Raw genomic sequence first — 55,541 nt, 5'->3', positions numbered from 1 at the left:
GCGCGGGCGTCGGTCCGGTGCGGGTCCTGGTCCGGTGCGCCGGCGCTCTCGCGCAGCTCCCGGCCGCGTTGGCGGTCCTTGGCCTCCTGCTTCTGCTTCTTGTCGATGTTGCGGGTGTCGCGGGGCGGCAGCTGGATCGTCTCCTCGGCCGCGACGCCGGACTGCAGCTCGCGGCCGCGCTCCAGCTCCGCGTCGAGCTCGGCGCCGAACAGCAGGGCGATGTTGGTGATCCACAGCCACAGCAGGAAGACGATGACGCCCGCGAGGGCGCCGTAGGTCTTGCTGTAGGAGGAGAAGTTCGCGACGTAGAAGCCGAACGCGAGCGAGAGCAGGATCCAGGTGAGGATCGCGAGCACGGCGCCGACGCTGATCCAGCGGAACTTCGGCTGCTTGACGTTCGGAGTCGCGTAGTAGAGGAGCGCGACGATGATCACGACCACGGCGAGCAGGACCGGCCACTTGGCGATGTTCCAGACGGTCACGACGCTCGAGCCGAGGCCGACCGCCTCGCCGACCGACTCGGCGACCGGGCCGGTCAGCACCAGGGCGAGCAGGACCAGCGCGGCCAGGATCACCACGATCACCGTGACCAGCAGCATCATCGGGCGCAGCTTCCAGATGGGCCGGCCCTCGTCGATCTCGTAGATGCGGTTCATGGCCCGGCCGAACGCGCCGACGTAGCCGCTGGCCGACCACAGCGCGCCGAGGAGACCGAGGATCAGGGCGAGACCGGCACCCTGGGAGCCGCTGAGCTCGCGCAGGGTGGGGCCGACGGTGTCGGCGACGCCGCCGGCGCCGACGTCGGAGAGGATCTTGAGTACCTCGTCGACGGCCTTGCCGTCCTGCCCGACCAGCCCGAGCACCGAGGTCAGCGCGATGGCGGCCGGGAACAGCGCCAGGACGGCGTAGTAGGTCAGGGCGGCGGCCAGGTCGGTGCACTGGTCGTCGGAGAACTCCCGGACGGTCTTGCGGGCGACGTAGAACAGCGAGGGCTTGCGCAGGTCGGTGGGGGAGTCGACCTTCTCGTCCTCCGGGTCCGACCCGGGGGCGGGGCGACCGGTGTCAGCGCTGCTCGAATTGGGTGAGCTCATGCGCTGCGGTGCCCCGCTCCCGGGGGTTTGATGCGCCCGGAGGCGTCGGTCAGACCGTGGTGGCGAACCGGTCCCAGACGCGGTGGAACGCCATCTGCTCCTGGACCTCGGTGAAGACCGCCGCGGCGGAGTCGCCCGTCACGACGCCGGCGTCACCGACCGGGATGCCGGCCGCCGTGATGGCCGCCGTGCCCGCGCCCCAGGCGCCGATCACCTTGGCGTGGCGGTGGCACTCCTGCACCAGCAGGCTGACCCGCGGGTCCACGGCCGGGTCGCCCACGGCGCCGGACTTGTCGTCGCGGTTGGTCAGCGCGTCCGGCGCCGGCTTCGGGCTGCCGGCCAGGAGCAGCACGTCGACCTCGACCGAGCGTCCGGTCGCGAACGTGCGCTGCACGGGCATGCCGCCCACGGTCCCGCCGTTCGGGCCGAACAGCAGCGGCACCATGCCGGCCTCGTGGATGGTGCGGCGCAGCGCCTCGACCCCGTCCAGGTCGCCGTCCGGGTCGACGACGATGCCGATCATCCGCCCGTCGGGCGGGAACGGCCCCTTGATCTGGGAGAGCGCCGGGCTCGGCTCGACGTCCGCGAGCGGCACAGTCGGCTCCGGCGCGGGCAGACCCAGTCCGGTCGCGACCTCCTGGCACAGCACCGGGTCGATGTTGGCCAGGCTCTGGAGCTGGCGCTCCTTGACCGCCTGCTCGTAGCACTTGCCGAGCTCGAAGGTGTAGGCCCGGATGATGTGCTCCTTCTCGACCGGGGTCATGCTCAGCCAGAACTGGCGCACCTGGCTGTAGTGGTCGTCGAAGGAGGCCGGGTTCTCCCGGACCTTGGTCGCCTCCGCGACCTTGACCGCCGCCTCGATGAAGGCCCGGGTCTCCTCGTCGGAGAGGTCCGCGCCCGCGGCGAACGGGCAACCGCCGTCCAGCGAGTTCGGCTTGTACGGCGCGACGCCGCTGTGCACGGCGTGCTGGTGGAAGCCGTCGCGGAACATGTCGTTGGTCGGCACGTGCGGACGGTTGACCGGGATCTGGTTGTAGTTCGGCCCGCCCAGCCGGGACAGCTGGGTGTCGACGTAGGAGAACAGCCGGGTCTGCAGCAGCGGGTCGTCGGTGACGTCGATGCCGGGCACCAGGTGTCCGACGTGGAAGGCGATCTGCTCGACCTCGGCGAAGAAGTTCGTCGGGTTGGCGTTCAGGGTGAGCTTGCCGATGGGCTGCACCGGCGCGATCTCCTCGGGCACGATCTTCGTGGGGTCGAGCAGGTCGATCCCGGCGAACATCTGGTCGGGCTCGTCGGGGAACACCTGGACCCCGAGCTCCCACTCCGGGTGGGCGCCGGCCTCGATGGCGTCGTACAGGTCGCGGCGGTGGAAGTCGGGGTCGATGCCGCCGATCAGCTGCGCCTCCTCCCAGGTCAGGGAGTGCACGCCGAGCTTGGGCTTCCAGTGGAACTTCACCAGCGAGGTGCCGCCGTCGGCGTTGATGCACCGGAACGTGTGGACCCCGAAGCCCTCCATCATCCGGTAGGAGCGCGGGATGCCCCGGTCGGACATGTTCCACATCGTGTGGTGCTGGGCCTCGGTGTGCAGCGAGACGAAGTCCCAGAAGGTGTCGTGGGCGCTCTGGGCCTGGGGGATCTCACGGTCCGGGTGCGGCTTGCCGGCGTGGATGACGTCGGGGAACTTGATGCCGTCCTGGATGAAGAAGACCGGGATGTTGTTGGCGACCAGGTCCCAGTTGCCCTCGTCGGTGTAGAACTTCGTCGCGAAGCCACGGGTGTCGCGCACGGTGTCGGCCGAGCCACGCGAGCCCAGCACCGTCGAGAAGCGCACGAAGACCGGGGTCTCCTTGCCCTTGGCGAACAGCCCGGCCATCGAGACCGAGGCTGCGGTGCCGTAGCCCTCGAAGACGCCGTGAGCGCCCGCACCGCGGGCGTGGACGACGCGCTCGGGGATGCGCTCGTGGTCGAAGTGGGTGATCTTCTCGCGCAGGTGGTGGTCCTGCAGCAGGGTCGGGCCACGCCGCCCGGCCTTCAGCGAGTGGTCGGTGTCGCGCAGCCGGGTGCCGGTCGAGTTCGTGAGGTACGCCGCCTGCTGGGCGCGGGCGGTCGGCGGGGCCCCGGTCTGGGCGCCGGTCGCGGTGCCCGTGGCGGGAGCGCCCTGGTCCGGCTTCGGCGGCAGCGGCGGGACCGGGGCCGTCGGCTCCTCGAGCGGCGCCGGCGCCGGTCCGGGGCCACCCGGCACCGGAACGTCGCCGAGCGACTCGAGCTTGCGGATCGCGGCCTTTGCGGTCTCCTTGGGGTCCATCACTGGCCTTTCGTAGAACGTGTTGAGCGAACAGACCGCGGTACCCGTCGACACCGCCGCCGACACGGCGGGCTCCGGGCCCGCGCCGGAGTGGTCTGCGCCTCGCCCCCACGGCGATTGGTGGGGTCCGGCGCCGGGTACTTTCTCGCCATGATCGAGACCTTGACCCGCGCGGGGCGCACGTGCTGACGCCGAAGGCCCGGGGCGCGTTCAGCGCCGCCGTCTTCGAGGCGATGAGGTCGGGGGAGGGGCGCGTCGCCGACGTGGCCCCGGAGTCGCCGGATGACGCCGCGATCGCGCTGTGGGGGCTCTTCGAGCTGCACTACCGCGGGTTCGAGGACGTCGACGACGACCTGGAGTGGCACCCCGGCCTGCTGGCCGTGCGGCACGAGCTCGCCACGGACCTCGAGCGCCGGCTGCGCGAGCGCTGGACGCCGTACGCCGTCAGCGGGAGCACGGCGGCCGAGGTCGGCGCCGAGCTGTTCGCCTACATCGAGGACCACGACGGCCCGTCGCTGGCGCGCTACGTCCACACCACCGCGGAGACCGATCAGGTGCTCGACCTGCTGCGCTGGCGCTCGGTCTACCACCTCAAGGAGGCCGACCCCACCTCGTGGGTCGTCCCGCGGCTGACGGCTCGCCCCAAGGCGGCGCTGATGGAGCTGCAGTTCGACGAGTACGGCAACGGCGACCCCGCCCAGCTGCACCACCGGCTGTGGGAGCGGGGGATGGAGGGCGTCGGCCTGCGCTCGGAGTACGGCGCCTACGTCGACGAGGCGCCGCTGGAGGCCCTGGAGCAGAACAACGCGATGAGCCTGTTCGGGCTCAGCCGCAAGCTGCGCGGCGCCGCGCTCGGCCATCTCGCTGCCTTCGAGGCGACCAGCTCGCTGCCGTCGCGGAAGATGGCGCAGGGCCTGGACCGGCTCGGCATGGACGCCGCGCTCATCGGCTACTACACCGAGCACGTCGAGGCGGACGCGGTGCACGAGCAGCTGGCGGCCCGCGACATCTGCGGGGTGCTGGTCGAGGAGGAGCCGGCCCTGGGCGAGGACGTGTTCTTCGGCGCCTTCACCTGCCTGGACCTCGAGGACCGCTTCGCCCACCACGTGCTCGGCCTGTGGGGGGCGGACGCGTGAGCGACCGCGAGCGGCCCGGGCGCCCGGACATCGTCCTGTGCCCGGGCGGGCCGATGCTGCTGCGCGGGGACCACGTCATCGAGGACGCCGACGGCAACGAGCACCGCACCCACCGCCCGGTCTCGGCCGTGTGCCGCTGCGGCAAGTCCGCCTCGCAGCCGTGGTGCGACGGCACCCACAAGGTGTTGCCCGCCAAGTTGCGTCCCTGACGCGGGGTCTCGACACGCTCGCTGCGCTCGCGGCTCGACCACCGGGCCGACGCGCTCGCGGCTCGACCACCCGGGCCGACGCGCTCGCGGCTCGACCACCGGGCCGACGCGCTCGCGGCTCGACCACCGCGCCGACGCGCTCGCGGCTCGACCGCCGGGCCAGGGTCAGGCGTCGCGGCGCACGCGGGCGAGGACGCCGCGCTCGTACTCGCGGACCTCGACCAGGGCGAGGTCGGCGTACGTCGTGAGGCCGGAGCCGACCGCCTCGGCCTGCTCGGTGGTGCCCAGCTGGAGCAGCAGCGAGCCGCCGGGCAGCAGGTGGGCGGCGGCGGTCTCCACGCAGGTCCACGCCAGCGCGAGCCCGTCGTCGCCGCCGTCGATGGCCAGCAGCGGGTCGCCCGGGAACCGGCCGGTCTCGGCCCGGCGCACCCACGGCGGGTCCGCCTGGACCAGCGCGTAGCGCTCCTCGGCGGCCAGCACGGCGTCCAGCGCGCCCTCCCGGACCTCGACCAGGTCGGCGAGCCCGGCGTCGGCGGCGTTGCGGCGTGCGTAGTCGCAGGCGACCGGGTTGAGGTCGACAGCGACCAGCGGACGGCGCTCCCGGGCGACCGTGAGCAGGCCGATCTGCCCGGCCCCGGTGCACAGCTCCAGCACCGGGCCGTCGGGACCGCCGCGCAGCAGCTCGGCGCCCCACTCCGCCTGCGCGACGGTCCAGGACCGCGGCCGGAGCACCCGCTCGTCGTGCCGGATCCGCAGCTCGGCGAAGTCCGCGACCTCCTCGGGGGGCACCACCGTGTCGCTCAGCTCAGCCGTCATCGCAGTCCTCCGGGGACGAGTCGTCGGACCCGGGCGTGTGCCAGGGCCGCGCGGGCGGCGTTCATGCCGCACGCGCCGTGCACGCCGCCGCCGGGATGGGCGGAGGCAGAGCCAAGATAGAGCCCCCCGATGCCGGTCTCGGCACGGCCCAGCCCGGGGACCGGGCGGAAGATCAGTTCCTGGTGCAGCTGGGCGGTGCCGCCGCCGACGGCGCCGCCGATCAGGTTGGCGTTGCGGGCCTCGAGCTCGCGCGGCCCGAGCACCCGGCGGGCCCGGACCCGGCTGCCGAAGCCGGGCGCGAGCCGCTCGAACCGCTCCTGCATCCGGTCGGCGAAGCGCTCGCAGTCCGCGGAGTCCCACACGCCGCGCACCGAGCCGTCCCCGGCGTCGCGGGTGCTGTGCTGCGGCACGTGGGTGTAGGCCCACAGCGACTCGGTGCCCGCGGGGGACCTGCTGGGGTCGGTGGTGGTCATCTGGCCGGCGAGCATGAACGGCTGAGCCGGGATCGCGTGCGCGGAGACCTGGCTGAGGGCCTCCGACATCTGGTCGACGGAGTCGGCCACGTGCACGGTGCCCGGGGCGTACGGCGGAGGCGTCGCCCAGGGGACCGGGCCGTCCAGGGCCCAGTCCACCTTGACCGTGCCGGGGTCCATCCGGAACTCGCGCATGCCGCGCACGACCCGGTCGGGCAGGTGCTCCTCGGCGACCAGGCCGCCGAACAGGCGCGGAGCCGAGACGTCGGCGACGACCGCGTGCCGGGCGGTGTAGCGCTCGTCGGCGGTGCGCACGGCCCGGGCCCGGCCGCCCTCGACATCGATGGCCACGACCTCGGCCGAGCACCGGATCTCGCCGCCCCCGCTGGTGAACCGGCGCGCGAGGGCCTCGGCGAGGCCGCCCGAGCCGCCGCGGGGGACCGGGAACCCCACGGTCTGACCGAGCATGGTCATCATCAGGCCCATCAGTCCGGAGCCCGGAGAGTCCAGGGGGATGTCGGCGTGCCCGGAGTTGCCGGCGATCAGCAGCGGCGCGCCCGAGCCGCCGAACCGGTTGCGGCCGAGCTCGACCGCGGGCAGCAGCAGGGTCCGCACGAACGAGAGCCCGCCCACCGAGCGCAGCCGCGCCAGCATCCCGAGGCCGTTGCGGACCGGCGGGAACGGGCTGAGCAGCGCACCGATGAGCTGGCCGCCGATCCGGTCCCACTGCGCGCACAGGTCGAGCCAGGCCTCGCCGTCGCCCGCGTGGGCGTCCTCGAGCAGGCCGGCCGTCACGGCGCGGTCGCGGTGCAGCACGGCCCAGGAGCCGTCCGGCCGGGGGTGGCCGAGCACGGCCGGGGCGTGCACCCACTCCAGGCCGTGCTCCTCCAGGCGCATGGCCTGCACGTGCGGCGAGGCGTGCGCGAGCGGGTAGAACGCGCTGAACATGTCGTGCACGAAGTCCGGGTCGACCGAGCGGTCGCTGTGGACGGCGCCGCCCACGTGGGGCTGCGCCTCGAGGACCAGCACCGACCAGCCGCGGTCCAGGAGGTGGTTCGCCGCGACCAGACCGTTGGGTCCGGACCCGACGACGACGGCGTCGTACGCCGTCACGGCCGCCGCTCGGCGACGTAGGCCAGCCGGCGCAGGCTCTCCACGTTGCGCCAGTGCAGCTGGGGGTCGCGCAGTGGCTTCGGCATCAGCCGGGCCGGGCCGGCGGTGGCGTCCTCCTCCATCACGACCTCGGTGCGGCCCTCCAGCGGTCGCAGCCGGACCACGACCTCGGCTTCGCCCGCGGGCCACGCGCGGGCCCGCAGCCGCAGCATGGAGCCCGGGGTCGCGTCCAGGACCTCGGTGAAGTCGTCGATCAGCGCGGGCCAGGTCCCGACCGAGTGGTGCAGCCGGGAGCCGGGCTCGGGCCAGCTCTCGTCCACCTCGCGCATCCGGGAGGCGCCGACCACCCACAGCGGGTAGAGCCAGCCGTCGGCGAGGACCGACCACACCTTCTCGGGGGTGGCGTCGACGACCCGCGTCGTCGTGCTCATCCGGTCGTCCCGGGGACGGCGGTGGCACCGACGAGCGCGACGCTCTGGGGCTGCTGCTCCATGTCGGTCTCGTCACCACCGCGGCTGAGGGCGACGAAGATGAGAACCACCCCGACGACGAGGAAGACCGTGACCGCCCACGCGGCGCCGACCTTGCTGCTGACCTTCATTCGATTCCTTCCGCTCAGTGGCTGTGCCGGCGCCCCGGTACCCAGCGGCACCCCGGCGACACGACGGCCGGGGGCGGTGGCGGTGCGCTACAGTGCGGGGGTCATGATGCGTCAGCGCCTGCTCCTTCGCTGCCGCAGCGAGGTCTGAGACCAGCCGGACCCCTCGCTGCGGTGTGCCTGCTGCCCCGGCGCCCGACGAATCCAGCGAGGATCTCCATGACCCAGCAGCACCAGCCCCCGGCCACTACCGCGCTGAGCAACACCGCGAACAGCCAGCGACCCAGCGGCATGCCCATCGAGCGCTACCGCCCGTTCGTCCCGGTGGACCTGCCGGACCGCACCTGGCCGACCCGGAAGATCGCCGCTGCGCCGCGATGGCTCTCCACCGACCTGCGCGACGGCAACCAGGCCCTCATCGACCCGATGACGCCGGCGCGCAAGCTGACGATGTTCGACCTCCTCGTGAAGATGGGCTACAAGGAGATCGAGGTCGGCTTCCCGAGCGCCAGCCAGACCGACTTCGACTTCGTGCGCCAGCTCGTCGAGGAGGACCGGATCCCCGACGACGTCCGGATCTCGGTGCTGACCCAGGCCCGCGAGGACCTCATCGAGCGCACCGTGCAGTCGCTGGTCGGCGCCGACCGGGCGACCGTGCACCTCTACAACGCGACTGCGCCGTTGTTCCAGCGCGTGGTCTTCGGCGTCACGCCCGCGGAGTGCAAGCAGATCGCCACCCACGGCACCGAGCTCGTCATGAAGTACGCCGAGCAGAGCCTCGGCTCGGCGTTCTCGGAGTTCGGCTACCAGTACTCCCCGGAGATCTTCACCCAGTCCGACACCGACTTCGCCCTCGAGGTCTGCGAGGCCGTCTCGGACGTCTGGCAGCCGGAGCCGGGCCGGGAGATCATCCTGAACCTGCCGGCGACCGTCGAGATGTCCACGCCCAACACCTACGCCGACCAGATCGAGTACTTCTCCCGCGGCCTGACCCGCCGCGACGTCAGCGCGATCAGCCTGCACCCGCACAACGACCGCGGCACAGCGGTGGCGGCCACCGAGCTGGGGCTGATGGCCGGCGCCGACCGGGTCGAGGGCTGCCTGTTCGGGCACGGCGAGCGGACCGGCAACGTCGACCTGGTCACGCTGGGCATGAACCTGTTCAGCCAGGGCATCGACCCCCAGGTCGACTTCGCGATCGACGGCGGCATCGACGAGATCCGCCGCACCGTGGAGTACTGCACCCAGCTGCCGGTGCACCCGCGGCACCCGTACGCCGGTGACCTCGTCTACACGGCCTTCTCCGGCTCCCACCAGGACGCGATCAAGAAGGGCCTCGAGGACCTCGAGCGTCGGGCCGCGGAGCGTGGCATCTCGGTGCGCGACATCGAGTGGGAGGCGCCGTACCTGCCGATCGACCCCAAGGACGTGGGGCGCAGCTACGAGGCAGTGATCCGGGTCAACAGCCAGTCCGGCAAGGGTGGCGTGGCCTACGTGCTGAAGGCCGAGCACAAGCTCGACCTGCCGCGGCGCGCGCAGATCGAGTTCAGCCGGGTCGTCCAGCAGCGCACCGACGCCGACGGCGGCGAGATGACGCCCGAGGCGATCTGGGAGACCTTCCGCAGCGAGTACCTCGACCGCGAGCAGCCGCTGAGGCTGAACTCCGTGCACACCTCCTCGGCGGCCGGCGAGCTCGACGCGCTCACCGTCAACGTGTACGTCGACGGCGAGCCGCGCACGCTCGAGGGCACCGGCAACGGGCCGATCGCGGCGTTCGTCGCGGCGCTCAACCAGCTCGTCGCCGACGAGCAGGCGGCCGGCAACGCGGTCTACGCCGACCGCGGCGACGTCCGGGTCCTGGACTACGCCGAGCACGCGCTGTCCTCCGGCGGCGACGCGCTCGCTGCGGCGTACGTCGAGTGCGCGGTCGGCGACAAGGTGCTGTGGGGGATCGGCGTGGACGCGAACATCGTCACCGCCTCGCTCAAGGCAGTCGTCAGCGCGATCAACCGCGCCTGACCGCCGCCCCGCGGGGGGCCGCCATCGGTCGCGGTAGAGGGAGCACAATGGTCGCGTGCCCCTCTACCGCGACGAGGCGATCGTGCTGCGCACCCACAAGCTGGGCGAGGCCGACCGCATCATCACCCTGCTGACCCGCCACCACGGGCGGATCCGTGCGGTCGCCAAGGGCGTGCGCCGGACCAGCTCCCGGTTCGGGTCCCGGCTGGAGCCGTTCACGCACGTGGACCTGCAGCTCGCGGAGGGGCGCAGCCTGGACACGATCACCCAGGCCGAGACGCTGACGCTGTTCCATGCCCGGCTCGGGCTGGACTACGACCGCTACACCGCGGGCACCGCGATGCTGGAGACCGCCGAGCGGCTGGCCTCGGAGGAGCGGCAGCCCTCGGTGCAGCAGTTCCTGCTGCTCGTGGGCGGGCTGCGGGCGATGGCGGGCGGCGAGCGCGGCCCCGGGCAGGTGCTGGACTCCTACCTGCTGCGCTCGCTCGCAGTGGCGGGCTACGCGCCGTCCTTCGAGCACTGCTCGCGCTGCGGGCTGGAGGGTCCGCACCGCTGGTTCAACCCGTCGATGGGCGGGATGCTCTGCGCCACCTGCCGGGTGCCCGGCTCCGCCTCTCCCGCCGCGGAGACGATCGAGGTCCTCGGTGCGCTGCTCGCCGGCGACTGGCCGACGGTCGAGGCCGCCGAGCCCCGGCACCTGCGCGAGGCCAGCGGCCTGGTCGCGGCGTACCTGCACTGGCACCTGGAGCGCGGCCTGCGCTCGATGGCGTACGTCGAGCGCTGAGCCCGGCTCGCCGGCGGCCCCCGGGCCACGGCCGGCTCCGGGCCAACTAGGCTCCCGGGCGTGAAGCGCGCCGTCCGGATGCCGACCCCGCACCCCTCGGGCGCGACCCCGCCGCCGATCCCGAAGGAGCTGGTCCCGCGGCACGTGGCGGTCGTGATGGACGGCAACGGGCGCTGGGCCAAGGAGCGCGGCCTGCCCCGCACCAAGGGCCACGAGCAGGGCGAGTGCTCGCTGTTCGACGTGGTGGAGGGCGCGATCGAGATCGGTGTGAAGGCGATCTCGGCCTACGCGTTCTCGACCGAGAACTGGTCGCGCTCGCCCGACGAGGTGCGCTTCCTGATGGGCTTCAACCGCGACGTGATCCGCCGCCGCCGCGACGAGATGCACGAGCTCGGGGTCCGGGTCCGCTGGGCCGGCCGGACGCCGCGGCTGTGGAAGTCGGTCATCCGCGAGCTCCAGGCCGCCGAGGAGCTCACCCGCGACAACGACGTGTGCACGCTGACGATGTGCGTCAACTACGGCGGGCGCGCGGAGGTCGCCGACGCGGCGCGCAGCATCGCCCGGGAGGTAGCGGCCGGCCGGCTGGACCCGGAGAAGGTCGACGAGCGCACCTTCGCCCGGCACCTCTACGTCCCCGAGCTGGCCGACGCGGACCTGGTCTGGCGCACCTCGGGGGAGCAGCGGCTCTCGAACTTCATGCTCTGGCAGGCCGCCTACAGCGAGCTGGTCTTCACCGACGTGCTCTGGCCCGACGTGGACCGGCGGCACCTGTGGCAGGCGATCGACACCTACGCCCGCCGGGACCGGCGCTACGGCGGCGCCGACCCCGCCTGACCGGGCCTCAGCCCCGGTCGGACCGTCGGCGGCGCAGGCGGGGCCTCGGCAGGGCGGCGGTCACGCGGCGACGGGCGCGTCGTACGGCGTCCGCCGCGCGCCTGATCGGCGTGAGGACGACTGCGCGGAGCCATCTCGCCGGCGCCGCCAGCACGCGGCCGATGAACCGGCCGACGGCACCTGCGGCCGCCCGCGCCCACCGGAACGGCGCCAGCACCAGCTCGCCGAGAGCCCGCAGGACGGGCCGCACCACCGCGGCCAGCCGGCTCCGGACCGCCGCCCACCCCGCAGCGATCCAGTGGAAGGGGCGGGCGACCAGCCGCCCGAGCGTGCGGAGCGCCGCGGTCGTCCAGCGCAGGGGCGCCCGCAGCACGCTCCCGAGCGCGCCGGCCACGGCGGCGGCCCACCGGCCGAGGAGCTCGGCCACCGGGCGCAGCGCCGCGCCGATCGCCCTCCACAGCCGCGCGAGCGGCCGGAGCAGCCAGGAGACCGGCCGGAGCAGCCAGGAGACCGCCCGCTTCACCGCGGTGAGGACGCCCTCCACGGCCCCGGCGATCGCCGCCACGACGCGGCGCACGCCGCGGCCCACCCAGCGGAGCAGGTCCCATGCCCAGACGAAGGGGAGCAGGGGCAGGCCCAGGACGACCTCGAGGCGCGAGGACGGCTGGTGGTCGCGGTTCTCAGGCATGCGGGGGAGTCTGCCGGATCGAGCCCACCGGTGTGGGCAGGTCGTCGCAGGCTCGAGCCCGCGCGCCCACCGCTCGACGCTAGGAGCGGGCCGCAGAGCAGCCCGGGCAGGTCCCGAAGATCTCCAGGGTGTGGCTGACCGCGGCGAAGCCGTGCTGCTCGGCGATCGCGGTGGTCCACCGCTCCACGGCCGGGCCCTCGACCTCGACGGTGCGCCCGCAGTCGCGGCAGACCAGGTGGTGGTGGTGGGTGCCGGAGCAGCGCCGGTAGATCGCCTCGCCGTCCTCGGAGCGCAGCATGTCGATCTCGCCGGCCTCGGCCAGCCGCTGCAGGGTCCGGTAGACAGTCGCCAGGCCGACCGCCTCGCCGCGCTCCCCGAGCAGCTCGTGGATCTCCCGGGCGGAGCGGAAGTCCTCCACCGAGGCCATCGCCTCCGCGACCGCGATCCGCTGCCGGGTCGGCCGCAGGGGCGGGGTCTCCTCAGTGCTCGTCATAGTGCCTCCCGTGGACCGCGTGCCGGTGGCCGTCGTGGACGTAGTCGACGTGGTCGCCGTGCGGGACGGCGACGTGCCCGCAGTCGGGCCCGTGCTCGTGGGCGTGCTGCTCGTCGCAGACCTCGTGCTCCTCCGGCGCGACGGCGGGGAACGGAGTCCGCAGCCGCGCGCGGCGCCGGTAGAGCGCGCCGATCGGCCAGGTCGCGACGAAGCAGGCAAGCGCCAGCAGCACGATCGCCGGACCGGGCGCGACGGTCAGGTCCTGGCTGGTGGAGAGGTACGCCGAGACCAGCAGCCCGCCGACGCCCGAGCCCGCCCCGACGGCGACGGCCCCGATCATCGTCGCGCGGAACGAGCGGGCCAGCTGCTGGGACGCGGCGACCGGCACGATCATCAGGGCCGAGACCAGCAGCAGGCCCACCGTCCGCATCGCGATGGTGACGGTGACCGCGGCCAGCACGGCGATCAGCAGGTTGTAGGCGCGGACGTTGAGCCCGGCGACCCGAGCGAAGTCCTGGTCCTGGGCGACCGCGAACAGCTGGGGAAGCAGCCCGAGGCCGAGCACCAGCAGCACCACCGCCAGCGCGAGGGTGAACCAGATGTCGCCCAGCGAGATCGAGGTGATCGAGCCGAACAGGTAGCGCTGGAGGGTCGCCCCGCTCTGGCCGGCGAGGCCGGTGATCATCACGCCGGCTGCCAGGCCGCCGTAGAACAGCAGCGCCAGCGCCAGGTCGGCGCTGGTGTGGCCGCGCTCGCGGATCACCTCGATCGCGATCGCGCCGAGGATCGCGACCACGACGGCGGTCCAGGTCGGGGCGATCCCGGTGAGCAGCCCGAGGGCCACGCCGGTGACCGCCACGTGGCCCAGGCCGTCGCCGAGCAGGGCCAGTCGGCGCTGGACGAGGTAGGTGCCGATGACGGGGGCCGCGAGCCCGGTGACGAAGGCGGCGAGCAGCGCCCGCTGCATGAAGGGGTAGCCGAGCAGGTCGATCACCAGGGCACGTCCTCGTGGTGGGGGTCGGGCGCCCGGTCCAGCGGGGCGATGACGCCCGGGTGGTGGTCGTGGCGGCCCTGGTGGGGGTGGTGGTGCCCGTGGGCGTCGTCGACGGCCAGCGGCGGTCCGTCGTACACGAGGCGTCCGTCGCGCAGGACCACCGTGCGGTCCACCAGGTCCGCGAGCGGCCCGAGCTCGTGGGTGACCAGGACGATCGTGCTGCCGGCCCGGGACAGCGCGGCCAGCGCGGCGGCGAGCGCCTCCTGGTTGGGCAGGTCGACGCCGGCGGTCGGCTCGTCGAGGAAGAACAGGTCGGGATCGCCCGCGAGGGCGCGGGCGATCAGCACCCGCTGCTGCTGTCCGCCGGAGAGGGTCGCGACGTTGTCGCGCGCCCGGTCGGCGAGGCCGACCAGGTCCAGCGCGGCGGCGACGGCGGCCCGGTCCGCGCGGCTCTGCGGGCGCAGCAGGCGACGCCGGGTCAGCCGCCCGGAGGCGACCACCTCCGCCACCGAGGCGGGTACGCCGCTGGCGGCGCTGGCGCGCTGGGGCACGAAGCCGAGGCGGTGCCAGTCGTGGAAGGACTCCAGCGGGGTGCCGAACAGTGCCAGCGACCCCCGGGACAGCGGGCGCAGCCCGGTCAGGGCGCGCACCAGCGTCGACTTCCCGGAGCCGTTCGGGCCGAGCAGCGTGACGAACTCGCCCGCCCGGACGGTCAGGTCGATCTGGCGCAGCACCGGGCGCCCGGCGATGGCGACGGCGCCGTCGCGCAGCTCGATCACGGGCTCGGTCACGGGCTCGGGCTCGGTCACGGGCCCGATGGGCTCGGTTGCGGGGTCACCGGAGCCGCTCAACAGCTGTTCGCCTCCTGCAGCTTGGCGAGGTTGCGGCGCATGAGGGAAAGGTAGTCCTCATCGGCGGTCTCGTCGCTGAGCCCCTCGACGGTGTCGAGCACCTCGGTGCGGACCCCCGCGTCGTCGGCGAGCGTCTCGGCGCTCTTGGCGCTGACCAGGGACTCGGAGAAGACGGTAGTGATCTGCTCGGTCTCGATGAGGTGCTGCAGCTCGGCGAGGGCGGCCGGGCTGGGCTCGGCGTCGGGGGAGAGTCCGGTGATCGACTCCAGGTGCAGGCCGTACTTCTCGAGGTAGCCGAACGCGTCGTGGTTGGTGACCACTGTCGTCACCGCGCAGTCGGCCAGGCCCTCGGCGTACTCCGCGTCGAGCTGCTCGAGGTCGGCGCGCAGGTCGGCGGCGTTGCGCTCGAAGTCCTCGGCTCCGTCCGGGTCGATCTCGGCGAGCCGCTCGGCGATCGCGTCGCCGAGGTCGGCCATCCGCAGCGGGTCGAGCCAGAAGTGCGGGTCGTCCTCGCCGTGGTCGTGCCCGTCGTCGCCGTGGTCGTCCTCACCGTGCTCGTGGCCGTCCTGGTCGAAGGGGAGCAGGTCGACCACCGTCGCGGCGTCGAGCACCTCGCCCCCGGCGATCTCCTCGGCGGCCTCGTCGACGCTCGGTTGCAAGCCGCCGACGTGCACGAGCAGGGCCGAGTCGGCGACGGTCGCGGTCTCCCCGACGTCGAGGGTCAGGTCGTGCGGCTCACCGCCGGGGGTGGTCAGGTTCTCGACCTCGAAGGCGTCACCCGCAACCCGCTCGGCGACGTACTGGAGCGGGTAGAGGCCCGCCGCGATGACCGGCTTGCCGTCGGAGCCGCCGCCGTCCTCCGAGAACGCGCCGCACCCGGCGAGCGCCGGGACGGCCAGGACGGCGAGGGCCGTGGCGGCGACGCGGTACGGGAAGCTCATGAGAACGATTCTCAGCCAGTTGAGAATGGTTGTCAAAATCGGCCGCGCGGAGCCGGCGCTAGGGTGCGGCCATGCTCGTCGTGACCAGGTTCCGCGTGGAGGAGTCCGACGCTGCGGCGTTCCGGCTGGCCCTGGAGGACGCCCGGGCGGCACTGGCCGACCGGCCCGGCCACCTGTCGGGAACGGCGGGGCGCAACCTGGACGACCCGACCCTGTGGACGCTGGTGACGGTCTGGGAGCACGTGGGCGCCTACCGCCGCGCGCTCTCGGCGTACGACGTGAAGATGCGCGCCGTCCCGCTGCTGTCGCGGGCCATCGACGAGCCCAGCGCCTACGAGCCGGTGGAGCCGGGGACCGACCTGAACCGGGCCGGGGCCCGGTCGATAGGCTGAGTCGTTCACGACCGGCAGCCAGCCGGCCGACCCCAGCACAGGAGCTGTTCCCCGTGGCCAAGGCCCCCGCAACCGTCGTCGACAACGTCGTCTCGCTCGCCAAGCGCCGGGGGTTCGTCTACCCCTGCGGCGAGATCTACGGCGGCACCCGCTCGGCCTGGGACTACGGCCCGCTCGGCGTCGAGCTCAAGGACAACATCAAGCGCCAGTGGTGGCGCTCGATGGTGCAGATGCGCGACGACATGGTCGGCCTGGACTCCAGCGTGATCCTGCCCCGCCAGACCTGGGAGGCCAGCGGTCACGTCGACACGTTCAACGACCCGCTGACCGAGTGCCAGTCCTGCCACAAGCGCTTCCGCGCCGACCACCTCCAGGAGGCGTACGCGGAGAAGAAGGGCATCGAGGACCCCGACACGGTGGACCTCAAGGACGTGGCGTGCGCCAACTGCGGCACCCGCGGCGCCTGGACCGAGCCGCGCGAGTTCTCCGGCATGCTCAAGACCTACCTCGGCGTCACCGAGGACGAGTCGGGCCTGCACTACCTGCGCCCGGAGACCGCGCAGGGCATCTTCCTCAACTTCGCGAACGTGGTCACCTCGAGCCGGATGAAGCCGCCGTTCGGCATCGCCCAGATCGGCAAGTCGTTCCGCAACGAGATCACGCCCGGCAACTTCATCTTCCGCACCCGCGAGTTCGAGCAGATGGAGATGGAGTTCTTCGTCAAGCCCGGCGAGGACGAGGAGTGGCACCAGTACTGGATCGACGAGCGCACCCGCTGGTACACCGACCTCGGCATCGACCCGCAGAACCTGCGGCACTACGAGCACGCCCAGGAGAAGCTCTCCCACTACTCCAAGCGGACCGTGGACATCGAGTACCGCTTCCGGTTCGCCGGCTCGGAGTGGGGCGAGCTCGAGGGCGTCGCGAACCGCACCGACTTCGACCTGTCCACGCACTCCAAGCACTCCGGCCAGGACCTGTCGTACTTCGACCAGGCCAACAACGAGCGCTACGTGCCGTACGTCATCGAGCCGGCCGCGGGCCTCTCGCGCAGCCTGATGACGTTCCTCGTCGACGCCTACACCGAGGACGAGGCGCCGAACACCAAGGGCGGCGTCGACAAGCGCACGGTGCTGCGCCTCGACCCGCGCCTGGCGCCGGTGAAGGCCGCCGTGCTGCCGCTGAGCCGCAACGCCGACCTGTCCCCGAAGGCCAAGGCACTGGCCAGCGAGCTGCGCCGCAACTGGAACGTCGACTTCGACGACTCCGGCGCGATCGGCCGCCGCTACCGCCGCCAGGACGAGATCGGTACGCCGTACTGCGTGACCGTCGACTTCGACACCCTCGAGGACAACGCGGTCACCGTGCGCGAGCGCGACACGATGGCCCAGGAGCGGATCAGCCTCGACGGCATCAGCAGGTACTTCGCCGAGCGTCTCCCGGGCTGCTGATGGGCGCGGTTGTGCACGGCGACCGGACGGTGCGGCGCCCTCGGCGGGCCCGGCGGGGGACCGCGCTCCTGGCCGGGCTGACGCTGGCGGGCGCGCTGCTCGCCGGCTGCTCCGGCGACGACGAGCCGGACTCGGCGGGCAGCTCGGAGTCCGGGACGCCCAGCGCCTCGGACTCGCCGTACCTCCCGGTCCCCGAGGGCGTGGAGCTCACCGCCCCGGGCACGCAGCTGAAGGTCGGCGAGACCGCCACCGTCGCCTGGGAGCCGCGTCAGGACCTCGTCGGCGTGCTCGAGGTGACAGTGGACCGGCTGGAGAAGACGACCTACGCCAAGTCGTTCCGCGGCTGGAAGCTCAGCAGCGCGCTGGACGACGCGGCGCCGTACTTCGTGCGGGCCACCGTCACCAACGTCGGGGACACCGACCTGGGCGGCCAGCGGATCCCGCTCTACATCGTCGACGGCGCGAACACGCTGGTGGAGTACTCCTCCTTCGCGAGCAGGTTCAAGCCGTGCCCGAGCGGTGACTTCCCCAAGCCGTTCGCCGCGGGCGCCACCCAGCAGGTGTGCCTGGTCTACCTCGCGCCGAAGGGCGGGGACCTGACGGCCGTCAGCTTCCGGCCCACCCAGGAGTTCGACCCGATCCTGTGGACCGGAAAGCTCGAGGCGCCGGCGGACCAGGCCGCACCGAAGGGCAAGAACAACAAGTTGAAGAAGCAGCGGGCGCAGCGGAACCGGAACTAGCCGCACGGGCCGGGATTTCCACGCGCGCCGGGCCCGGCCGACAATGGGGCGCGTGACTGCCGCGCCCATGCCCTTCGCACCGCTGACCCTGGGGTCGCTGCAGGTGGACACCCCCGTGGTGCTCGCGCCGATGGCCGGCATCACCAACGCCGCCTACCGGCGGCTGTGCGCCGAGCAGGGCGCCGGCCTCTACGTCTGCGAGATGATCACCTCGCGCGGGCTGGTCGAGCGCGACCAGCACACGATGGACATGCTGGTCTTCGACGAGCTCGAGACGACGCGGTCGGTGCAGCTCTACGGGACCGACCCGGTGTACGTCGGGAAGGCCGCGGAGATCCTGTGCGCCGAGTACGGCGTCGCGCACATCGACCTGAACTTCGGCTGCCCGGTCCCGAAGGTCACCCGCAAGGGCGGCGGCGGCGCGCTGCCGTGGAAGCGCGGGCTGCTCGGCTCGATCCTGGAGCACGCGGTCGCCGCGGCCACGCCGTACGACGTCCCGGTGACGATGAAGACCCGCAAGGGCATCGACGCGGACCACCTGACCTACCTCGACGCCGGCCGGATCGCCCAGGAGACCGGGGTCGCGGCGATCGCACTGCACGGGCGCACCGTCGCGCAGGCCTACTCGGGCGAGGCGGACTGGGACGCGATCGGGGAGCTGGTGGCGCACGTCGACATCCCGGTGCTCGGCAACGGCGACATCTGGGAGGCCGCCGACGCGCTGCGGATGGTCGAGCAGACCGGCGCTGCGGGCGTGGTGGTCGGGCGCGGCTGCCTGGGCCGGCCGTGGCTGTTCCGGGACCTCGCGGCCGCGTTCGCCGGCGAGCAGGTCGCGACCCTCCCGACGCTGGGGGAGGTGGCGGCGATGATGCGCCGGCACGCCGAGCTGCTGTGCCAGCACCTGGGGGAGGAGCGGGGCTGCAAGGAGTTCCGCAAGCACGTGTCGTGGTACCTCAAGGGCTTCGCCGCCGGCGGTGAGCTGCGCCGCTCGCTGGGCCTGGTCGACTCGCTCGCGGCGCTGGACCGGATGCTCGGCGAGCTGGACCCCGCGGAGCCGTTCCCGGTCGCGGAGCTCGGCACGCCGCGCGGGCGCCAGGGCTCGCCGCGGGCGCGGGTGGCGCTGCCGGAGGGCTGGCTCGACGAGGCGGACGGGACCGGCTGTGCGGTCCCGGAGGACGCCGCGGCCGGCTCCGGCGGGTGAGCGGACGCACGTTAATTTAACGTTCAGCGATTGGGCGCGGCTCCCGAGCTGTGGTTGTGTGGGTGATCGCGCGCCTGTACCCCTGAGGTTTCGCATCCGTTCACCTGCACGCAACAGCAAAGGAATCAGCGCTGTGGCCGAGCATCGCCACAAGCGGGAGACCCCCGCCCGCCGCATCCCCCGTGCCGTCGTCATCGCCGGCCCGCTCGCCGTGATGGCGACCGCTTCCGTGGTCACCCTCGGCGTCGCCCTGGGCGACCCCGCAACCAGCCCGGCCCCCAGCGCCGCGCCCGTCAGCAGCGAGACCTCGCCGTCCGCCGCCGCCCGCGGCACCTCGGACGTGGCCTCGAAGGCCCTCAAGGTCGTCTCGCGCTCCGGCTCCCGCTTCAAGATCAAGCCGATCTCCAAGGCCGAGAAGCTGATCGCCCCGGCCGAGGTCCGCCAGGCCGTGCGCTCCGCCGACACGAAGCTGTGGGCCACCGAGACGCTCAACCTGTGGCCCGCTCCGGACGCCGAGGCGGACCCCGCCGGCGAGCTGGAGGCCGGCGAGCGGGTGCTCGTGACCGGCCGCACCTTCGGTGAGCGCGAGGAGGTCGTCGTCGACGGCGCCGCGCGCTGGGTCACCGCCGGCTACCTGGCCGCGGAGAAGCCCGAGAAGGAGTCCGTGGAGGAGGTCGCCGCCGAGTGCACGAACGGCACCTCGGTGCCCAGCGGCGTCAGCCCGAACATCGCCAAGGTGCACGAGGCCGTGTGCGCGGCCTTCCCGGAGATCAGCACCTACGGCACCTTCCGCAGCGACGGCGAGCACGGCCAGGGCCTCGCGGTGGACATCATGGTCAGCGGCGAGCGCGGCTGGGAGGTCGCGGAGTTCGTCCGCGACCGGTACGCCGACCTCGGCGTCAGCTACCTCATCTACGCCCAGAAGATCTGGTCGGTCGAGCGCAGCGGCGAAGGCTGGCGGGGCATGTCCGACCGCGGCTCCACCACCGCCAACCACTACGACCACGTGCACGTCACGACGTACTGACCGACCCGCGGCGACCGGCCGGTGGTCGAGCCGTGAGCGCAGCGAGCGTGTCGAGACCCCGGTCAGGCGGGGATGATGGTGGTGCCGGTGTGGTCGCGGCGCAGGTGGATGCCGTTCGGGGTTCGCCACAGGTAGGTGGTCTCGTCGAGCTTGGTGTAGGACCAGCTGGTGTGGGTCTTCGCCCGGTGATGGGTCCGGCACAGGGGTGCGAGGTTGGGGTCGGTGGTCTCGCCGAACTCGCCGTCGCCCGGTGGTCCTTCGCGTTCGTGCCGGTGCCGGATGACGTGGTCGGTGTCCGCGCGGCGGGCCGAGCGGCCGCACCAGGGGAAGACGCAGGCCGGGTTGTTGAGCTGGACCCGTTCTGACATTCGGTCGGGGACCTCGTAGGCGGTGGTGTGGTCGACGTCGGCGAGGTCGATGACCGGCTTCACGATGACCTGGGCGTCGGGGTTGGCGCACCAGGTCTTGACCTGGTCCGCGGCGACGAAGGAGCGGGTGTTCTCGACCCGGGCCAGGTGCAGCCCATCCGCGCCACTGAGGGCTGCCTCGGTGAGGTGGACGTGGATCACGACCTGGCGGGGCCGGCACCGCTTGGACAGCGAGGCGACTTCGGCAGGAGACGTGTCCAGGTCGAGGGCGAGTTGGCGGCGGGCGATCTCGCCGACGGCCAGGGAGCGGCGGACGTCGAGGGACTCTTCACAGCCGAGCTCGCCGAGCACCCGAGCCCCGCGGGCGACCGCGGAGTCCAAGTCGAGGGCGTCGGCGAGGTCCAGCTCGCCGTCCACGACCACCGTGCCCGCGAACGCGACCCGGCCGGTGTCGAGGTCGAAGTGCCGCCGGTCGACGGCAGCCTTCCGCTTCTCCTCCGCACCTGACGGGTCGAACCGGACCCGGGCCTCCTCGATGAGCCGGTCCAGGGCGGCGTACCCGATCTTCCCCGCCACCGCGTGAACATGCTGGTCGACGTACGCAGCCCCGTCGGCGGGCAGCGACAGGGTGTTCGCGGCGATCTTGCGACCCCGCCACGCCGGCACACTCCCGGCCCGCACCGCAGCCCAGGTCTTCGGGAGCCGGTGCGCCAGCTCGACCGCCTCACCCAGCATCGCCCGAGCAGCGTCGCTGCTCATGCCGAGCGCGGCACCGAGCTCGAGCGGGGCGAACTCGGTGACCAGCGGAGCACCCGGCCCCGCGATCGCGACCTCACCCTCGGCACCCGGCAGGCAGGCCGCGTCGTCCAGGCAGTCGACCGAGTGCATCGAGGCCCAGGCCACCGCGGCCTCCAGCAGTTCGCCCTCAGCCCGGTCTGCGAGAGCCCGCTGGGACCGGGCGAAGGCCAGCACCGCGGCGGGGCTGTCGCACTCGCCCAGCGGGGCGGGGTTCGGGTCGATGGCCATAGCACATTCTAATCGAACAGGTGTTCGAAGCGCCAGGGTCAAAGTGGGGAATGTGGAAGGAATCTTGGTAACGGAGGGCGGGACCGTCAGGCCCAGGCAACCGCCAGCGCGAGAGCCCGAAGGACCAAGACCCTCAACCCCCGCGGCGGGCAACCGTTTTGTCCGGTGACGGGTGGTCTCGACGCGCTCGTCGCTAGCGCTCCTCACGGCTCGACCACCGGCACGGCTCGACCACCGAGACCGGCTCGACCACCGGGTCTCGACACGCTCGTCGCCGGCGCTCCTCACGGCTCGACCACCGGAGCGGCTCCCGCCGGGGGCAGAGGCCCGGGTGGGGCGCAGTAGGGTCGCGCCGACATGGATTCCCTCGACCTCTACGACGACGCCGACCGCGAGCGCTTGGTGCCGGAGCCGCCGAAGCGGGTGGATGCGCCGGTGCGCACCCCGTTCGAGCGGGACCGGGCCCGGGTCGTGCATGCGGCGGCGTCGCGCCGGCTGGCGGCGAAGACCCAGGTGATGGGCCCGCAGAGCGACGACTTCGTGCGCAACCGGCTGACCCACAGCCTGGAGGTGGCCCAGGTCGCGCGGGACCTCTCCCGGGCGCTGGGCAGCCAGCCCGACATCGCCGAGACCGCCGCGCTGGCGCACGATCTGGGCCACCCGCCGTTCGGGCACAACGGCGAGCGGGTGCTGGCCGAGCTGAGCGAGGACTGCGGCGGCTTCGAGGGCAACGCGCAGACGCTGCGGCTGCTGACGCGGCTGGAGGCCAAGACCTTCGACATCGAGGGCCGGTCGGTCGGGCTCAACCTGACCCGCGCGACGCTCGATGCCTGCACGAAGTACCCCTGGCCGCGGGAGCAGGCCGACGCGCCCGGCGGCGTGCACAGCGACGGCTCGCCGCGCGAGGTCCGCAAGTTCGGCGTGTACGACGACGACCTGCGCGTCTTCGGCTGGCTGCGGGAGGGTGCGGCGGCCGGCGGGCGACGCCGCTGCCTGGAGGCGCAGGTGATGGACCTCGCCGACGACGTCGCCTACTCCGTGCACGACGTCGAGGACGGGGTGGTCGCCGGCCGCATCGCCCTGACCCGGCTGGACCCCGCGGCGGTCTGGGCGACGGTGCGCGACTGGTACGTCCCCGAGGCCGACGACGCCGAGCTGGACGCGGTCCTCGCGGGCCTGCGCACCCAGGACAGCTGGCCCACCTCGCCGTACGACGCGAGCCGGCGGAGCCTGGCCGCGCTGAAGAACCTCACCAGCGACCTGATCGGCCGCTTCTGCGGCGCCGTCCAGCACGCCACGTTCGCGGCGGGGGACGGGCCGTTCCTCCGGTACGCCGCCGACCTGGTGGTGCCGCGGACCACCCAGCTGGAGATCGCGGTCCTCAAGGGGATCGCCGCGCACTACGTCATGCAGGCCGACGACCGGCTCGCCGCGATGGACCGTCAGCGCGAGCTGGTCATGGAGCTCGTGGCGGTCCTGGCCCACCGGGGAGCCGAGGCCCTGCAGCGCCCGTACGCCGACGACTGGCACGCCGCGAGCGACGACGCCGGGCGGCTGCGGGCCGTCATCGACCAAGTGGCGTCGCTCACCGACGCCAGCGCTGTCGAGTGGCATCATCGGCTCCGGTCGCCCCGAGCCTGAGCCGGCCCCCACCCCCAGGAGGAACTCCCGTGTCCCGACCGCTCGTCTGGCTGCCCTTCGACCCCGAGCTCCTCGGCGACCCGCCCGCCGGCCTGGACTACGAGGTGGTGGACCCCAGCGAGCGGGTGCCGGACTCGGTGGGCGACGTGCGGTTCTACGTGACGCCGTACCGGATGAGCCCCGACGTCGGCGACGTGCTGCCCCAGATGACCGGCCTCGAGGTGGTCCAGACCCTCTCGGCGGGCGTCGACAACGTCCGCAGCCGGGTGCCGGAGGGGGTGACCCTGTGCAACGGCCGGGGCATCCACGACACGTCCACCGCCGAGCTCACCCTCACCCTCACCCTGGCTGCGCTGCGCGGGATCCCGGAGTTCGTCCGGGCCCACGACCGCCGGGAGTGGGAGCCCCAGTGGCGGCCCGCGCTGGCCGACAAGCGGGTGCTGCTCATCGGGTACGGCGCGATCGGCGCCGCGATCGAGGCCCGGTTGCAGCCCTTCGAGGTCGAGGTGGTCCGGGTCGCGCGCACCGCCCGCGAGGGCGTGCACGCGTTCACCGAGCTGCCGACCCTGGTGCCGGAGGCCGACGTGGTCATCCTCGTGGTCCCGCTCACCGACGAGACCCGCGGCCTGGTGGACGCCGAGTTCCTGGCCCGGATGAGGGACGGGGCGCTGCTGGTCAACGTCGCCCGCGGCGCCGTCGTCGTGACCGCGGACCTGGTCGCCGAGCTGAAGGCGGGCCGGCTGCGCGCGGCCGTCGACGTCGTCGACATCGAGCCGCTGCCCCGGGAGAGCCCGCTGTGGGACATCCCGAACCTGCTCATCTCCCCGCACGTCGGCGGCGCGAGCAGCGCCATGTGGCCCCGGGCCCACCGACTGGTGCGCGACCAGCTGCACCGCTACGCCGCCGGGGAGCCCCTGGGGAACGTGATGTCGGGGGCGTACTGACCCGGCCGTAGGATCGGCGCCGTGGCCGGCCGGATACGCGAGCAGAGCATCGCCGAGGTGCGCGAGAAGGCACGCATCGACGATGTGGTGCAGGGCTACGTCACACTGCGCAACGCCGGCGGCGGGTCGATGAAGGGGCTGTGCCCCTTCCACGACGAGAAGTCCCCGTCCTTCCAGGTCACGCCCAGCCGCGGGTTCTACTACTGCTTCGGCTGCCAGGCCGGTGGCGACGTCATCAACTTCGTCATGCAGATCGACGCGCTCAGCTTCGCCGAGTCCGTCGAGCGGCTCGCCGACAAGTACGGCGTCCAGCTGCAGCGCGAGGAGGGTGACGGCCACGAGGACCGTCCGCGCGGCCCGCAGCGCGGCAAGCTGATCGAGGCGCACCGGGTCGCCCAGGAGTTCTACGCCGAGCAGCTGCTGACCCCCGACGCGGTCGTGGCCCGCCGGTTCCTCGCCGAGCGCGGCTTCGACCAGACCGCGGCGGAGACCTTCGGCATCGGGTTCGCGCCGCGCGACGGCGAGGCGCTCTTCCGGCACCTGCGGGCCCGTGGCTTCAGCGAGGAGGAGGTCGTGGTCGGCGGTCTCGTCGCCCGCGGCCGGTCCCTCTACGACCGGTTCCGCGGCCGGCTGCTGTGGCCGATCCGCGAGGCCAGCGGGGAGACGATCGGCTTCGGCGCCCGGCGGATCTTCGACGACGACAAGATCGACGCCAAGTACCTCAACACCTCCGAGACCCCGATCTACAAGAAGAGCCACGTGCTCTACGGGCTGGACCTGGCGCGCAAGGAGATGGCCCGGACCTCCCAGGCCGTCGTTGTCGAGGGCTACACCGACGTGATGGCCTGCCACCTGGCCGGGGTCGGCACCGCCGTCGCGACCTGCGGGACCGCCTTCGGCGACGACCACGCCAAGACGCTGCGCCGCTTCATGCACGACCACGAGGAGTTCCGCGGCGAGGTGATCTTCACCTTCGACGGCGACGCCGCCGGCCAGAAGGCCGCGCTCCGGGCGTTCGCCGGCGACCAGAACTTCGTCTCCCAGACCTATGTCGCCGTCGAGCCCGACGGCCTGGACCCGTGCGACCTGCGGATCCAGCACGGCGACGCCGCCGTGCGGGAGCTGGTGGCCAAGCGGGTGCCGCTGTACCGCTTCGTGCTGGCCAACGTCGTGGAGAAGTACGACCTGGACCGCGCCGACGGGCGCATCGACGCGCTGCGCGAGGGCGCGCGGCTGGTCTCCAGCATCCGGGACCGGTCGAAGGTGGACGCGTTCGCGCGCGAGCTGGCCGGGATGATCGGGGTGGACGTCGAGGAGGCCCGCGCCGAGGTGCGCCGGGCGACCAACCGCCCGGCCGGCACCCAGCGCGCCGAGCGCGGCCGCCGCCCGGCCCCCACCCCCGAGGCCGCGCCGGCGACCCCACCGCGCCGCCAGCTCCCGGACCTGCGCGACCCGCGCTTCCAGCTGGAGCGCGAGACCCTCAAGCTCGTGGTGCAGCACCCGATGGCGATCGGCCGGCTCACCGGCGAGGTCGGCCCGAACGACTTCCGGCACCCCACCTACCGCGGCGTCTGGGAGGCCGTCACCGCGCTCGGCGGCCCGGCCGCCGGCTCCGGCGACCCCACCTGGGCCAGCCGGCTGCGCGACGCGGCGACCGAGCCCGAGGTCTCCTCGGCGATCAGCGCGCTGGCGGTCGAGCCGCTGCTGACCGCGAAGGAGCCGGACGCGGCGTACGTCGCGCTGCACGTGACCCGGCTGCTGGAGCTGACCGCTATGCGCCGGATCGCCGACATCAAGTCGCGGCTGCAGCGCACCAACCCGGTCGAGCAGGCAGCGGAGTACAACCGGATGTTCGGCGAGCTGGCGGCGCTCGAGCAGCACCGCCGCGCGCTGCGCGACCGCGTGGTCGGCGCCGAGTGATCCCGCGACTGCGGCGTACGCCGGCGCCGTTCGCCGTCGGGCCGGGGGAGCGGCTGCTGGCCTGGGCGGTCAGCGACCGCGGACCGGTGGGCGGGACCCGCGACGCGCTGTACGTGCCGGACGGCGACGCGACGATCCGGATCCCGTGGGAGCAGGTCGAGTCCGCCGAGTGGGACAAGGAGACCGAGGCGCTGTGCGTCCTCGAGGTCGGCACCTGGGGCGAGCAGCGCCCCCGGCACGTCCTGGTGCTCACCGAACCGGGGCGGGTGCTGGAGCTGGTCCGGGAGCGGGTCACCGCGAGCGTCGTCCTGCAGCGCCACGTCCCGGTCGCCGGCGGCGGGGTCCGGGTGATCGCCCGCCGGGCGCCCGGCGGCCACCGGCCGGTGGCCTGGTTCTACGAGTACGACGAGGGCGTCGACCCCGATCGCCCCGAGGTCCGGGCCGCGGCCCGCGCCGCTCTCGACGAGGCCCGTGCCGACCTGGGACTGGCCTGAGGCCTCCCGAATTTTCTTCGAGCGCGAGCGCTTGCTAGGGTTTCCCGCGCTGCACCGATCCCCTGTAGCTCAACTGGCAGAGCATTCGGCTGTTAACCGGAGGGTTGTTGGTTCGAGTCCAACCGGGGGAGCAGGAGAAGGGCCCCTGCCTTGCGTTCCACGCAAGGCAGGGGCCCTTCGTTCGTGCTGGGCTCAGGCGGGGACGAACTGGCTCTGCTGGAGCTCGGCATAGGTGCCGTGGGCCGCGAGCAGCTCGTCGTGGGTGCCGCTCTCCACGACCCGGCCGTCCTCCAGCACCACGATCCGGTCCGCGTCACGGACCGTCGAGAGCCGGTGGGCGATGACCAGGCTGGTGCGGCCCTGGCGCAGCGAGACCATCGCCTTCTGCACCAGCATCGCGGTGCGGGAGTCCACGGAGCTGGTGGCCTCGTCCAGGATCAGGATCTCCGGCTCCGCGACGAACGCCCGGGCGATCGTGATCAGCTGACGCTCCCCGGCGGACAGGTTGTGGCCGTCCTGGTCGAGGACGGTGTCGAGGCCGTCGGGCAGTGCGTCGGCGAACTGGTCGACGTTCGAGAGCAGCGCCGCCCGCTCGACCTGGGCGTCGGTGGCGCCGGGGGCGCCGTACGCGATGTTCTCCCGGATCGTCCCCTCGAAGAGCCAGGTGTCCTGGAGCACGATCCCGATCCGGGAGCGCAGGTCGGCGCGCGACATCGCGGAGATGTCGCGCCCGTCGAGCAGCACCCGGCCGGAGTCGGGGTCGTAGAAGCGCAGCAGCAGGTTGACCAGCGTGGTCTTCCCGGCGCCGCTGGGCCCCACGATCGCGACGCTCTGGCCCGGCTCGGCGACCAGGTCGAGGTCGTGGACGACGGCACGGTCGGGGCTGTAGCCGAAGGTCACGCCCTCCAGCTCGATGCGACCGGACGTGGGCGTGCCGCTGGGCACCCCCACCTCCTCCTCGGGGAGGTCGAGGAACGCGAAGACCCGGTCGGCGGACGCGAAGCCGGACTGGAGCTCGTTGAGCATGCCCGAGATCTCGCCGATCGGCTGGGAGAACTGGCGCCCGTACTGGATGAAGGCCTGGACCCCGCCGAGGGTCATCGTCCCGGTGGCGACCCGCAGGCCGCCGACCACGCAGATGAGGACGTAGGACAGGTTCCCGACGAAGCCCATCAGCGGAGCGGCGAGGCCGCTGAGCCCCTGGGCTCGCAGGGATGCGCGGGCCAGGTCGTCGTTCTGCCGGCGGAACGCCGCGACGTGCTCGTCCTCGCGGTCGAAGGCGCTGGCGACCTCGTAGCCGGTGATGCTCTCGTCGAGCGTCACGTTCATCGCCCCGAGGTGCTGCCACTGGGCGACGAACGACGGCTGGGAGCGCTTCATCAGGGCCTTGGTGGCCACCGCGGCGAGCGGCAGCGTGGCCACCACGACCAGCGTGAGCAGCGGCGAGAGGTAGAGCATGAAGCCGAGCACGCTGAACGCGGTCAGCACCGACGTGACCATCTGTCCCAGGCTCTGGGTCATCGAGACCGTGACGTTGTCGATGTCGTTGGTGACCCGCGAGAGCAGGTCGCCGCGGGGACTGGCGTCCGCGGTCGCCACCGGGAGCCGGTTGATCTTGCGCTCGCAGCGGGTGCGCAGGTCGCGGATCACCTCGTGGATCGCGTAGTTGAGCTGGTGGGCGACGAAGAGCTGGATCACCAGGGCGGTCAGGAAGAGCGCGATGGCGAGGCCCAGGATGCCCGCCACCTCCCCGAAGTCGATGCCCTGGCCGGGCACGACGTCGGCGCCGGAGACCACGGCGGCGAAGGCGTCCTGGTCGGACCCACGCAGGGCCTCGACGACCTCGGCCTTCGACCGGTCCGCGGGCAGCTGGGCGCCCAGCACTCCGGCGAAGAGGGCGTCGGTGGCACGACCGAGCACGAGCGGCCCGGTCGCGCCGATCCCGACGCTGGCGGCGGAGAGCACCAGCAGGAGCGCGACCCGGCCGCGCACCGGGCGCAGCAGCGCGAAGAAGCGGCGGCCCTCGGGGCCGATCCGCAGGCGGGCGGGCAGTGTGAGGCTCATACCAGTTCCTCCTGGGTCGCCTGGGACTCGACGAACTCGGTGTAGGTGGGGCACTCGCGCAGCAGCGCCTCGTGGGTCCCGCAGCCGACGACGGCTCCCCGCTCGAGGACGACGATCTGGTCGGCGCCGGCGACGCTCGAGAGGCGCTGGGACACGAACACGACAGCGGCGTCCCCGGCCCAGTCGGTCAGGGCGCGGCGCAGGTTCGCGTCGGTGCGGGTGTCGAGGGCGGAGAGCGAGTCGTCGAAGAGGTAGAAGCGGGGGCGCAGGACCAGGGCCCGGGCGATGCACAGGCGCTGGCGCTGGCCGCCGGAGAGGTTGGTGCCGCCCGAGGCGATCGGCGCCTCCAGCCCGCCGGGCAGCTCGCGGACGAAGTCCTCGGCCTGCGCGACGCCCAGCGCCTGCCACAGCAGGTCGTCGGTCGCGTCGCTCGCGCCGTAGCGCAGGTTGCTGGCCACGGTGCCGGAGAACAGGTACGCGCGCTGCGGCACGATCCCGACGCTCCGGCGCACGTCCTGGAGCCGGTGCTCGCGGATGTCGACGCCGTCGAGGAGGACCGAGCCCTCGCTCGCGTCGAGCTGGCGCGCGAGCAGCTGCACCAGTGTCGACTTGCCGGCGCCGGTGGAGCCGACGACGGCGGTGCGCTGCCCCGGCCGCAGCCGCAGGGTCACGTCCCGCAGGACCGGCTGCTGGGCACCCGGGTGCCGCAGGGTCGCGCCCCGGGCCTCCAGGCCACGGGCGGGGTCGGTCGCGGGGCGAGCGCCGGCCTTCTCGGCCAGGGTCGGCTCGGCGTCGAGGACCTCGCGGATCCGCCCGGCCGAGACCCGGGCGCGCGGCAGCTGCATCACGATCGCGGTGGTCATCAGCACCGCCGACATGATCTGGAGCAGGTAGGTGATGAACGCCGCGATCGAGCCGATCCCGATCTCTCCGGCAGCCACCCGGCCGCCACCGAACCAGATCACGGCGACGATGCCGAGGTTCATCAGCAGCGTCACGACCGGGCCGAGCGCCAGGTACAGGCGACCGACGCCCTTGGACGTCGCGATCATCTCGTCGCTGGCGCGGTCGAAGCGCTGCTGCTCGTGCTGCTCGCGGCGGAAGACCCGGACGACCCGCAGCCCGGCGAGCTGCTCGCGCAGGATGCGGTTCACCTGGTCGATCTGGCCCTGCATGCGCCGGTAGCCCGGCACCGCCAGCCACGCGAAGAGGCCGATGACCAGCACCAGGACCGGCACGGCGACCGCCATCAGGACCGAGAGCCGCGGGTCCTCGCGCACCCCCATCACGATCGCGCCCACCATCGTCAGCGGGGCGGTCAGGAGCACCGTGCAGAACAGCAGCAGGAGCATCTGCACCTGCATGACGTCGCTGCCGCAGCGGGTGATCAGCGAGGACTGGCCGATGCGACGCTGCTGCCCGGAGCCCAGACCCATCACCGCGGTGAACACCCGCTCGCGCAGGTCGCGGCCGAAGTACGTGGCGATCCGGGCTCCGGTCCACACCGCGAGCCCGGCGAGCGCGAGCTGGCCGACGCTCAGCAGCAGCATCCAGCCGCCGATGCGCCAGATCGTCGACTGGTCGCCCTGGGCCACCCCGTCGTCGATGAGGCGCGCGTTGAGGGTGGGCAGGTAGAGGCTCGCGGCGACGCTGAGGACCTGCAGGAGCCCGAGCAGGGCCAGGGAGCCCCGCAGGGGCCGCAGGTGGTTGCGGATCACAGTCAGCATGGGATCGCTTTCGTCGGGGGCCCGTCGGTGGCGGTCCGGGTGGTGGCGGCCGGGGCCGGCGGGCGGGTGTTCCTCACGCTAGGAGCCGGAGCGGCTCGGCGAGTCCGGCTGCGCGCCGATCTCGCTGCGTCGTCGGGCCGGACGAGGCGGGACGCCGGCCCTCCGCCCCATGGCGGAGGACCGCCGTGGGGAGAACCGGTGGGAGACGCCGACGGGCGGTGCCCCCCGGTGGGGAGGCACCGCCCGTCGGCGTCGCGGAGAGCGGCTCAGCAGCCGTGCTCCAGGGTGTTGTCGACCGACGCCGCGGAGGCGGCGCTGACCGTGGCGGCGCAGAACGCCGAGGAGGTGGTCACGGTCGTGGTCGGGGTGATGGCCGGGGCGTCGGCACGGGTGCTGCCGAGCTCGGCAGCGTCGGTGTAGGACGCGTAGCCAGCGATCAGGTCGTGGGTGCTCATCAGATCTCCCGGATCAGCAGCCGTGGTCGAAGGTGTTGTCGACGCTGGCGGACACGACCGCCGCGGAGGTCGCGACGCAGAACGCCGAGGACGTGACAGTGGGCGTGATGGCGGGGGCGTCGGCGTGCGCGGTGCCCAGCTCGGCGGCGTCGGTGTAGGCGGCGTATCCGGAGATGAGGTCCTTGGTGCTCATGGTGGTTCTCCTTCGTGAGGTGTTCGGGTTGGGTTGTTTTCTCTTCGGGCCTGGTCTCCCAGGCATGGCTCCACGCTATTTCGCCGCCTCGTGCACCCGAATCGGCCGCGCGGACGATTCGGCGCCCTCCTGCCGGCCGCCGAGGGCGGACGAGCCGGCAGGTTCGGGCGCCCGCGAAATGCGTCATGGCGACCCCCGGGTCGGGGGTCGCCATGGAGACGCGGACGCCGCGCGGTCTCGCGGGGTCGGTCGAACTCAGCAGCCGTGCTCCTGGGTCTGCCAGACCGAGACGGAGATGCTGGCGCCGATGCTCGCGACGCAGTGGGCCGAGGAGGTCACGGTCGGCGTGACCGCCGCCGCCTGGTCCTCGTGCTGCGCGCCGAGCTCGGCGGCGTCGGTGTAGGAGGCGTATCCGGCGATGAGGTCCTTGGTGCTCATGGTGGTTCTCCTTCGTTGGATGTTCGCGGAGGTCGTTCCTCGGTGAGGTGCCTGATCTCCAGGCAGGCTCGACGCTATTTCGCTCGGCCGTCCGCCCGAATCGGCCACGTGGACGATCCGGCGCCCTCCTGCCGGCGGCCGAGGGCGGACCAGGGCGGACCGGCGGGTTCGGGCGCCCGCGAAATGCGTCATGGCGACCCCCTGGTCGGGGGTCGCCATGGGCACGGACGCCGTGGGCGTCACGGATGAGTCGGTCGGACTCAGCAGCCGTGCTCCTGGGTCTGGTGGACCGAGACGGAGACGCTGACGCTGACGCCGACCGCACAGGGCTGCGAGGAGGTCAGCGGCGTGATGGCGGCCGCGTTGTCGTCCTGCTGGGCGGCCAGCTCGGCGGCGTCGGTGTAGGAGGCGTAGCCGGCGATGAGGTCCTTCGTGGTCATGATGTCTCCTCGTGAGCTTGGTTCTGCACTGGATGGATGGTGGATCGCTCGTTCTGATCCGGTCACCGCGCCCGGGGGCCACGGTGGCGAAGGGAGCTTCGGGTCAGCAGCCCTTCGAGACGGTGGTGTAGATGGACGCGCCGATGCTGGCGGCGCACGGCGTCGACGACGCCGTCGTGGTGGTGGGCGTGATCCCGGCTGCGTCGCCCTCGCTCCCGGAGAGCTGGGTCGCGTCGGTGTACGAGGCGTAGCCGGCGATGAGGTCCTGGGTGGTCATGGGGTCTCCTCGGGGGAGTGGCGGTCTCGGCGTCCCGGAGGCGGGTGCTTTCCGGTGCCTACGACGCTAGGTCCGCGCATCCCGCCCGGGCATCGGTCGCTGCGACGATTCCGGGCCTCGTCGGCGCGGACGACACCGCGGCCCTCGTCTCCTCCCCGGGACGCATGCCCGGCCGGCGCTCAGCGCGCGGTGGGAGCGGTCACGACCTCGATCAGTCCGTCGCCGCCGGCGTAGCGCGCACCTGCGGCAGCGACCTCGCGCGGTCCGGTACGACGTGCGGCGGCCGCCTGGCGGGCCCACAGGTCGAAGCTGTCGCCTCCGAAGACCACGGTGGCGCCGGCGGACGCGAGCGATGCGGGATGGGACATGCCGACGGTCGCGGCGGAGGTGGCGTAGCGCACCGCCGCGGCGAGCTCCGCGTCGTCCGGGCCGGCGGTGCGCAGGTCCTCGATCGTCGCGGCGACCGTGGCCCGTACGGCGTCGAGGCGCTCGGCCGGGGTCTCCAGGACCAGGGCCTGGGTGGCGGCGGTCGCCAGCACCTCGAACCCGGCCGTCACGCCGTACACGTCCCCGCGGCGCTCGCGCAGCTCCTGCACGAGTCGGGAGCCGAAGTGTCCGCCCAGACACGTCGAGAACAGGTGCAGGGCGGCATGGTCGGGGTGCTGGCGCACCGGGGCGGGAGTCCAGATCCGCAGGGAGGCGGTGGGCTCGCCGGCCGGCACCGGCACGGCCACGGCGGCACCACCGCGCGGTCCGGGGTCCTGCGGCAGCGGGCCGGGGCTGCCCGGCGGGCTCACGGCGGCGAGCCGGTCACGCAGGCGTGCCGAGGTCCCCGTCCAGTCGGTCCCGCCCCGGGTGCCGAGGTCGCCGACCGCGACCACGGCGGCGCCGTCGAGCGACAGCACCCGGCGCGCGTACGACGTCACGTCGTCGGGCGTCAGGTCCGCGAGGTCCCGCGCGGCCGCGATGCTGCGGGTGTAGGGGTGGTCGGTGCCCCAGCGGCGCTGGGTGAGCGCCTCGTGCAGCCGGACCTCGCGCAGCGCGGCCGTGCGGCGCAGCCGGTCCAGCTCGCCGGCGATGGCCTCGTCGACGGCCTCCGGCGTGAACGCCGGGCTCTCGAGGCGGGCCATCAGCTCGGCGAGGACGGCGTCGCCGCCCTCGGGCGGGATGGTCGCCGCCACGGTGATCCGGTCGACCGCTCCGGTCGAGGTGACGGAGCCGCCGTGGCCCAGCATGCGCTCGGCGTGCGCGGCAGCGCCGGGATCGCTGGGACCGAGCGGGAGCAGCCGGCCCAGCACCTGGGCGAGCGCCGCCTCGCGGCGCGAGCGGCGGAAGACCGGGAGGATCAGGCGGATCTCGGTGAACGGGGCGCCGGACCAGTCCACGTGGACGCTCCGGGCTCCGTGCGCAAGCCGCTCGGAACGGGTGGGGGGAAGCCTCATGCCGGCACCTGCGCCGCCGCCGCGGGCTCGAGGAGGACCGAGGCGACGTGCTGGTCGAGCAGAAAGGCGCTGGCCGCGTCGAGCAGGTCGCGGTCGAGGGCTGTGGCCGGGTCCGCGGCCGCGTCGACGCCGACGGAGCCGAAGAGCAGCTGGGCGGCGCCGAGTCGACGTGCGCGGTGTCCGGGACGCTGGGCGCGCTGGTACTGGCCGAGCCGGATCCGGGACCGCGCCGTGGCGAGCACCCCCGGGGCCGGGCGGTCGCGGCGCCACTGGTCGAGCAGTTCGCGCATCGCCTCGGTGAGCGGCTCGGCGGCCACGCCGGGGCGCGGGTAGGTGGAGAGGACGAGGGCGTCGGGGGTGCGCGCGTCGAGCGGTACGCCGTACCAGCCGCAGCGCGCGGTCAGGCGCAGCTGCGGAGCGTGGACGGGCAGCAGCATGGTGAGCGCTGTGCAGGCGCCGTACAGCTCGGGGGAGCGGAGCGGGTCGGGCAACCGGAAGCCGACGGCCCACACCGGCTCCGGGGCGTTCGCCGCCGCGACCGTGCGGTGCCGGTCCGCGGTGAGCGCGGGCTCGTCGGTGGCGACGGCCGCGCTGGCCGGCCGGGCCGGGATCGCGGCGAGCAGCTCGCGGATCCGGGCCCGCTCGGCGTCGTCGCCGACGTCGCCCTCGATCGTGACCACGACGCGGTGCGGGGCGTACCAGTCGGCGAAGAACCGCTCGCACGCGGCGACGTCGACCGCGCTCAGTGCGGCCACGTCGCCGTACCCGTCGTGGGTGTTGGCCGGCATCGAGTACATCACCGGCGGGAGGTGCAGCCACGGGAAGCCACCGTGGGGCACCCCGAGGATCTGCTGGGCGATCTCGGCCCGGATGACCTCGACCTGGGTGTCGAGGGTGGCCCGGTCGAGCCGGGGCCCGGCGAGACGGTCCGCCTCCAGCCGTACGGTCTCGAGCAGGGCCTCGGAGGGCACGACGTCGAAGAACTCGGTGTAGTCGTGGCGGGTGTGGCCGCCGACCCGGCCGCCGACCGCCTCCACCTGGCGGAAGTGGCCGCCCGGCTCGACGTGGGCGCTGCCCTGGAACATCAGGTGCTCGAACAGGTGGGCCAGGCCCGAGCAGTCGGCCGGCTCGGCACGGAAGCCGACGCCGACGTGGACGGCGACCGTCGAGACGCCGGCGGTGACCGACGGTGCCGTCACCAGCGTCAGCCCGTTGCCCAGGGTCTCGACGACCGGCGGGCCCGGCGCGCTCACTCGCCCAGGACGCTGGGGGCGACCGCGCTCGCGATGGCGACGTCCATGGCCGTGAAGAGGGGGCCCGGCAGGGGCGTGTCGGAGCGGTCCTCGGCGAGCTGCTCCAGCCGGTGCCGACGGGTGTCGTCCAGGTCCAGGTGGCGGTGCAGCGCCGAGGAGGTCAGCAGTCGGGCGAGGGCCTGGGCGCGCGGGACCGAGCGTGCGGCGGGGCCGTCGAGCTCGGCGAGCAGCGCCGCGCGCAGCGCGGGGTCGACCCGGTGCCGGTCGTAGCCGAAGACGCCGAAGAGCTTGGCCCGATCCTTGGTGAGCACGCCCTGGGCGAGGGCCTCGACCTGCTGGGTGGCCAGGGCGGTGCGTCGCTTGCGGATCCAGTCCCGGATCGGGACCGGCTGCGGCGGCAGGGCCGCGGTGAGCTCCGCCATCCAGGCTCGGCCCGGGGCGGAGGGTGCGGGGGAGACGGCCGAGAACCGGTCCCCCTCGAGGTGGACGTGCCCGGCGAGGGCCAGCTCGCCGAGCTCGGCGGCGGCGGTCAGCGCGTCGGGCCGGGCGCTCTGGTAGGCCTGCCCGTCCTTGTTGTGCAGGAACGCCATCAGTGCCTCGGGAAGGGTCAGGCGGGTGCGCAGGAGTGCGGTGGTCATCACAGTTCTCCTTCGTCGTCGGGGTCGGCGCTGCGTCGGCGCAGCTGCCAGGCGAGCAGGAACGAGGGGGTGGCGGCCGCGAGCAGCAGCGCTGCGAACACCAGGGGCGGCAGCTGGCCCAGCAGCTCCGGATGGCCGCGGTCGTCGAGCCGGAGGGCCACGGTGGCGAGCACGTAGAGCACGCCCAGCGAGCCGAGCGCCGCGACGTACCCGGCGTTGCGCGCTGCGTTGCGCTGGCCGAGCTCGTACTCGTCGACCTCGTCCGCCCGGCGCTCGGCGATGTCGCCGATCACCGTGCGGCAGGCGAACCAGCTGGCTCCGAGCACGACCAGGCTCACGAGGCCGGGCCAGTCCCAGGCCAGGTCGGCCAGGGTCAGCGCCACGAAGGCCAGCCAGCCGGCGGCCCCGAGCAGCACCGCCGTGGGTGCGAGCGCACGCCGTGGCGGGGACGTCGTCTGCCTGGTCATGGGGGGCCTGGTCATGAGGGGTCCTCCTGGGGGTCCGGGCGCCGGTAGGTCGCGGTCACCGACGGGAACGGCTCTCGGCTGAAGACGGCCTCGATCGGGACGCCGAACACCTCGCAGATGCTCATCGCGAGCTGGAGGCTGGGGTAGTGCTCGCCGCGCTCCAGTGCGCCGATCGTCTGGGGGTTGACCCCGACCCGCTCGGCGAGCTGGGCCCGGGAGAGCTTCGTCTCCGCGCGCAGCACGGCGACGCGGTTGTGGATCCGCCTCACCTCGTCCTGCCGAGCCCGTCGTGCCATGCCGACGACGCTAGCGCGGCGCTGTTGGACAAGCAAGATGAAAGATCGAAAAAATCCAACAGACTGTTGTATAAACCCAATGGCGTTGCTACGTTCGAGGCGTCCAGAACGGTTCGGCTACACCACCACATGACCAGCCGAGAGACATCCCCCACGAGGAGGAGTTGTGCTCGCCCTCGAACACGTCAGCAAGTCCTACGGGTCGCACCGGGTGCTTGACGACATCACCCTGCGGGTCCGCCCCGGGGAGCTGCTCGGCTACGTCGGCAGCAACGGTGCCGGCAAGACCACCTCGATGCGCGTCGCGCTCGGCATCACCGCCGCCGACGCCGGGCGCGTCACGCTCGACGGCGTGCCGCTCAGCGACGACGTCCGCGCGCGGGTCGGCTACATGCCCGAGGAGCGCGGCCTGTACCCGACGATGCGGATCCACCAGCAGCTGCAGTTCTTCGCCGAGCTGCGCGGCGTCGCCCCCCGCTCGGCGGCCGCGGCCGCGGCGTACTGGCTGGACCGCCTGGGGCTCGCGGAGCGTCGCGACCACCGGCTCGAGAGCCTGAGCCTCGGCAACCAGCAGCGCGTGCAGCTGGCCGCGGCACTGGTGCACGAGCCGGTGGCACTGGTCCTCGACGAGCCGTTCTCCGGGCTGGACCCGCTGGCCGTCGACGTGATGGCCGAGGTGCTGCTCGAGGAGGCCGCCCGGGGGATCCCGGTGATCTTCTCCAGCCACCAGCTCGACCTGGTGGAGCGGATCTGCGACCGGGTGGCGATCCTGCGCTCGGGACGCATCGTCGCCGAGGGCGCCGTGGCCGAGCTGACCGGCGACGACGGCGGCCGGCACCTGCTGCGCGCCAGCGCGGACCCGGCCGTGTGGGTGCCCGAGCTGGAGCGCGACCTGGATCGCGACGACGTCGCGGAGCACGTCGACGGCGACGCGGTCATCCTGCGCCTCGACGCGGCCGGGCTGGCTCGCACGGTCGACGTGGTCCGCCGCCACGGCGAGCTCGTGGAGCTGCGCCCCTGGCGGCCCTCGCTCGCCCAGGTCTTCCGCGACGTGGGCGGTGCGGCATGAGTGCCCCGACCACGCAGCGGCCGCAGGTCGAGATCGACCGGTCCCGGGTGCGCGGCGCGGGCGGCGTGCTCGTCGTCGCCCGCCGGGAGCTCTCGACCCGGTTCCTGACCAAGGCGTTCGCGCTGAGCACGCTGCTCTTCGCCCTGCTGACCATCCTGGTGCCCCTGGGCCTGGGTGGCGACGACGACCCCGAGCCCACCCGGCTGGCCCACACCGCCGCGACCGCGGACGTCGCGCGGACCGTGGCGGCGGCGAGCGACGGTGGCGTCGAGCTCTCCGCCGTGGACGACGTGGACCGGGGCGCGCGGCTGCTGGACGACGACGACGTCGACGCGGTGCTCACGCAGCGCTCCGACGGTGGGTACGACGTGCTGGTGGAGGAGACCCTGAGCCCCTACCTGGCCACGATCCTGCGGTCGACCGTGCACGACCGGGCCCTGCGCCAGGCCGCCCTCGACCGGGGCGCCACGCCGGCGGAGCTGGAGTCCGCCGCTGCGTCCGGTGCGGTGAGCGTCGTCGCCCGGGAGGGCTCGGGTTCCGGCGGCTCGGAGTCCGGCGGCGACATCGCCGAGGTCCTGCTCGGCCTGGCCTTCGGTGGGGTGGCCGCCGTGGTCGTCCTGCTGTGGGGCATCCCGCTGGCCACCGACGTGATGCAGGAGAAGGTGTCGCGGGTGGTCGAGATCCTGCTGACCAGCGTCCGGCCCTGGCAGCTGCTCGCGGGCAAGGTCCTGGCCACCACCGTAATCGGGCTGACGCAGCTCGTGGTCGTCCTCGCCGCGGCGTACGCCGCGATGGCGTGGAGCGGCGCGTCCCTCGGCCTGGACGGGGTCAGCGGGGCCCAGGTCGCCGTGGGCCTGGTCTGCGTGGTGCTGAGCGTGATCACCTGCTGCACCCTGATGGCCGGTCTCGCCGCCCGGGTCGAGCGCCAGGAGGACCTGGCCAGCGTCCTGCAGCCCGCGATGGCGGCCACGCTCGTCCCGCTCGCGGCCGCTGTCTACCTGGCTTTCGAGTTCGCCGACACGGCGTGGCTCGACATCGCCTCCATGACCCCCGTGCTGAACACCTTCGTGCTGCCCGCCCGGATGGCCCTGGAGTCCGTCCCCGCCTGGCAGGTGGCTGTCTCCCTGGCCGTCGGCGTGCTCACCACGGCCGCCGCCTTCGAGGTGGCCGGCCGGGTCTACGCCGGAGCGGTGCTGCGCTCGGGCGGCCGGGTCGCCCTCCGGGACGCGCTGAGCGCCCGATGAACCGACCGATGCCTGCGAACCACCCGATCACCCCGGAAATCGCCCAGGAAATCGCCCAGGAAGAGGATGACGCCATGACGCCCCGCCCGGTCCGCCGCTCCGACTGCTCGGTGATGTATCCCGGCTTTCCCGTCGACCCGGTGGAGCTCGCCACGTTCGCCGACTTCGTCCGGCTGGCCGGCCTGCGCCGGCTCTACCTGGGCCAGACGATGGTCTTCGAGCCGCACACCACGTTGGCCCGGCTGATCGCGGGCGGCAGCACGACGCCGCTGGGCACGGCGGTGACGCTGATGCCGTTCCGCCACCCCGTCAACGCTGCGCTCCAGGCCCGCGAGCTCGCGCTGTTCAGCGGCACGTCGTACGTCGCGGGGCTGGGGCTGGGCTCGCGCCGCTTCAACGAGGCGATGTCCGGCTGGCCGCGCAGCCCGCTCACCTACGTGCGCGAGTACGCCACGATCGTCCGGGACCTGCTCGACCGCCGCGCCGTCGACCACCAGGGTGAGTACTTCCAGGTCCGGACCCGGCTGCAGCCCGACTTCGACTACCGCGTCGACCTCGGCCTCGGGGTGCTGCGACCCCGGATGACCGAGCTGGCGGGCGAGGTGGCCGACGTGGCCATCTCGTGGCTGACTCCTCCGGAGTACTGCGCCGAGCAGCTGCTCCCCGCCCTCGAGCGCGGCGGCGCCGACCGGGACGGCTCCGCCCGGCTGGCGACAGTCGTCAACGTCGCCGTGGAGCGGCCGGGCCGCGACCCGGTGGAGCTGGTCAAGGCCGGCCTGTACAACCACCTCAGCGCACCCCACTACGGCGACGCCCTGACCAAGGCCGGCTACGACATCAAGATCGGCGACGGTGACCACAACAGCTTGGAGGTCGTACGCCGGGGGCTGTTCATCTACGGCTCGCCGCGCGAGGTGGCCGATGGCCTGCGGGCCTACCTCGACGCCGGGGTCGAGGAGATCCTGATCAACGTCGGCGGGGTCTACCTCAGCCGCGGCTCGCTCGAGGCACTGCAGGACCTCGAGGACATCACGAACGCCCTGGACGAGTCATGAGCGAGGCACAGGCCCAGGCCCTGCAGGCGTACGAGCAGGCTCTGGAGCCGCTCGCCGAGCGCCACGTGACACTGGTGGTGACCGGCTCCATCAGCGCGGCCTTCCTGCCGTACTGGCTGAACTTCGTCGGCGGGCTCCCGGCGCGCCCGGAGCTGCGGGTGCTGCTGACCCGCACCGCGAGCACCATGGTGAGCCCGCGGGCGGTCTCGGCGCTGCTCGGCCGGCCAGCGGAGATCGATGCCTGGGACGACCCGGACAGCGGCGAGGCCACCCATGTCGAGCTGGCGGAGTGGAGCGACGCGTTCCTCGTCTACCCGTGCACGTTCTCCTACCTCGGTCGGCTGGGCGCCGGCCTCGCCGACACCCCCGCCCAGCTGGCGCTGCAGTGCTCGAGGGTGCCCGCGGTGGTGTGCCCCGCGCTGCCCCCTGGCACCCTGGACAGCCCGGCCTACCACCGGCACGTCGCGGGCCTCGCCGAGCGGGGGGCAGTGACGGTGCTGCCGCCGATCCTCGGGATCAGCGCCGCGACCGGGCGCCGGGAGGGCCTGCCTCCGACCCACTTCCCGATCGCCCTCGCGGCCGTCGCGGCGGCGCTGGGGGCCGAGACGGAGCAGGGTGATGGCTGAGCACGTGCTGCGCCGCACCGAGACCGGCTACCTGGTCACGACGACCAGCCGGGTCGAGGCCTCGGAGCTGGGCGGGGCCGGTGAGACCGAGGGAGCCGTGGTCGTGCGCCGGGAGCCCGGCCGGCTGCGCGCCGACGCCCGGGGGCTTCCGCGCGACCTGGTCCGCCAGGTGGCCGGCCTCCCGGTCGAGGGGGTGCGCTGGAGCGTGCCGACCTTCCGCGGCGAGGCAGCCCTGGAGTTCGGCGTGCCCGGGGAGGCGTCGGTGGCGACCCTGCTGCTCGCCGGCATGCCCGTGCCGGCGCTGGCCCGGATGCTCGGGCCGCTGGGCGCGGCGCTGCGCGCCGTCCACGACCTGCCAGACGGCGGCGAGGACCGGGCCGCCCCGCCGCCCGGGCTGCGGCGGCTGGAGCGGTGGCTGGACACCGGGGACGGGCCGGGCGACGCCCCGCGCCTGCACGCGCTCGCCGCCGGCGTCGACGGGCTCCTGGAGGCGCTCCGGGCACACGTCGAGGCGGTGCGCTCCGCACCGGCGGTCGTGTGCCTGGGGGCGCCGGGGACCAACACCGTCTATCCCGCCCCGGACGGCGACCACGTCAGCGTGCTCATCACCGACGAGCTGGGTGCGGGCCCGGCCGCGTGGGACCTGGGCTGGATCCTGGGGGAGCTCCTCGAGCTCGCGAACGACCCGATCGCCGTGGCCCACCCACAGGTCCTGGGCCACAATCCGCTCGCCCAGGCGGTCCTGGCCGGCTACGGGCCGAGCCTGGACGCATCGCTGGTCGGGCGGGCCGCCGTCCTGCGGTGGTGCGTCCACCTGCACGACTACGCGGCGTACGTCGCGTGGGCCGAGGACTTCGAGGACCGCCTGCGACGCCTGGCCCAGCACGCCCGGGATCCGGAGCGGGTGCTGGGCTGAGGGCCGCGCCGTACGGGCGCTGGTCTGGTCAGGAGGCGATCTCGCCGGGCCGGATCAGGCCGCTCTCGTAGGCCAGCGAGACCGCCTGCACGCGGTCGCGGAGGCCGGTCTTGGTGAGGATGTGCGACACGTGGGTCTTGGCCGTGCACTCGCTGAGGACCAGCTCCGCGGCGATCTCGGCGTTGGACAGGCCGCGGGCGACCAGGCCGAGCACGTCGCGCTCGCGGTTGGTGAGCGTGTCGACCAGCTGCGGCCGGAAGGCCCCGCCGGTGGCCCGGCCGCTGAAGTGCGAGAGGACCGTCGACGTGACGTCCGGTGACAGCTGGCTCTGGCCGTTGCGGGCGCCGCGGATGGCGTCCACGAGATCCTCGCCCTCGCTGACCTTGAGCAGGTAGCCGCTGGCGCCGGCCTGCAGCGCGGGGAAGACGCTGTCCTCGTCGTCGAACGTCGTGAGCATGACGACCTTGCTGTCGGTCTGCTCCACGATCTGCCGGGTGGCCTCGATGCCGTTGAGCTCCCCGGGCATCTGGACGTCCATCAAGATGACGTCCGGCTGGTGCTCGATCGCGGCCCGCACGCCGGCGGCCCCGTCACTGGCCTGCGCGACCACCTCCAGGTCGGGCTCGTGGTCGACGATCATCGCGACGCCGCTGCGGACGAGGTCGTGGTCGTCGACGAGCAGCACCGAGACGGGCTCGGCGGTGGGCTGGTCGGTGGGTGTGGGGTGGGACGATGAAGAGCTGCTCACGGGGGGCCTCCGGTGTCGTGGGATGTCTCGGCAGGAGCTGGGTCAGTCCTTCACGCGGTAGCGCGACACGTGCCGGGTGCTGGCGCCGGTGTACGGCGTGCCGGACCAGTCCTCGGTGCGCTCGACCAGCTCGAGGCCCGCGAGCTCGGCCATCAGGTCCAGCTCGGCGGGGAATGCGTAGCGCACGATCTCCTTGACGGTCTCGAACCGTCCCTCGCCGATGGTGGTGTGGCTGACGACGATCAGCTGGAGCGAGCGCTCCACCGCGGTGGTGTCGATCATCAGCGAGCCGTCCGGGAACGGGTGGGTGTCGGTCTTGAGGTCGTCCAGCGCGTGGTAGTCGCGGGGCTCGAAGGCCTCGATGACGACGTCCCCGTCGTCCTTGACCTGCTCGCGCATCAGCCGCATCGTCTCGAGCTGGGTCTGCTGGGTGCGGCCGACGTAGAACGTCGAGAGCGGCACGTAGACCACGTCGTACTTCTCGCCGGTGCTCTGCGAGGTGAAGTCCAGCAGCCGGGTCTCGATGCCGCTGTCGGGGTGGCGCTCGTGGAGTGCGTCGAGCATGGCCTGGGAGGCGTCCACGCCCGTGAGCCGGACGCCCGCGGCGGCGACGAAGGCGCCGACCCGGCCGGTGCCGACGCCGAGCTCGAGCGCCGTTCCGCCGTCGCCGGCGAGCCGGGCGATGTAGACGCCCGCGGCCTGGGCGTCGGGGCCCACGGGGTACATGAAGTCGTAGACCCGGGCCAGTCCGTCGCCGTAGGTGTTCTCGCCGAACTGCTGGACGGGGGCCTGGTGGGGCGTCTCGGTGGCAGTACTCGTCGGGCTCATGCGGAGTCTCCTCTGGTGTGGGATGTCTCGGGCAGGTCGGGGGTCACTGATCGGGGACGAGGTTGAACGCCGGGGCAGCGGGGTCGACGTGCGCCTTGCGGCACTCCTCGACGAAGAGGTCGGCGAGCGTCGAGTCCGGCTCCTGGGCGGCCCGGATCAGGGCGGTCGCTGCGACGGCGCTGCGGTGCTCGCCGAAGCTGAGCTCGCGGTACTGCGGGCGCGGGTCCCGCGGCTCGTCGGCCACGGCCAACCCGGGGCGGATGCGGTGCGCGAACGCGGAGGTGTCCGCAGCGATGCCCGGTACGTCGGCCACGGCGGCTGCCACGTCCTCGGTCACCGCGGCGGCCTCGACCGGCAGGTAGACCACGATCGCGTCGCGGCGCGGGTAGCCGTCGCGGTGGGAGAGGGCCTTCGAGCGGTACGGCACGTCCGCGGCGTTGAGGGTCTCGAGCACGACCCGCCAGGCGCCGGCGGCGCTCTCGGGGTCGACGGCGTGCAGGTAGAGCCGGCGCAGCCGGGTCCTGGCGCTGCGCTCGCCCATGCCGCGCGGACCGTCGATCAGGAAGAACCCGTGGGAGAGGGCCGGCCGGGCCGCCGGGAGCGCGAGCACGGTGACCCCCTCGGGAATCGCGCCCGCACGGACCGAGTCCGGCAGGTGCTCGTCGGGCACGAACGCGCGGACGTCGCCCAGGTCGACCACGGCGCCGCCGTCGCCGAGCTCCAGGATCCGGCCGGCCCGGGGGCTGGTCGCGTGCGGCAGGCTGGCGAGCAGGACCTCCTCGACGTCCCGCTCGCGGACGATGCGACCGAGGTCCTTCTCCTCGGCGCGGCCCGCGTGGAGCACCTCGTAGAGCGAGCCGATCAGGGCCATGCGCAGCTCCGCGGCGGACTCCGCCGAGACCCGGCGCGGACCGACCGTGGCGGTCCAGTCGCTCGGATCCACCTCGATGGCCTCGAGGGTCGCCATCAGCTCGGCGGAGGGGGTGCGCAGGTCGGTCGCGGGGACCGGGGCGGTGAGCGTGCTCATGCGGCGTCCTCCTCGAGGGCGGTGTGGTCGGTGGTGGCCGGCAGTCCCAGGGCGGGTGCCGCGGCGCGGGGGTGCAGGAGGGCCTGGCGCCCGATCCCGGCAGCCCCCCAGTGGAGGGCCGAGATGCGGCTGGCGTTCTCCGCGGCGGCGATCAGCCGGTCGAACATGTGCCAGCCGGCGAACCGGGTCACCCGGTCCAGGAACGCGGGGTCGTCGCTGCCGCCGCCGGCGGCGCGGTAGGCGTTCCAGAAGCGGGTGACCGCCGGGCGGCGCCGCTCCAGGGCCGCGACCCCGCTGGCGACGACGTCCTCGTGGTCCAGGTCGACCTCGCCGAGGGCGGCGGCGGGGTCGGTGTCCCGGTCCCCGAGCAGGTCCAGGGTGGCGCGGTGCAGCCATTCGCCGACCATCGCCCCGACGTCCCGGGCCGCGTCGCCGCGACGGAACTCCTCGAGGTCGACCAGGCGCAGCACCCCGTCGCTGCCGACGAGGAACTGGTCCAGGCGCACGTCGCCGTGGACCGCGCACTGCCGGGCCGCCTTCTCGTCGGCGCGCAGACGGGCCAGCGCGGAGCGCACCTCGGTGTCGGACTGCAGGCGGTGCCAGATCTGGAGCGCGGGCGCGGACGAGCCCTGGTAGACGGGCCACGGCAGCACGTCGAGCCAGGCGACGGGGGGCATCACCGGCTCGTTCTCGCGCTCGGGCACCCGGTCCGCGCTGAGTCGGTGCACGGCGGCGAGGATCGACCCGAGCTCTGCCCCGTGCTCCTCGGCGATGCGGTTCTCCTGATCACCGGCGAGCAGCGCCAGGCTCTCCGCGCCGGGCACCGCCTCGTAGGCCAGGAACCCGAGCTCCTCGTCGGCCGCGACCAGCGGTGCGGTCCGGAGCTGCTCGCGCACCTCGGCGTCGGAGCACCGCAGCGCGTCGAAGGCGGCGCAGGCCCGGAACCGCTCCAGGGAGTCGCCGCCACGCATCCGGATGCGCTTCACGAACAGCTGACGTCCGGTGGTCGTGACGACCAGGAAGTTGCTGTTGCGGCCGAGCTGCTCCTTGGCGGTCTCCGGCCGGAGCCGGCCGAGCCCGTGCTGCTCGAGGAAACCGTCGAGCCGGGGGTCGATACGCATCTCACGTCCTCGTGTTCGGTGGTCGTGGCCCGCCGAAGCGGTGTGCGCTCCACACTGGCGGCCCGGTCCCGCCCGGCACATCGGTCGGCTGACGGACATCGCGACCCCGGCATCTCAGCCCCGCGGGGGATCACCAGCCGGTGCCGTCTCCGCTCTGCGGGGGAGATGCCGGTCGCTCCAGGCCCCCGACGCTCCAGCAGTGCTCCACCAGGTGCCGCGCCACGTTCAGGGCGAGGGAGCGCTCGTCGGACTCGGTCCGCGAGGAGGCGCGCAGCGCCAGCCGGATCGCTGCCGCCCTGACGACGTCCAGGGCGTCGGGGCCGTTGCCGGGACGGGACGTCCGGTAGCCGGTGCTGAAGGCGTTGAGCAGCCGCTCGAACGGCGCCGGGTCCTCGCCGGCGGCCCGGGCCTGGTGGAGCAGCGCGATCAGGTCCCCGGTCACCCAGCCGACGTCCACCGCGGGGTGGACCGTGGCGAGGCCGCCGGCCGCATCCACCACGAGGCGTGCCGGCGCGGGCGCCTCGCACGCGAGGATGCGGTCCAGCGCGAGCCGACCGTGGCCGAGGCGCCCGTCCGCGACCAGCCGCGCCGACCAGCGCTGGAGCGAGGCGGCGTGGACGTCCTCGAGGGGGCCGAGACCGGCCCAGGCGCCGGCCCCCTCGGCCAGCTGGACGGCGTCCGGGACGACGCCGGCGGTGGCGGGCACCATCTCGGGAGCTGTGCCGTGCAGCCGGCGCAGCCAGGCGCCGAGGAGCCGGAGCTGCTCGACGCCGTGGCGGCGGGTCCAGGCGACGGGCGGCGGAGGCCGCAGCAGCTCCTCGAGCGAGCGTGCGCCCGGGGGCAGGTCGGGGGTGGTGGTGGCGAGGACGACCGCGCCGGGGCGGCCCGCAGCGCCCCCCACGGTGCGCCGCGGGCCGCCGGGGCCGGCGGGGACGGGTGGATCTCGGCGGTGTCGTCTCATCGCGGACGTCCGATCGGACGGCTCCCTCCTGGCTGGGGCACGGACGCGGGCGGCTGCTGCCCGGTGCTCCATGGTGGCGGCCGTGCGCCCTGCCGGCATCCGTCGCGCGGACGATTCCGCAGCGTCGTCACTCAGGGATTGGTGGACCCGGACGTCGGGTCGGGGGAGCGGTCCACGACCCCGGCCTCGAAGGCCAGGACGACCAGCTGGACGCGGTCCCGGACCCCCAGCTTGGCGAGGCAGGCGGAGACGTGCGACTTCACGGTCGCCGGCCCGACGAAGAGCGCTTCGGCGATCTCGTGGTTCGACATCCCGTGCGCGACCAGCTCGAGCACCTCACGCTCGCGCTCGGTCAGCGTCTCGAGGAGGCGCCGCTGCTCCTCGGAGGGACCGGGCTCGGGTGTCGGCCCGGTCGGGTCCGTCTCGAGCGAGCCGACACCGCGCCGGATGATCTGACGGGTCACCTCCGGCGCGAGCAGGGCGTGTCCCTCCGCGGCGGTGTTGATCGCGTGGACCAGCTGCGCCGGGTCGGTGTTCTTGAGCAGGAACCCGCTCGCGCCGGCCTGAAGGCTCTCCAGCACGTTCTCCTCGTCGTCGAACGTGGTCAGGATGAGGACCTTGGCGTCGGTCTGCGCGGTGATGGCGCGGGTGGCCTCGATGCCGTTCATGACCGGCATCTGAACGTCCATGAGGATCACGTCCGGGCGCAGGCGGAGCGCGAGCTCGACGGCCTCCGCGCCGTCACAGGCCTCACCCACGACCTCGAGGAGGGGCTCGACGCCGAAGAGCATCGTGAAGCCGGCGCGCACGAGCTTCTCGTCGTCCACCAGGAGCACCCGGATCCGGGGCGACTCCGACGCGGGCTGGGTCATCGGCCCTCCTTCCTGGAGGTCGTGCGGGGCGGGCTCACAGAGGTCCGGCATGTCCTACTCGGCTCCCCACTCGAGGTTGACCGCGACCTCGAAGCCACCGGTGGCGGTGGTCGAGGTGCGCAGGGTGCCGTGGTGGAGCAGCGCGCGCTCCCGCATGCCGACGAGACCGACCTGGCTGCCGGAGGTGCCGCCGCGTGGGCGCCCGTTGTCGCCCACGGTCAGGCTCGCCGTCCCGGCGTCCGGCCCGGTGCTGGTGACGTCGAGGCGCACGTCGACGTGGTCGGCGGTGGAGTGGCGGCGCACGTTGGTGAGTGACTCCTGGAGGATGCGGTGCAGCGCGAGGCCGACGGCCATCGGAACCGACTCCAGGTCCCCGGTGTCCTTGAGCTCGACGGTGAGCCCCAGCTGCTCGAAGGACTCGATGGTCTCGTCGATGCTGGAGAGCCCCGGCTGCGGACCGGCGGCGTCGTGGTGGTCGTCGCGCCCGCGCAGGGCGGTGAGGATCAGCCGCAGGTCCCGGGTGGCCGAGCGGGCGGTCTCCTCGGACTGCAGCATCGCGGTCGTGGCCTGCTCGGGTGAGACCTCGAAGGTACGGCGGGCGGCAGCGGTCTGGATCCCGATCACCGCCACGTGGTGACCCACGACGTCGTGCAGCTCCCGCGCGATCCGCAGGCGCTCGGAGGTCACGGCCTGCTCGCTGAGCCGGTCGGCCTGGTCGACGATCGTCAGTGCCTGCTCCCGGGACCGGGCGGCGCGGAACGCGGCCCGCCAGGTCAGGGCCCCGGCGCCGACGGTGCTGCAGAAGAGGGTGGCGCTCGTCAGGGCAATCGAGATCGCGGCGGCGACCGTCGGCGAGAACGGCCCGGTGTCGGGCAGCCGGTCGAAGGGGTCGAGGGTGTCGCGCACCAGCACCTCGGCGAGCACCCACGTCGACGTCACCGCGGCGAAGACGATGCTCATCACGGCGGCGAGACGGCGGTCGTGCGACCAGGCGACCGCAGTGAAGAGCACGAAGAAGTAGTAGAACTGGGCGGCGAAGACACCGGAGAGCTCGGGAGCCAGCCAGGCGGTCAGGGCCAGGTGGGCACAGGCCAGGGCCAGCGTGTAGAGCGGCAGGACCCGGCGTACCACCAGCGAGAGCGCCGGGACCGCGATCCACAGGTACTGCCAGCCGCGGCTGAGGTCGCTGTCGGTGATGGCGCCCAGGCTGCGGCTGGTCTCCAGGGAGAGCAACGCGCCGGCCGCGTAGCACAGGGCCACGACGAGGTCCCAGCGCAGAGCGCGGCGCCGCTGGAGGGGCCGGTCCCAGCCGTAGCCGATTCCGAAGAACCGGGCCACGGCACCCGGGAGACCGTTCCTGACCACGAAGCCCCCCGGTGCTCAGGTACGGCGTGCCGACCCCTGTGACGATGATGTGCCGGGATCGTGCCACCGGCGCAGGCGCGCGAAACGTCGCCGTCGGAAGGCCGTGGCGGGAACCTCAGGCGCGCCGGGACGCGGCCTCGCGCTCGGGCTTGCTCCACAGGTAGGCGACACCGACGCCGATGGCCGGCCCGAGGCCCATGGACGAGAGGCCGGACGGGGCATCGTCGCGGAAGACGATCCCGAGCGCGACGCCGATCCCGACGCAGATCGCGAGCTTCATCAGGTCAAAGGTCTTGCTGCGCGGCGCCGTGGCCATGACGCACCTCCAGGTGCAGGGGACAGGTCGGTCGTGCTGCTGTCCTCGACGCTAGGACGCCCCGGGAGGGCACGCATCGGTCGCACGACGGATCTCGCCCCCGCCGCGCGGGGGAGCCGGGCGTGCCGGCCCTGCCCGGGCCCGAGGGATCCGCCCGACTAGGCTGCCGCGCGCGGGGCGGTAGCTCAGTCGGTCAGAGCAAGGGACTCATAATCCCTGGGTCGTGGGTTCGAGCCCCACCCGCCCTACGAGGTCGGCCGGTCGTTCCCTGGAATCGTCCCCGGAATCGTCACTGGGACGGTTCGGGCACGTCCACGTCGGCGCAGTCGATCTTCGGGTTCACCCCGAGGTAGTTCAGCGGGCCCGCGACGATGGTCAGCGCGGTGTCGCCGGCGCTCTTGCAGCTGACCTCGCGGTCGTCGCCGAAGTAGCCGCGCTGGAACGCAGCGGCGACGCCGATGGCCAGCCAGACGACGACGACGATCGTGATGATGCTCTTCACGGGGGCTCCCTCCCGGCGCCGTCCGGCGCCGCCTCCCCGGCCCCGTACCCACCCGGTCCTGCGCCGACGCCTGCCCCGGCCGGACGCCGTTTGCGGACCCCCGCCCGGGGGCACCCGGACGCCCCCACCCCAGGAGGAGCGGATGCAGACCAGTCTGGAGTTTCTCGGCACCGCGACCACCCTGTTGCGGCTGGGTCCATTCACGCTGCTCACGGACCCGAACTTCCTGCACCGGGGGCAGCGGGCCTACCTGGGCAAGGGGCTGTTCTCCAAGCGGCTCACCGAGCCGTCGCGTCAGCCGTACGAGCTTCCCGAGCTCGACGCGGTCGTCCTCTCCCACCTGCACGGGGACCACTTCGACCGGATCGCCCGGCGCGAGCTGGACCGCGGACTGCCGGTGCTGACCACCCCGGCGGCCGGCCGGAAGCTGCGCTCCTGGGGGTTCGGCTCGGCGCGGGGGATGACGACGTGGGAGACCCACGAGCTCGTCGACGGCGACTGGCGCCTGGGAGTCACCGCAGTGCCGGGCCAGCACGGGCCCGGGATCGCCCGGCACCTGATGCCGCCGGTGATGGGCACCGTGCTCGAGCTGAGCCGGGCCGGCGGCGCCCCGTGGCGCGGCTACCTCAGCGGCGACACGCTGTGCCGGCCCTGGCTGCGCGAGATCGTCGAGCGCACCGGCCCCCTCGACGCAGCCGTGCTGCACCTGGGCGGCACCCGTGCCCTGGGGCTGCTGGTCACGATGGACGGCGACCAGGGCGCGGACCTGGTGACGCTGCTGCGCCCCGCGGTCACGGTGCCGGTGCACCACGACGACTACACGGTCTTCCGCTCACCGCTCTCGGACTTCCTGAGAGCCTGCGACGAGCGGGCCGTGCAGACCCAGGTCCGCACCGTGGCGCGCGGAGCGACCATCCCGCTCGCAGCGGGTGAGCGGGCCGGCGGTCAGGAGTAGCTCTGCTGGAAGGCGCGCAGCGCCTCCAGGCCCCTCCGCAGCGCGTCCTCGAGCGGTGCGACCAGCTCCTCGGCACCCTCGGTCGTCCCGGCGTCGCCGAGGGACTCCAGGGCTCGGGCGGCCTCGCCCGCGGACGGGACGCCGAGGTTGAGCGCGCTGCCGGCGAGCTTGTGGGCCGCCGCGCGCAGGGCGACGGCGTCCCGGGCCGCGATGGCCTCGCGGATCAGCGCGACGGCCGGCTCCGCGTTGGCCGCGAAGTTGCCGATCGCGCGGTCGAGGTAGGTCGTGTTGCCCGGGTCGAGGTCGCGCAGCATCTCGAGCCGCTCGACGTCGAGTGCGTCCAGGGGGGAGGACGAGGTCACGGATTTCTCCTGGGTGGGGGGAACGGAGACTGGCGGGTCCAGCCACCGGCCGAGGACCGTCACCAGGGCGGCGGGGTCCACGGGCTTGGTGAGGAAGTCGTCCATGCCGGCGGCGAGGCACCGCTCGCGCTCGCCGTCGCGGGCGGCGGCGGTCATCGCGATGACCGGCACCCGGACGCCGGGGGGCTCCCGCAAGCGCAGCTCGCGGGTCGTGTCGTAGCCGTCCAGGCGCGGCATCTGCACGTCCATCAGGATCGCGTCGTACTGCTCCTCGGCGAGGATCTCCAGCGCGTCCACGCCGTCCACGGCGGTCCGGACGGCGTACCCCACCGCTTCGAGCATGCCGGTCGCGACCAGCTGGTTGACGGGGTTGTCCTCGACGACGAGGACCCGGGACCGCGACCGCGCGCCGACGGGGTCGGCCGGGGCGCTCACCGACGCCGGCGGGGAGGCCACGGAGACGGGCACGCTGATCGTAAAGACGCTCCCGCCCTCGGGGCGCGCGGCGTACGCCAGCTCGCCGCCGAGCGCGCGGGTGATCTCGCGGGCGATCCCGAGCCCCAGGCCGGCGCCCCCGAAGACCCGGGTCGACGAGGTGTCGGCCTGCGTGAACGGCTGGAACATCGCCTCCACCAAGCCGGGCTCGATGCCCACCCCGGTGTCGGCGACCTCGACGCACAGCAGGACGCCGTCCGCGCCGACGGGCGACGCGCCCACGTCGACAGTCACCGCGCCGCGGTCGGTGAACTTCACCGCGTTCGAGACGACGTTGGCCAGCACCTGGCCGATCCGGCCGACGTCACCCCTCAGGGCCGCCGGTACGCCGGGCCCGCAGGTCACCGTGAGTGCCAGCCCCTTGGATTCGGCGCTCTCGGCGAGGGGCCCGGTCACGTCGTCGACCAGCCCGCGGACGTCGAAGTCCGACAGGGACAGCTCCAGGGTTCCGGCCTGGAGCTGGGCGAAGTCCAGGACGTCGTTGATCAGCCCGAGCAGCGCCCGGCTGGCCGCCTGGACCCCGGAGGCCAGCCGGAGCCGCTCCGGATCGAGCCCCGTGCGCACCAGCAGGTCGGTCAGCCCGAGCACGCCGTTGAGCGGCGTGCGGAGCTCGTGGCTCATCGTCGCGAGGAACTCCGACTTCTGCCGGGACGCCGCCATCGCCTGGTCGCGGGCGTCGGCGAGCTGCTGCTGCGCCCGCTCGCGCTCGGCGACCCGCGCGACCTGGACCGCCACCTGCTCGACCAGTGGCCGGACCAGCTCCAGGCTGCGCAGGCGGGCCGACGCGGTGATCGTGACGACCGCGCACACGCCCTCGTCGAGGACCACCGGGAAGGCTATGGTGCGCTGCGCGTCGTCCCAGCAGGGCTCCCGCCGGCGCGCCGCCTCCTCGGCGAGGTCCCGCTCGACCGCCGCCTGGCCGTCCGATGCCCCGTCCTCGTGGACGTCCGCCGGGTCCAGGGGCAGCGGGACGACGCCGTCCTCGTCGTCGGCGGGCCGGAACGCCCGGCCGCGCTCCCACTGGTCGTGGCGCAGCAGCAGCGTCCGGGCCTGGCGCAGGACGTCGAGGAGCGATCCGGACTCGTTGGCGGCGGTCGCCACCGAGTGCAGGAGAGCGTTCTGGCCGAGCTGGACCTCCAGCGCCTCGTAGGCCTGCTGGGTCTCGCTAACGTCCTGGTGGGTCCCCGCCATCCGGACGCCTCCGACGGAGTCGCGGTGGACCACCCCGCGTCCGCGGGTCCACACCCACCCGTCGCGGCCCCGCATCCGGGCCAGGAACCCGAGCTCGCCGGCGCCGGCCAGCGCGTCGTGGACGGCACGGTCGACGCCGGACCGGTCCTCGGCGTGCACCAGGTCCAGGAAGCCCGCGTAGTCGACGACCCCGGCCCGCGAGGCGAGCCCGTAGAGGTCCAGCAGCTCCGGGGACAGCGTCACCACGTCGGCGGTGACGTCCCACTCCCAGCTGCCGATCCGCGCGATCCGCTGGGCCTCGGCCAGCCGGCCGCGGCTGCTGCGCAGCTCCTCGAGGGTGCGCCGGCGCTCGTCGTACCCGCTGAGGCGGTGCAGCAGCGCCGTCGGCCGGCCGTCCGGGCCGCGCAGGACGCTCTCGCGCACGATCACCCAGGTCGGGGTGCCGTCGCGGCGCACGAGCTGGACCTCCACCTCGACCTCGCCGTCGGGGACCCGCCCGGCGCGCACGTCCTCCAGATGGGCCGCGAACTGCCCCCGGCCGATCTCGTCGAGCATGTCGAACACGGTCAGCCCGACCGACTCGGAGGCGGGGGCGCCGTACAGGCGCGCGATCTCGGGGTTGGCGTAGATGGTGCGTCCCGCCAGGTCGTGGACCCAGATGCCGTCCGTGGACCGCTCCAGAATCTCTCGATGCAGCGCAGCGAGCTCCATGCCACCTCCCCGGGAGCACACCCTAGGGGGGAGCGCCGCCGTCCGCGTGCGGTGCGTGCCGAGGTGGACGGGTCAGGCCTCGGCCGCGATCAGGTAGCGCCCGTCGTCGTACGCGAGCCGCAGCCGGACGCCCTCGCTGTGCGGCGCTCCCGAGGCGACCTGGTAGGTGTAGGTGTAGCCCACCTCGAGCGTCTCGGGGTCGGCCTCGGTGATCCGGATGGCGTCGACCCAGACCACGTCGCCCCAGAACGAGGTGTACCCCGTGAGCCCATTGCTCTGGTCCTGGAAGCCGGGGGTGAGCATCGCGTATCCGGCCTCGGGATCCTCGGCGGCGGTGCGCAGGTAGTTCTCGACGAAGCTGCGCATCCCGGCCGCCGTGGGCCCCGGGGCCACGGTGGGGCTGGGGGACCTGGGGGCGGAGGTCTCGGCGGCCGCGGGTCGGCCGCCGTCGCCGGCGTCGCGGCCGATCGCCACCGCGACGACCGCCAGCAGCGCCACCACCGCGAGGCCCATGAAGAGCGGCAGGACCGGCGCGCGGCGGCGGCTGCGCGCCCCGGCCGCGGGGACGGCCGGAACGGCCCGGGTGCGGGCCCGGTCCGGGTCGGGGCGGGGGGTGCGGGCAGCTCGCGACGAGCGGAGCGGGGCCAGGTCGGCCGGGCCGGCCGCCAGGTACTCCCGCACTCGGGCTGCCGGCCACCGCTCGGCCGGGTCGTGCGTCATCGTGGCCGCGAGCAGCGGCGACAGCCAGCCCGCGTCCGGGAGCCGGGGCGGGTCCTCGTGCACGATCCGGTAGAGCGCGCCGAGCACGTTCTCGCTCACCTCGTACGGCGGAGCGCCGGCCAGGGCGTGGAAGAGGGTCGCGCCGAGCGACCAGATGTCGCTGGCCTCGGTGGCGGGGTGCCCGGATGCGACTTCGGGGGCGAGGTAGGCGGGGGAGCCGGTGACCATGCCGGTGCGGGTCAGGGTCGCGTCGGCCTCGGCGCGGGCGATGCCGAAGTCGGAGAGCTTCACCTCGCCGTGGGGTCCGACCAGGATGTTGGACGGCTTCACGTCCCGGTGCACGATGCCGGCCGCGTGCGCCGCGGCCAGCGCCTCGGCGACCTGGCCGAGCACGGGCGCGGCCTGGTCCGGCGTGAGCGGCCCCCGGTCGCGGACCAGCTGGGCGAGGGTCGAGCCCTCGACGTACTCCATCACCAGCCAGTGCTCGTTGCCCTCGCGGACCAGGTCGAAGACCGCCACCACGCGCGGGTGGTTGAGGCGGGCGGCCAGCCGCGCCTCCCGTGCGGCTCGCTCCAGGTCGGGGGAGCTGCCCTCCAGGGGCATGCCCAGTCGCTTGAGCGCCACGGGCCGGCCGAGGACCTCGTCGCGGCCCAGCCACACGGCCCCCATGCCGCCTCGCCCGATCTCGTGCTCGAGCGAGTACCTGCCAGCGATCACCTTGCTCGTTCCTTCCGCCGGGCGAGCTCGGTGCCACGGCTTCGAGCCACTGTAGACGGGTCCGAGGGGAACCCCGTGGTCGCCGTGCGACCCCATGGGGCAGTCTTGGAGGGACAGCACCGCACCCGAAAGGCACTCCGTGTCCCTCGATCCCACCCTTCTGGACGACCTCGAGTGGCGCGGCCTGGTCGCGCACTCGACGGACCGCGACGCGCTGCGCGAGGCGCTGTGCTCCGGGAGCGTGCGCTACTACGTGGGCTTCGACCCGACCGCGCCGAGCCTGCACATGGGCAACCTCCTCCAGATCGTCACCGCGATGCGGCTCCAGCGCGCCGGCCACACGCCGTACGTGCTCGTCGGCGGCGCCACCGGCCTGATCGGGGACCCACGGGACTCCGGTGAGCGGATCCTCAACTCCCTCGACACCGTCAAGGACTGGGTGGAGCGGGTCCGCCGCCAGATCGAGCCGTTCCTGTCCTTCGAGGGCGAGAACGGCGCGACGATGGTCAACAACTACGACTGGACCGCCTCGATGTCGACCATCGACTTCCTGCGCGACATCGGCAAGCACTTCCCGGTGAACCGGATGCTGGCCCGGGAGACCGTGAAGCGCCGCCTCGAGGGCGGCGGGATCAGCTACACGGAGTTCAGCTACGTGCTGCTGCAGTCGATGGACTTCCTCAACCTCCACCGCGACCACGGGGTGACGCTGCAGTTCGGCGGGTCGGACCAGTGGGGCAACCTCACCGGCGGCGTCGAGCTGATCCGGCGCGCTGACGGGGGACACGCCCACGCGTTCGCGACGCCGCTGATCACCAAGGCCGACGGCACCAAGTACGGCAAGACCGAGGGCGGCGCCCTGTGGCTGGACGCCGACATGATGGCGCCGTACGCCTTCTACCAGTTCTGGCTCAACGTCGAGGACGAGAAGGTGGGGGAGCTGCTGCGCGCCTTCACGTTCCTCACCCGTGCGGAGATCGAGGACCTGGAGGCCACGCACGCCGAGAAGCCGTTCCTGCGGGCCGGCCAGAAGGCGCTGGCGGAGCAGGTCACCACGTTGGTGCACGGGGCGGAGGAGACCGCACGCATCCAGGCAGCCTCCGCCGCTCTGTTCGGCGGCGGTGACCTCAGCGGTCTGCGGGGAGCGACGCTGGCGGCCGCCCTGCGGGAGGCCGGCTCGACAGTCGTGGACCGGAACGCCCCCATGCCTGGCGTCGTCGACCTGCTGGTGCTCTCGGGCCTGGCCAAGAGCAAGGGGGAGGCCCGCCGCACGATCACGGAGGGCGGCGCCTACCTCAACAACGTGCGGGTCGAGGACGTCGACGCGGTGCCGACCGAGGCCGACCTCGTGGCAGGCCACTGGCTGGTGCTGCGCCGCGGCAAGAAGCGCTTCGCAGGCGTCGAAGTGCGCTGAAAGGGCCCTGACCTGCTCAAACGGGTCTGTGGTCGGGGTCACGGCGAACCGATTTGTGCCGCGGCGGGGGTTGATCTAAAGTTCTGG

The 55,541-nt window shown here is 73.4% G+C and carries 56 protein-coding genes and 2 tRNA genes (1 of these 58 only partly in view); 23 read left to right on the top strand and 35 right to left on the bottom strand.

Annotated elements, in window-relative coordinates:
* A protein-coding gene (locus EBO35_RS13070; protein ID WP_122818087.1) for a YihY/virulence factor BrkB family protein crosses the window boundary here: on the bottom strand, positions 1–1,091 show its 5' portion. 13 nt of this gene lie to the left of the window's left edge; the window shows 1,091 of its 1,104 coding nt (coding positions 1–1,091); its start codon is at positions 1,089–1,091; its stop codon lies off the left edge, out of view.
* Positions 1,092–1,140: 49 nt separating this feature from the next.
* Positions 1,141–3,396 carry a catalase gene (locus EBO35_RS13065; RefSeq protein WP_122819751.1) on the bottom strand — a complete coding sequence of 752 codons (2,256 nt, stop codon included), beginning with the start codon at positions 3,394–3,396 and terminating at the stop codon, positions 1,141–1,143.
* A gap of 182 nt (positions 3,397–3,578) precedes the next feature.
* On the opposite strand from EBO35_RS13065, the gene EBO35_RS13060 reads away from it, so the two are divergent.
* Both EBO35_RS13060 and EBO35_RS13055 read left to right on the top strand, forming a co-directional pair.
* The gene (locus EBO35_RS13060; protein ID WP_241153689.1) at positions 3,579–4,532 is read left to right on the top strand and encodes an iron-containing redox enzyme family protein; all 954 of its coding nucleotides are present in this window, start codon (positions 3,579–3,581) and stop codon (positions 4,530–4,532) included.
* A complete protein-coding gene (locus EBO35_RS13055; protein WP_241153688.1) occupies positions 4,529–4,741 on the top strand; it encodes a CDGSH iron-sulfur domain-containing protein in 213 nt (70 codons plus the stop codon). The genes EBO35_RS13060 and EBO35_RS13055 overlap by 4 nt, the downstream gene beginning before the upstream one ends.
* A gap of 165 nt (positions 4,742–4,906) precedes the next feature.
* Here EBO35_RS13055 and EBO35_RS13050 read toward each other — a convergent pair whose 3' ends face one another.
* Genes EBO35_RS13050 through EBO35_RS19515 form a run of 4 tightly spaced genes read right to left on the bottom strand, consistent with a single transcriptional unit; the run spans position 4,907 to position 7,744 of the window.
* Complete coding sequence (locus EBO35_RS13050; RefSeq protein ID WP_122818086.1) at positions 4,907–5,557, bottom strand: RsmD family RNA methyltransferase; 651 nt, start codon at positions 5,555–5,557, stop codon at positions 4,907–4,909.
* On the bottom strand, positions 5,554–7,143 hold the full coding sequence (locus EBO35_RS13045) for a phytoene desaturase family protein (RefSeq protein ID WP_122818085.1): 1,590 nt from the start codon (positions 7,141–7,143) through the stop codon (positions 5,554–5,556). The genes EBO35_RS13050 and EBO35_RS13045 overlap by 4 nt, the downstream gene beginning before the upstream one ends.
* Positions 7,140–7,574: an SRPBCC family protein gene (locus EBO35_RS13040; RefSeq protein ID WP_122818084.1), complete on the bottom strand. Its 435-nt coding sequence runs from the start codon at positions 7,572–7,574 to the stop codon at positions 7,140–7,142. Before EBO35_RS13040 ends, EBO35_RS13045 begins: the two co-directional genes overlap by 4 nt.
* Entirely contained in the window at positions 7,571–7,744 is a 174-nt protein-coding gene (locus tag EBO35_RS19515) for a hypothetical protein (protein WP_164477959.1), read from the bottom strand. Before EBO35_RS19515 ends, EBO35_RS13040 begins: the two co-directional genes overlap by 4 nt.
* A 216-nt stretch (positions 7,745–7,960) precedes the next feature.
* Between EBO35_RS19515 and leuA the strand changes: the two genes are divergently transcribed.
* The 3 genes from leuA (at position 7,961) to EBO35_RS13025 (ending at position 11,378) form a co-directional block, all read left to right on the top strand.
* Positions 7,961–9,760, top strand: a complete 1,800-nt coding sequence (gene leuA, locus EBO35_RS13035) for a 2-isopropylmalate synthase (protein ID WP_122818083.1) — start codon at positions 7,961–7,963, stop codon at positions 9,758–9,760.
* Positions 9,761–9,815: 55 nt separating this feature from the next.
* Positions 9,816–10,544 (top strand): DNA repair protein RecO, encoded by a 729-nt coding sequence (gene recO, locus EBO35_RS13030; RefSeq protein WP_122818082.1) that lies wholly within the window; start codon positions 9,816–9,818, stop codon positions 10,542–10,544.
* A gap of 78 nt (positions 10,545–10,622) precedes the next feature.
* Positions 10,623–11,378 (top strand): isoprenyl transferase, encoded by a 756-nt coding sequence (locus EBO35_RS13025; protein ID WP_122819745.1) that lies wholly within the window; start codon positions 10,623–10,625, stop codon positions 11,376–11,378.
* A 7-nt stretch (positions 11,379–11,385) separates the two neighbouring features.
* Here the strand turns inward: EBO35_RS13025 and EBO35_RS13020 are convergent, their stop codons facing one another.
* The 5 genes from EBO35_RS13020 to EBO35_RS13000 form a co-directional block, all read right to left on the bottom strand.
* The gene (locus EBO35_RS13020; RefSeq protein WP_164477958.1) at positions 11,386–12,066 is read right to left on the bottom strand and encodes a hypothetical protein; all 681 of its coding nucleotides are present in this window, start codon (positions 12,064–12,066) and stop codon (positions 11,386–11,388) included.
* Between the two features lie 79 nt (positions 12,067–12,145).
* Complete coding sequence (locus tag EBO35_RS13015) at positions 12,146–12,559, bottom strand: Fur family transcriptional regulator (RefSeq protein WP_122818080.1); 414 nt, start codon at positions 12,557–12,559, stop codon at positions 12,146–12,148.
* Positions 12,546–13,553 (bottom strand): metal ABC transporter permease, encoded by a 1,008-nt coding sequence (locus EBO35_RS13010; RefSeq protein WP_396954342.1) that lies wholly within the window; start codon positions 13,551–13,553, stop codon positions 12,546–12,548. Before EBO35_RS13010 ends, EBO35_RS13015 begins: the two co-directional genes overlap by 14 nt.
* Positions 13,550–14,344, bottom strand: a complete 795-nt coding sequence (locus EBO35_RS13005; protein ID WP_122819741.1) for a metal ABC transporter ATP-binding protein — start codon at positions 14,342–14,344, stop codon at positions 13,550–13,552. Before EBO35_RS13005 ends, EBO35_RS13010 begins: the two co-directional genes overlap by 4 nt.
* 56 nt (positions 14,345–14,400) lie before the next feature.
* Positions 14,401–15,345, bottom strand: coding sequence for a metal ABC transporter substrate-binding protein (locus EBO35_RS13000; protein WP_122818079.1), 945 nt, complete (start codon positions 15,343–15,345; stop codon positions 14,401–14,403).
* Between the two features lie 71 nt (positions 15,346–15,416).
* Here EBO35_RS13000 and EBO35_RS12995 point away from each other — a divergent pair, with 71 nt between their 5' ends.
* The 5 genes from EBO35_RS12995 (at position 15,417) to EBO35_RS12975 (ending at position 20,156) form a co-directional block, all read left to right on the top strand.
* Complete coding sequence (locus EBO35_RS12995; RefSeq protein ID WP_122818078.1) at positions 15,417–15,737, top strand: antibiotic biosynthesis monooxygenase family protein; 321 nt, start codon at positions 15,417–15,419, stop codon at positions 15,735–15,737.
* A 53-nt stretch (positions 15,738–15,790) separates the two neighbouring features.
* Entirely contained in the window at positions 15,791–17,188 is a 1,398-nt protein-coding gene (locus EBO35_RS12990) for a glycine--tRNA ligase (protein ID WP_122818077.1), read from the top strand.
* 11 nt (positions 17,189–17,199) lie between these two features.
* Positions 17,200–17,928 (top strand): hypothetical protein, encoded by a 729-nt coding sequence (locus tag EBO35_RS12985; protein ID WP_164477957.1) that lies wholly within the window; start codon positions 17,200–17,202, stop codon positions 17,926–17,928.
* A gap of 43 nt (positions 17,929–17,971) precedes the next feature.
* The gene (gene dusB / locus EBO35_RS12980; protein WP_122818075.1) at positions 17,972–19,129 is read left to right on the top strand and encodes a tRNA dihydrouridine synthase DusB; all 1,158 of its coding nucleotides are present in this window, start codon (positions 17,972–17,974) and stop codon (positions 19,127–19,129) included.
* 133 nt (positions 19,130–19,262) lie between these two features.
* A complete protein-coding gene (locus EBO35_RS12975; protein ID WP_122818074.1) occupies positions 19,263–20,156 on the top strand; it encodes a mucin-2 protein in 894 nt (297 codons plus the stop codon).
* Between the two features lie 62 nt (positions 20,157–20,218).
* Here EBO35_RS12975 and EBO35_RS12970 read toward each other — a convergent pair whose 3' ends face one another.
* The gene (locus EBO35_RS12970) at positions 20,219–21,550 is read right to left on the bottom strand and encodes an HNH endonuclease (RefSeq protein WP_164477956.1); all 1,332 of its coding nucleotides are present in this window, start codon (positions 21,548–21,550) and stop codon (positions 20,219–20,221) included.
* A 357-nt stretch (positions 21,551–21,907) separates the two neighbouring features.
* Here EBO35_RS12970 and EBO35_RS12965 point away from each other — a divergent pair, with 357 nt between their 5' ends.
* From EBO35_RS12965 to EBO35_RS12945, 5 genes are all read left to right on the top strand, one after another.
* Positions 21,908–23,191 carry a deoxyguanosinetriphosphate triphosphohydrolase gene (locus EBO35_RS12965; RefSeq protein ID WP_122818073.1) on the top strand — a complete coding sequence of 428 codons (1,284 nt, stop codon included), beginning with the start codon at positions 21,908–21,910 and terminating at the stop codon, positions 23,189–23,191.
* 29 nt (positions 23,192–23,220) lie between these two features.
* Entirely contained in the window at positions 23,221–24,135 is a 915-nt protein-coding gene (locus EBO35_RS12960) for a 2-hydroxyacid dehydrogenase (protein WP_122818072.1), read from the top strand.
* A 21-nt stretch (positions 24,136–24,156) separates the two neighbouring features.
* Positions 24,157–26,055 carry a DNA primase gene (dnaG, locus tag EBO35_RS12955; RefSeq protein WP_122818071.1) on the top strand — a complete coding sequence of 633 codons (1,899 nt, stop codon included), beginning with the start codon at positions 24,157–24,159 and terminating at the stop codon, positions 26,053–26,055.
* Entirely contained in the window at positions 26,052–26,549 is a 498-nt protein-coding gene (locus EBO35_RS12950) for a hypothetical protein (protein ID WP_206422559.1), read from the top strand. Before dnaG ends, EBO35_RS12950 begins: the two co-directional genes overlap by 4 nt.
* 58 nt (positions 26,550–26,607) lie before the next feature.
* A tRNA-Asn gene (locus EBO35_RS12945) sits at positions 26,608–26,680 on the top strand.
* Between the two features lie 61 nt (positions 26,681–26,741).
* Here EBO35_RS12945 and EBO35_RS12940 read toward each other — a convergent pair.
* The 12 genes from EBO35_RS12940 to EBO35_RS12885 form a co-directional block, all read right to left on the bottom strand.
* Complete coding sequence (locus tag EBO35_RS12940; RefSeq protein ID WP_122818070.1) at positions 26,742–28,613, bottom strand: ABC transporter ATP-binding protein; 1,872 nt, start codon at positions 28,611–28,613, stop codon at positions 26,742–26,744.
* Complete coding sequence (locus EBO35_RS12935; RefSeq protein ID WP_122818069.1) at positions 28,610–30,340, bottom strand: ABC transporter ATP-binding protein; 1,731 nt, start codon at positions 30,338–30,340, stop codon at positions 28,610–28,612. The genes EBO35_RS12940 and EBO35_RS12935 overlap by 4 nt, the downstream gene beginning before the upstream one ends.
* 266 nt (positions 30,341–30,606) lie before the next feature.
* The gene (locus EBO35_RS12930; RefSeq protein WP_122818068.1) at positions 30,607–30,795 is read right to left on the bottom strand and encodes an LxmA leader domain family RiPP; all 189 of its coding nucleotides are present in this window, start codon (positions 30,793–30,795) and stop codon (positions 30,607–30,609) included.
* 13 nt (positions 30,796–30,808) lie between these two features.
* Positions 30,809–30,988: an LxmA leader domain family RiPP gene (locus EBO35_RS12925; protein WP_122818067.1), complete on the bottom strand. Its 180-nt coding sequence runs from the start codon at positions 30,986–30,988 to the stop codon at positions 30,809–30,811.
* Positions 30,989–31,243: 255 nt separating this feature from the next.
* The gene (locus EBO35_RS12920; protein ID WP_122818066.1) at positions 31,244–31,426 is read right to left on the bottom strand and encodes an LxmA leader domain family RiPP; all 183 of its coding nucleotides are present in this window, start codon (positions 31,424–31,426) and stop codon (positions 31,244–31,246) included.
* A gap of 260 nt (positions 31,427–31,686) precedes the next feature.
* A complete protein-coding gene (locus tag EBO35_RS12915) occupies positions 31,687–31,866 on the bottom strand; it encodes an LxmA leader domain family RiPP (RefSeq protein ID WP_206422558.1) in 180 nt (59 codons plus the stop codon).
* Between the two features lie 103 nt (positions 31,867–31,969).
* Positions 31,970–32,143, bottom strand: a complete 174-nt coding sequence (locus tag EBO35_RS19510; RefSeq protein WP_164477955.1) for an LxmA leader domain family RiPP — start codon at positions 32,141–32,143, stop codon at positions 31,970–31,972.
* Positions 32,144–32,322: 179 nt separating this feature from the next.
* Positions 32,323–33,585 carry a M16 family metallopeptidase gene (locus tag EBO35_RS12910; protein ID WP_122818065.1) on the bottom strand — a complete coding sequence of 421 codons (1,263 nt, stop codon included), beginning with the start codon at positions 33,583–33,585 and terminating at the stop codon, positions 32,323–32,325.
* The gene (locus EBO35_RS19505; RefSeq protein ID WP_164477954.1) at positions 33,582–34,838 is read right to left on the bottom strand and encodes a M16 family metallopeptidase; all 1,257 of its coding nucleotides are present in this window, start codon (positions 34,836–34,838) and stop codon (positions 33,582–33,584) included. The genes EBO35_RS12910 and EBO35_RS19505 overlap by 4 nt, the downstream gene beginning before the upstream one ends.
* Positions 34,835–35,476, bottom strand: a complete 642-nt coding sequence (locus EBO35_RS12895) for a GPP34 family phosphoprotein (RefSeq protein WP_122818064.1) — start codon at positions 35,474–35,476, stop codon at positions 34,835–34,837. Before EBO35_RS12895 ends, EBO35_RS19505 begins: the two co-directional genes overlap by 4 nt.
* Positions 35,476–35,958 carry a hypothetical protein gene (locus tag EBO35_RS12890; protein WP_127480574.1) on the bottom strand — a complete coding sequence of 161 codons (483 nt, stop codon included), beginning with the start codon at positions 35,956–35,958 and terminating at the stop codon, positions 35,476–35,478. Before EBO35_RS12890 ends, EBO35_RS12895 begins: the two co-directional genes overlap by 1 nt.
* Positions 35,955–36,239 carry a helix-turn-helix transcriptional regulator gene (locus EBO35_RS12885; protein WP_122818062.1) on the bottom strand — a complete coding sequence of 95 codons (285 nt, stop codon included), beginning with the start codon at positions 36,237–36,239 and terminating at the stop codon, positions 35,955–35,957. The genes EBO35_RS12890 and EBO35_RS12885 overlap by 4 nt, the downstream gene beginning before the upstream one ends.
* Before the next feature lie 166 nt (positions 36,240–36,405).
* Between EBO35_RS12885 and EBO35_RS12880 the strand changes: the two genes are divergently transcribed.
* The 5 genes from EBO35_RS12880 (at position 36,406) to EBO35_RS12860 (ending at position 41,149) form a co-directional block, all read left to right on the top strand.
* Positions 36,406–37,308 carry an ABC transporter ATP-binding protein gene (locus EBO35_RS12880; RefSeq protein WP_122818061.1) on the top strand — a complete coding sequence of 301 codons (903 nt, stop codon included), beginning with the start codon at positions 36,406–36,408 and terminating at the stop codon, positions 37,306–37,308.
* Positions 37,305–38,552, top strand: a complete 1,248-nt coding sequence (locus EBO35_RS12875; protein ID WP_122818060.1) for an ABC transporter permease — start codon at positions 37,305–37,307, stop codon at positions 38,550–38,552. The genes EBO35_RS12880 and EBO35_RS12875 overlap by 4 nt, the downstream gene beginning before the upstream one ends.
* 74 nt (positions 38,553–38,626) lie before the next feature.
* Positions 38,627–39,607 carry an LLM class flavin-dependent oxidoreductase gene (locus EBO35_RS12870; RefSeq protein WP_164477953.1) on the top strand — a complete coding sequence of 327 codons (981 nt, stop codon included), beginning with the start codon at positions 38,627–38,629 and terminating at the stop codon, positions 39,605–39,607.
* Positions 39,604–40,233: a flavoprotein gene (locus EBO35_RS12865; protein WP_122818058.1), complete on the top strand. Its 630-nt coding sequence runs from the start codon at positions 39,604–39,606 to the stop codon at positions 40,231–40,233. The genes EBO35_RS12870 and EBO35_RS12865 overlap by 4 nt, the downstream gene beginning before the upstream one ends.
* Positions 40,226–41,149, top strand: coding sequence for a hypothetical protein (locus EBO35_RS12860; protein WP_122818057.1), 924 nt, complete (start codon positions 40,226–40,228; stop codon positions 41,147–41,149). Before EBO35_RS12865 ends, EBO35_RS12860 begins: the two co-directional genes overlap by 8 nt.
* Positions 41,150–41,177: 28 nt before the next feature.
* On the opposite strand, the gene EBO35_RS12855 is transcribed toward EBO35_RS12860, so the two are convergent.
* The 8 genes from EBO35_RS12855 to EBO35_RS12820 form a co-directional block, all read right to left on the bottom strand.
* Positions 41,178–41,897 carry a response regulator gene (locus EBO35_RS12855; protein ID WP_241153687.1) on the bottom strand — a complete coding sequence of 240 codons (720 nt, stop codon included), beginning with the start codon at positions 41,895–41,897 and terminating at the stop codon, positions 41,178–41,180.
* 42 nt (positions 41,898–41,939) lie between these two features.
* Positions 41,940–42,725 carry a class I SAM-dependent methyltransferase gene (locus EBO35_RS12850; RefSeq protein ID WP_122818056.1) on the bottom strand — a complete coding sequence of 262 codons (786 nt, stop codon included), beginning with the start codon at positions 42,723–42,725 and terminating at the stop codon, positions 41,940–41,942.
* Between the two features lie 43 nt (positions 42,726–42,768).
* Positions 42,769–43,752 carry a T3SS effector HopA1 family protein gene (locus tag EBO35_RS12845; RefSeq protein WP_122818055.1) on the bottom strand — a complete coding sequence of 328 codons (984 nt, stop codon included), beginning with the start codon at positions 43,750–43,752 and terminating at the stop codon, positions 42,769–42,771.
* Positions 43,749–44,873, bottom strand: a complete 1,125-nt coding sequence (gene lxmK / locus EBO35_RS12840; protein WP_122818054.1) for a class V lanthionine synthetase subunit LxmK — start codon at positions 44,871–44,873, stop codon at positions 43,749–43,751. The genes EBO35_RS12845 and lxmK overlap by 4 nt, the downstream gene beginning before the upstream one ends.
* Before the next feature lie 130 nt (positions 44,874–45,003).
* On the bottom strand, positions 45,004–45,774 hold the full coding sequence (locus EBO35_RS12835) for a hypothetical protein (protein WP_122818053.1): 771 nt from the start codon (positions 45,772–45,774) through the stop codon (positions 45,004–45,006).
* A 191-nt stretch (positions 45,775–45,965) separates the two neighbouring features.
* Positions 45,966–46,676, bottom strand: coding sequence for a response regulator transcription factor (locus tag EBO35_RS12830; protein ID WP_206422809.1), 711 nt, complete (start codon positions 46,674–46,676; stop codon positions 45,966–45,968).
* A gap of 84 nt (positions 46,677–46,760) precedes the next feature.
* Positions 46,761–48,044: a sensor histidine kinase gene (locus tag EBO35_RS12825; RefSeq protein ID WP_122818051.1), complete on the bottom strand. Its 1,284-nt coding sequence runs from the start codon at positions 48,042–48,044 to the stop codon at positions 46,761–46,763.
* 142 nt (positions 48,045–48,186) lie between these two features.
* Complete coding sequence (locus tag EBO35_RS12820; protein ID WP_122818050.1) at positions 48,187–48,387, bottom strand: hypothetical protein; 201 nt, start codon at positions 48,385–48,387, stop codon at positions 48,187–48,189.
* A 174-nt stretch (positions 48,388–48,561) separates the two neighbouring features.
* On the opposite strand from EBO35_RS12820, the gene EBO35_RS12815 reads away from it, so the two are divergent.
* Positions 48,562–48,635, top strand: a tRNA-Ile gene (locus tag EBO35_RS12815).
* A gap of 41 nt (positions 48,636–48,676) precedes the next feature.
* Here the strand turns inward: EBO35_RS12815 and EBO35_RS12810 are convergent.
* Positions 48,677–48,889 carry a hypothetical protein gene (locus tag EBO35_RS12810; protein WP_122818049.1) on the bottom strand — a complete coding sequence of 71 codons (213 nt, stop codon included), beginning with the start codon at positions 48,887–48,889 and terminating at the stop codon, positions 48,677–48,679.
* A gap of 142 nt (positions 48,890–49,031) precedes the next feature.
* Between EBO35_RS12810 and EBO35_RS12805 the strand changes: the two genes are divergently transcribed.
* Complete coding sequence (locus tag EBO35_RS12805) at positions 49,032–49,844, top strand: MBL fold metallo-hydrolase (RefSeq protein ID WP_122818048.1); 813 nt, start codon at positions 49,032–49,034, stop codon at positions 49,842–49,844.
* On the opposite strand, the gene EBO35_RS12800 is transcribed toward EBO35_RS12805, so the two are convergent.
* Both EBO35_RS12800 and EBO35_RS12795 read right to left on the bottom strand, forming a co-directional pair.
* Positions 49,835–52,603, bottom strand: coding sequence for a PAS domain-containing hybrid sensor histidine kinase/response regulator (locus tag EBO35_RS12800; RefSeq protein ID WP_122818047.1), 2,769 nt, complete (start codon positions 52,601–52,603; stop codon positions 49,835–49,837). The two genes, EBO35_RS12805 and EBO35_RS12800, sit on opposite strands and share 10 nt — an antisense overlap.
* Positions 52,604–52,675: 72 nt before the next feature.
* Positions 52,676–54,040, bottom strand: a complete 1,365-nt coding sequence (locus tag EBO35_RS12795) for a serine/threonine-protein kinase (RefSeq protein WP_164477952.1) — start codon at positions 54,038–54,040, stop codon at positions 52,676–52,678.
* Positions 54,041–54,179: 139 nt separating this feature from the next.
* Between EBO35_RS12795 and tyrS the strand changes: the two genes are divergently transcribed.
* Positions 54,180–55,454, top strand: coding sequence for a tyrosine--tRNA ligase (tyrS, locus tag EBO35_RS12790; protein WP_241153686.1), 1,275 nt, complete (start codon positions 54,180–54,182; stop codon positions 55,452–55,454).
* Positions 55,455–55,541 lie beyond the last annotated feature (87 nt).

The sequence above is a fragment of the Nocardioides pantholopis genome, assembly GCF_003710085.1.
Lineage (GTDB): Bacteria > Actinomycetota > Actinomycetes > Propionibacteriales > Nocardioidaceae > Nocardioides > Nocardioides pantholopis.
This window is presented reverse-complemented; position numbering and strand designations above follow the sequence as displayed.

Excerpts from the sequence above, each read along its gene's own strand:
- EBO35_RS12930 (WP_122818068.1), bottom strand. The coding sequence starts at position 30,795 with ATGAGCACCCACGACCTGATCGCTGGCTACGCGTCCTACACCGACGCT.
- EBO35_RS12935 (WP_122818069.1), bottom strand. The coding sequence starts at position 30,340 with ATGCTGACTGTGATCCGCAACCACCTGCGGCCCCTGCGGGGCTCCCTG.
- EBO35_RS13065 (WP_122819751.1), bottom strand. The coding sequence starts at position 3,396 with ATGGACCCCAAGGAGACCGCAAAGGCCGCGATCCGCAAGCTCGAGTCG.
- EBO35_RS12925 (WP_122818067.1), bottom strand. The coding sequence starts at position 30,988 with ATGAGCACCAAGGACCTCATCTCCGGATACGCCGCCTACACCGACGCC.
- EBO35_RS13025 (WP_122819745.1), top strand. The coding sequence starts at position 10,623 with ATGCCGACCCCGCACCCCTCGGGCGCGACCCCGCCGCCGATCCCGAAG.
- EBO35_RS12820 (WP_122818050.1), bottom strand. The coding sequence starts at position 48,387 with ATGGCCACGGCGCCGCGCAGCAAGACCTTTGACCTGATGAAGCTCGCG.
- EBO35_RS12870 (WP_164477953.1), top strand. The coding sequence starts at position 38,627 with ATGACGCCCCGCCCGGTCCGCCGCTCCGACTGCTCGGTGATGTATCCC.
- EBO35_RS12885 (WP_122818062.1), bottom strand. The coding sequence starts at position 36,239 with ATGGCACGACGGGCTCGGCAGGACGAGGTGAGGCGGATCCACAACCGC.
- EBO35_RS12850 (WP_122818056.1), bottom strand. The coding sequence starts at position 42,725 with ATGAGCCCGACGAGTACTGCCACCGAGACGCCCCACCAGGCCCCCGTC.
- leuA (WP_122818083.1), top strand. The coding sequence starts at position 7,961 with ATGACCCAGCAGCACCAGCCCCCGGCCACTACCGCGCTGAGCAACACC.
- EBO35_RS12860 (WP_122818057.1), top strand. The coding sequence starts at position 40,226 with ATGGCTGAGCACGTGCTGCGCCGCACCGAGACCGGCTACCTGGTCACG.
- EBO35_RS12805 (WP_122818048.1), top strand. The coding sequence starts at position 49,032 with ATGCAGACCAGTCTGGAGTTTCTCGGCACCGCGACCACCCTGTTGCGG.
- EBO35_RS12890 (WP_127480574.1), bottom strand. The coding sequence starts at position 35,958 with ATGACCAGGCCCCCCATGACCAGGCAGACGACGTCCCCGCCACGGCGT.
- EBO35_RS12920 (WP_122818066.1), bottom strand. The coding sequence starts at position 31,426 with ATGAGCACCAAGGACCTCATCGCCGGATACGCCTCCTACACCGACGCC.
- EBO35_RS12875 (WP_122818060.1), top strand. The coding sequence starts at position 37,305 with ATGAGTGCCCCGACCACGCAGCGGCCGCAGGTCGAGATCGACCGGTCC.
- EBO35_RS13040 (WP_122818084.1), bottom strand. The coding sequence starts at position 7,574 with ATGAGCACGACGACGCGGGTCGTCGACGCCACCCCCGAGAAGGTGTGG.
- EBO35_RS12915 (WP_206422558.1), bottom strand. The coding sequence starts at position 31,866 with ATGACCACGAAGGACCTCATCGCCGGCTACGCCTCCTACACCGACGCC.
- EBO35_RS12940 (WP_122818070.1), bottom strand. The coding sequence starts at position 28,613 with ATGAGCCTCACACTGCCCGCCCGCCTGCGGATCGGCCCCGAGGGCCGC.
- EBO35_RS12800 (WP_122818047.1), bottom strand. The coding sequence starts at position 52,603 with ATGGAGCTCGCTGCGCTGCATCGAGAGATTCTGGAGCGGTCCACGGAC.
- EBO35_RS19510 (WP_164477955.1), bottom strand. The coding sequence starts at position 32,143 with ATGACCACCCAGGACCTCATCGCCGGCTACGCCTCGTACACCGACGCG.
- EBO35_RS12865 (WP_122818058.1), top strand. The coding sequence starts at position 39,604 with ATGAGCGAGGCACAGGCCCAGGCCCTGCAGGCGTACGAGCAGGCTCTG.
- EBO35_RS12845 (WP_122818055.1), bottom strand. The coding sequence starts at position 43,752 with ATGAGCACGCTCACCGCCCCGGTCCCCGCGACCGACCTGCGCACCCCC.
- dusB (WP_122818075.1), top strand. The coding sequence starts at position 17,972 with ATGGGGCGCGTGACTGCCGCGCCCATGCCCTTCGCACCGCTGACCCTG.
- EBO35_RS13020 (WP_164477958.1), bottom strand. The coding sequence starts at position 12,066 with ATGCCTGAGAACCGCGACCACCAGCCGTCCTCGCGCCTCGAGGTCGTC.
- EBO35_RS12995 (WP_122818078.1), top strand. The coding sequence starts at position 15,417 with ATGCTCGTCGTGACCAGGTTCCGCGTGGAGGAGTCCGACGCTGCGGCG.
- EBO35_RS13000 (WP_122818079.1), bottom strand. The coding sequence starts at position 15,345 with ATGAGCTTCCCGTACCGCGTCGCCGCCACGGCCCTCGCCGTCCTGGCC.
- EBO35_RS13050 (WP_122818086.1), bottom strand. The coding sequence starts at position 5,557 with ATGACGGCTGAGCTGAGCGACACGGTGGTGCCCCCCGAGGAGGTCGCG.
- EBO35_RS12965 (WP_122818073.1), top strand. The coding sequence starts at position 21,908 with ATGGATTCCCTCGACCTCTACGACGACGCCGACCGCGAGCGCTTGGTG.
- EBO35_RS12970 (WP_164477956.1), bottom strand. The coding sequence starts at position 21,550 with ATGGCCATCGACCCGAACCCCGCCCCGCTGGGCGAGTGCGACAGCCCC.
- EBO35_RS12910 (WP_122818065.1), bottom strand. The coding sequence starts at position 33,585 with ATGAGGCTTCCCCCCACCCGTTCCGAGCGGCTTGCGCACGGAGCCCGG.
- EBO35_RS12895 (WP_122818064.1), bottom strand. The coding sequence starts at position 35,476 with ATGACCACCGCACTCCTGCGCACCCGCCTGACCCTTCCCGAGGCACTG.
- lxmK (WP_122818054.1), bottom strand. The coding sequence starts at position 44,873 with ATGCGTATCGACCCCCGGCTCGACGGTTTCCTCGAGCAGCACGGGCTC.
- EBO35_RS13015 (WP_122818080.1), bottom strand. The coding sequence starts at position 12,559 with ATGACGAGCACTGAGGAGACCCCGCCCCTGCGGCCGACCCGGCAGCGG.
- EBO35_RS19515 (WP_164477959.1), bottom strand. The coding sequence starts at position 7,744 with ATGAAGGTCAGCAGCAAGGTCGGCGCCGCGTGGGCGGTCACGGTCTTC.